Genomic DNA, 55,104 nt, shown 5'->3' on the forward strand with positions numbered 1-55,104 from the left:
CTATCAGGTGGTGCGTCGCGCCGAGCGCTTCATGCGCGCGAACCTGCGCCGCGACATCTACTCGCTGGAACTCTGCCAGGCCGCGGGCGCGAGCGAACGGGGCCTGCGCTACGCGTTCGACGACCTGCTCGGCATTCCGCCCAACCGGTACCTGGCGATGTTGCGCCTGTGCACCGCCCATCGCAGCCTGGTCACGGCCGAGGCGGGACGTCGTTCGGTCAAGTCGGTGGCGCTGAGTTGCGGCATGTGGGACCTCTCGCGCTTCGCGGAAAAGTACCGCAGCGTGTTCGGCGAGCAGCCCCGCGAAACGCTGACGCGTAACGCGACGGCCGACGATCTCAGCACGGCAGAGGAATACGACGGCTGGTGAGCTTCCGGGAACAGGTCGGCAGCCTGGGCGGCGTTCGCGCGGCGGGGTCCATCGCAGGTCCCGTGCGCGGCGTCGGCCAACTTCCGGTTGCCTTTACGCATGGGGAGGGCCATCCTTTGCCCCACATGCCTAAACGTCTGGATATACGGCTCATCGCGCCATCCGGCTACGCGGAAGACCGCGCGGCAGGCGAGCGCGGCATCGAGCGCCTGATGGCCGCCGGCCACACCGTGCGCGGTACCGAAGTGCTGGACCGGATCCACCTCCGGTTCGCGGGTACGGAGGCGGAGCGCGCCTCGGATCTCAACCAGCTGGCCCGTGCCGATGTCGCAGTGCCGGATCTGGTCATGGCGACGTGCGGTAGCTACGGCCACCTTCCCTTGCTGGACAGGATCGACTTCGACGGGCTTGCCTCCCGTTTCCTCGACGAGCCATTCGTCATCGTGGGCCACGGCGACTTCACCATCCTTCAGTGCGCGCTCTACGCGCGCAGCGCTATCGGCTCGCTGCACGGGCCGATGCTGGTGCCGGATTTCGGTGCCGCTTATCTGCGCGAAAACACCTGGCGACATTTCTGGCATACGGTGCTCTCGCCGCGCACCGACATGAGCTGGACCTGCCCGGACGACCAGGACGACCTGCTGGTCGAAGGCACGCTCTGGGGCGGCAATCTCTCGTCGCTGTGCGCGTTGGCCGGCACGCCGTTCCTGCCGCGCATCGACGGCGGCATCCTCTTCGTGGAAGAGGTGGGCGAGCAGGCCTGGCGCATCGAGCGCATGCTCTACGAGCTCAAGCTCGCCGGCGTGCTCGAGCACCAGCGCGCCATCCTCGTCGGTGGTCTGGGTGGCCAGCGAGTGAGCGAATACGACAACGGTTACGACATCGACCACGCGCTGCAGCGATTCGGCCGTGCGTGCAACCTGCCGATCCTTCGTGGCCTCACGTTCGGCCATGGCGCGGACAAGTGGACGTTGCCTTTCGGCGCGCACGCGGTGCTCGAGTGCGTCGATGGCACGGCCACGCTCACCGCGTTCAACTACACGCACGTCGGTGCCGCGAACGGCGGACCCGTCGCCTCGGTCTGATCCGCTCGTACGACGATGCGACTGGACCCCAGCCGCATCGTTTCCCCGCTCAGGTGAGGGCGGTCATCTGCGTGGCGCCGATGACGCCGATGAACACGATCGAGAGCATCCAGAAGCGGGCCGGGTCGCGCCACACGCATACACCCAGGCAGACGATGCCGAGCACGCAGGACACGATGCCGGCGGCCGTGAGGCCGACCGCGATGAGCGAGGGATCGTTGCCGCCCGAGGCGAGCAGCATGGGCCGGAAGATGGCATACCAGGCCAAAACGAGGCAGGCACCGCCGACGATGCCAAGCAGCCAGTTGGACGGATGGTGTTTCGGCAGCATCTGGATGCCGAGATAGATCGCGAGTACGACAACAGCGAAAACGACGAGCAATAAAGCCATGCGTTAACCCCTTTTGTTTTTGTCGTGGCTCGTGGTCCCCACCAGCAAGCCGTTTCCCGAGCATGGACCATGCAGGCCGCGAGGTCATGCTGCGCCGCGCAAGCCCGCTTTCGTCGGCGTATGCGGCGTTTCGTCGGAATCGCCGTGATGTGCCGCCGACCGCGTCGTATGCTCCCCGCCAATCCAGGGTGGAGTGCATGTGATGGCGAGTCTCAAATTCCTCTTTCGCATCGTCGTGGCATGGCTTGCCGCGCTATGCGTGCTCCTCGTGGTCTGGAGCATGCTGGACTGGAATCGCGGGGATTTTCCGCTGATCTTCACCATGCTGTGGTTCGCCGGCCTGCTGATGTCGCTGGCGCGCGGCCTGACGCATCTCTATCGGGTACGCGTGATCGCGGGACGGATCGACGGCGAGACGGTCTCCAACCGACAACGGCGCCGTGTCGAGGTGCCGTATCCCGCCGACGAGGCGTTCGCCGTGGTGGAGGGCATCATCCGCGAGTTGCCCCACGTGCACGACGTGCATGCGGTACGCGGCAGCCTGCAGGTGCGGGCGGCGATCCGCGCTCCCCACGACGAGGCCACGCGTCTCCGGCGTGTGGCGAAGTACCATGCCGCGCTCGATCGCAGCACGAAGGTCTTCGCCACGATCACGCCGGTCGACGGCTCGTGCAGCGTGATGTACGTCTGCGAGCCGGACAGCGGCGCATGGACGGACTGGTTCAAGCCCGACGGCGGGGCATCGCTGGAATACGTGGAGACACTGGTGCGCGCCACCACGCAACGCCTGAGCGAGCTGCGCAACCGCGAGCGCGCCGACGTGCGGCAGACGGCGATGGAAAAGGAACTGACCGCCGCGCAGCTGGGTCTGCTGCAGGCGCAGGTCGAGCCGCACTTCCTCTACAACACGCTGGCCAGCGCGCAGGAACTCGTGCGCACGGATCCCGCACGCGCCGATCGCATGCTCGGCCACCTGATCGACTACCTGCGTCGCTCGCTGCCGCGCACGGACGGTTCCCTGTCGACGCTGGGCGAGGAGCTGGAGCGATCGACCGCCTGGCTCGAAATCATGCGCTTGCGCATGGGCGAACGCCTCACCGTGCATACCGACGTGCCCACGGAGGCCATGAAGGTGCCGATGCCGTCGATGATGCTGCAAACGCTCGTCGAGAACGCCATCAAGCACGGGCTCGAGCCGAAGCCTGGCGGTGGCGGCATCTGGATTCGCGCCGGCGTCGACGGCTCGGGCCTGTCGCTCACCGTGGCGGACGACGGCATGGGTTTTCGCAGCGACGGTGCGGGCACCGGCATCGGGCTGAAGAACCTGCGCGAGCGGCTGCGCCTCATGTATGGCACCGCCGCGACGTTCGCCATCGGCAACAACTTTCCCCATGGTGTCGCGGCGACGATCACGTTGCCGGTGACCGGAGCGGATCATGCCTGAGTGCATCATCGCCGAAGACGAAAAGCTGCTGTCCGCCGCGCTGCAACGCGAGCTGGCGCTGGCCTGGCCGGAACTGGACGTCGTCGCGATCGCCGAAGACGGTGGCGAGGCGCTGGAAGCGATCGCGACCCATCGTCCCGAGGTGGCGTTTCTCGACATCCGCATGCCCGGCCTCACGGGCATGGAAGTGGCCGCGGCCGCCGCCGACGTCAGTCCGTCGACGCTCGTGGTGTTCATCACGGCGTACGACCAGTACGCGGTGGATGCCTTCGAGCGGGGCGCCATCGACTACCTGCTGAAGCCGGTCACCGCGGAACGGCTCGCACAGACGGTGGTGCGCCTGCGCAGTCGTCTCTCGGACGCGGCGCGGCACGCGGGCCGCACGGCGCAGCTGGCGAAGGATCTGTCCCCACGATTCGACGCCACGCCGGACGAGCCCCTCACGTGGGTCACCGCGAGCACGGGCCGGGCCACGCGCCTGATCCTCGTGGAGGACGTGATCTATTTCCGCGCGGACAACAAGTACACGCTGGTGGCGACGACGGACGGCGACGCGTTGCTGACCCGCCCGATCCGCGACCTGCTCCGTCAGCTCGACCCGAGGATCTTCCGCCAGATCCATCGGTCCACGATCGTCAACCTGCGCCAGGTCGCGTCGGTCGAGCGCGACGACACCGGCAAGGGCTGCCTGCACCTGCGCGGCCGCCCCGAAACCCTCAGCGTCAGCCAGCCGTTCATGGCCATCTTTCGTGCCATGTAGGCAAGGAGACTCCGATGCGCTTCTTTCTCGCGATCATCTACTGTTTCATGAACCTCGCCGGCTGCACGGATACCCAGAACCGCACGCTGACGGCGTCGGCACGGGAAAACGGCACCGTCACCCTGGAGAGCCGCACGGAAGTGCGCATGGGCCGCGCCCGCTTCGCCTGCGAGGCGAGCCGTAGCGGGCACTGCTGGTACACGGTGTTCGACGAGGGCAGGGAAGTGCGCGCCTTCTCGCTGGCGGCGAGGGAAGAGCGCCTCGTCGACGATCTGCCCGCGGGGTTCACGCTTTGCGTGACGACCGACGCGGGGAAAGTAAACAGGGACTGCAAGCCTGTCTGATGCACTTGCGGCGAGTTCTTGCTCATGTGGGAGCGGCCTGGGCCGCTCCCACACAAGAGGACAGAGACAGCCGTATTAGGGATTCGTCCGCGGCACCACCGTATAGGTGATCTTCGAAGGATGCGCCGCGTCGTGATACACGGTGTTGTGGGCGATTACGCCGCGGGCTTCGTCGAAGTTGTTGCCACCGGTGTTGAGGTTGCGGTCGAAGCGCGGGAAGTTGCTGCTCGATATCGCGACGCGCAGCTTGTGCCCGGCCTTGAAGTAGTTGCTTGTGTCGATCGGCTGGAAGGTCACCTTGTAGACCTCGCCGTCCTTCATCCACACCGGCGGCTTGTCGTAGCCCTCGCGATAACGCATCCGCTGGATGTTCTCGGTGAGATTGAACGCCTTGCCATCGGGGTAGACGTCCATCACCTTGAACGTGAAGTCGGTGTCCTTCGCATCCGACGACACGTAAAGCGTCACGGTGATCGGACCGCTGACTTCGGTGCCTTCCCTGAAGGTTTCCGAGTCGTAGACCAGGATGTCGTTGCGTGTCAGCTGCGGGTTCTGGTCGAACGAGCCGAACTTCACCGCGGTGCCCTGGCAGCACCCGCCGCCACCGAGCGTGGTCACGGGGTTGGCCGGATCGTAGAGGAAGGTGTCCGGGGTGCCGTTGCCGGCGGCCTTGTCGACGAGCCTGCCGTCGCCGTAGAGCGTGTTCGCCTTGCCGCCGCTGGTGAAGTACAGGTCGCGCGTCGTGGCACCGGCCGGCGGCCACGTGGGCGAATCCCGCCACTTGTTCTCGCCCATCACGTAGTACATCACCTTGGGCTGCTTATCGACGACCGGGCTGTCGACGCCCTTGAGGAACTTGTCGAACCAGCCGAACACGAGCGCCTCGTAATCGAAGCGCGCGTCGCCCATGTCGAGGTCGCCGATCATGGTGTGTTCGGTGGCGCGCGAGAAGGCGCAATGCAGAACCGGGGCGATCACGGCGTACTGCTGGTCGGCGATCGCCTTCGATGCCGTCGAACGCACGTGGTTGTAGGCAGCGAGGTTCGGCGAGACCGACACGTCGAACCAGCTCATGAACCACAGGCCCGGCTTGTTCACTTTCATGGTCTCGTGCCAGAGACCGCCCTTGTACCAGGCGGGACTGTTCGGCGTGCGCGCGATCATGTTGCCGCCCGTGGGCACGTCCATCGCGTCGGCGAAGATGCCCTTCGGGCCATCGATCGCTTTCATGATGTCCTTTTCGGGCAGCGTCCAGAACGCCTTGTCCCAGTCGACGGGCGGCAGTTGCTGGGCCAGGTCGAACGATTTCGAGGCACGGATCAGGTCGGCCTGCGACGTGCCCGCGGGGAACATCGGACGCACCTGGTTCTGCTCGCCGTAAAGCCACGAGATGAAGAGCATCTGCACGGCGCCGCCGCGATACCAGTTGCCCTGCTCGTAGTACGGACCGACCTTGCCGACGCCGGCGCCGAAGCCCTGCACGTTGAACGTGGCGAGACCCGGCTCGTTCTCGGCCACCACGGCCATCTGCCATTCCGCGGTCGACGAACAACCCGTGGTGCCGACCTTGCCGTTCGACCACGGCTGCGACGTCATCCAGCGCACGGCGTCGACGCCGTCGCTGAGCGGCGCGCCGAGGATTTCGTAGTTGCCTTCCGAGAAGAAGTGGCCGCGCTCGTTCATGTCCACATAGGCGTAGCCACGCTTCACGGCGGCGAGCTGGCGGCTCATGTCGCGTGGCGCGCCGAGCTTCACGTCCCAGAAATTGAAGTTGTACGGCGTGCGCACGAAGATCGTGGGCACCTTGCCGCTGGCGTTCTTCGGGCGGTAGACGTCCGCCGCCATGCGCTTGCCGTCGCGCATCTTCACCATGACCTTGCGGTCGATCACCGCGACGTCCTCGAGCTGCTGCTCGATGTCGTTGCGCTTGTCGACCAGGGCTTTCTGCTCGGGCGTCAGCGCCGTCTGCTGGGCGGCCACGGGGCCCGCGAGCAGCGCGAGGCAGACGGACGTGACGCCGACCGACAAGGCGGTCCTGACGTGGTGGAGGGCAGGGCGCTTCTGTCGCATCGGCAGGCTCGCATTTTCAGGGACGGTTCATCGAGTCTGGCAAAACGACAACATCAGGACAATGCATGACTTCCGGCAGGGGCATGCCGTCCCCGGACGGCGGGACGGACCGACGAGAAGACCGAGGACGTGCGGGAATGCTGCAATCCCCAGCGCGCGGAGCGCGGATAAGATGTTCGGGTTAACGAGGGGGAGGACGCATGGCGTCGACCGAGACATTCAAATTCATCCTGATCCTCCTGGTCGCGATCCTCGCCCTCGAGCTGATCGCCCGACGGTTCCGCCTGCCGACGTCGGCCGCCTTGCTGGCGGGTGGCATCGCCATCGCTTTCCTTCCCGGCATCCCGGAAGTCAGCTTCGATCCGGAGCTGGTGCTGACGGTGTTCCTGCCACCGCTGTTGATGGATGGGGCCTTCTATACCGTCTGGTCCGAATTCCGTAAGTACCTCGGCGGCATCCTCTGGCTCGCGGTGGGCGCCGTCGTGTTCACCACGTTCGTGGTCGGCGTCACCGTGCACTGGGTGCTGCCGTCGCTGCCCTGGGCCGCGTGTTTCGCGCTGGGCGCGGTCGTATCGCCGCCCGACGCCGTCGCGGCCAAGGCGGTGCTCGGCAAGGTGCGGCTTCCGCGCCGCCTGCTCGTGTTGCTGGAGGGCGAAAGCCTGCTCAACGACGCGACGGGCCTCGTGCTGTTCCGCTTCGCCGTCGCCGCGGCGCTCACCGGCGCCTTCAGCACGCAGGCCGCGGTGCTCAGTTTCGCCGGCCTGGCCTTCGGTGGCATCGTGGTCGGCGCGATCGTCGGCGCCGCCGTGGTGTTCTCGCTGCGTCACATCCGGCACGAGTTCCTCGCCACCACCGCCGGCTGCCTGTCGCCATGGGCGGCGTACATCGGCGGCGAATCGCTGCACGTGTCGGGCGTGATGTCGGTGGTCTCGTGCGGCATCATCTTCGGCTGGTACCAGCACGAGGTGCTCGCCGCTAACGTGCGCATGCGCAGCTTCGCGTTCTGGGAAGTGATGATCTTCCTGCTCGAAGCGCTGGTGTTCATCCTGATCGGCTTCTCGCTGCGTGGCGTGGTGGATCGGCTTGGCGGTCTCGGCGAGGCATGGGCGTCGCTCGGTACGCCGATCCTCGCGGTGCTCGCCGCCGTGATCCTCTCGCGTTTCGTCTGGATCTACGTCACCGATTACATCCGCGTGCCCTTGGCCCGCCTGTTCGGACGCAAGCCGCTGCCCGCGTCGCCGAAAGCGTCGTTCCTGCTCAGCTGGGCCGGCATGCGCGGGGTGGTGACGTTGGCGATCGCGCTGTCGCTTCCGGAATCCGTGCCGGGACGCGATCTGACGCTCGCCGCCGCGTTCGCGGTGATCCTGGTCACCGTGGTGGTGCAGGGCGGCACGATCGCACCGGTGATCCGCTGGCTCGGGCTGGATCGTCCGGACCTCGCGCAGTCCGTGCACTTGTCCGAGGCACAGGCGCTCGAACTGATCGACCTCGCGCAGCTGGACGCGGTGAGGGCGAGGGCATACGACGAGCAGGGCACGCTGATTCATCCGCGCCTGCTGGAGCAATACGCCTACCGCGCGACGATCTCGGAGCGCTACGCCCGGGCGCCGGCGTCGCTCGGCAACAAGCGCATCGAGCATTACGACGTGGTGCTCGCGGCCATCGCGGCCGGACGCACGGAGCTTCTGCGCCTGCATCGCGCGGGTCGCATCCACGACGCGCTGCTGCATTATCTGGAGCGCGACCTCGACCTGCAGCAGGTGCAGGCGGAAAACGACAGGCAGGCGCCGCCGTAACGGCGATCAGGCCGGGACGCGCGGTCGCACGGGCATCGTGCCGGACTTCACGACGACGGACTCCGCCGCGGCGCGGCGTTCGTCGTCGCGCGCCGCGTTGACCAGCCCCGCGACGAAGCGCACGGCCTTGTTCATGACGGTGCTGATGAAGGGCAGGCGGCTGACGGGGATCGAGATCACGGCGACCTCTTCGCGAACGAGGTGGATGTTCGCCTCGGCGTGACCCCACGCCAGTTCCGTCTCGTTCGGCGCGCTGGTTCGCGTCGGCACGTCGTCGTTGGTGATGCGCTGCACCTCGCGGAAGAAGTGCAGGTGAAGGAAGCCGTCGTCGGTGGGGCCCGTGACCGCCATCCCCGTGGCCACCGCGGAGGTGAAGTGGGTGGGACGGACGTGCAGGATGCTCTTCTTCGTCTGGTTCAATGCCGATGCCTCGATCCGGGACACGATCGGGCAACCCGCGATCGACGCGACCGGCCGCTGACGCGACGGTACCGCCGATCGTTGCACTGGACTTGCCCCCTGGACGCAGAGCATACGGGAAGCGCGACAGCGATGGGCGGCGGTTGTGTGACACAGGTCGATGTTCCGGCGCGATGTCCCTGCGGAAAGCTACCCATCCTTTCGACCCATGACCGGATGGCACGCGCCGGGTAGGGTGGACGTCTTTCCGTCCCACAGATGATCGTCGATCCCCCATGCAAAAGTCCTTCCTGCTTGGCGTGAGCCTCGCGCTCGGTACCGCCGCCTGTACGCCCTCGGCACCGCCCGCCCCGCCGCCGCTGACCGATTACACGAAGAATTCGGGCGCGACGCGCGCACCCGAGCAGCTGGCGGTGGTGTTCGAGCACGCCGATCTGTCGATCCGGGTCGATCCGGTGCGCCACTGGATCGAAGGCGATGCGAAGCTCACGTTCCAGCTGACGTCGCCGCTGCGCCGCGTGGTGCTCGACCTGGACCGCAACCTGCCCATCGACCGCATCGAGGTCGACGGGACGTCGCTGCCCAGCAGGGCTTGGCGGAATCCGGATGGTCGCCTCCAGATCGACCTGCCGCATGAGCTCGCGAAGGGCGCGCGCACCACCGTGCGCGTCGTCTACCACGGCAGCCCGCACACCGCGGTCCGCGCGCCATGGGATGGCGGCTTCGTCTGGTCGAAGGCGCCGGACGGGCAGCCGTGGGTCGCCACGGCGGTCGAAGGCGAAGGCTGCGACCTGTTCTGGCCCTGCATCGACCACCCGATGGGTCGCCCGGGCCTCGTGGACGAGCACATCACGGTGCCGTCGCCACTGGTCGCGGTCGGCAATGGCGTCGCGAAGGGCATGGACGAGAAGGACGGCCAGCGCACGTACCACTGGCAGGCCCGCGACGTGAGCACCTACGGCGTCGCGCTCAACATCGGTCCGTATCGCGAGGTGTCGGGAACGTATGCGAGCCGCTTCGGCAACGTGGTGCCCACGCACTACTGGTACGTGGACGACGAGACGCAGGCACGGGCGCTGTTCGCCGAGTTCCCGCGCATGCTCGACTTGCTCGAGGAGGCCGTCGGCCCGTATCCCTTCGGTGCCGAGAAAATGGGCGTCGCGGAAACGCCGTTCAAAGGCATGGAACACCAGACCATCAATGCCTACGGCAACCTGTACGCGAAGACGCCTTACGGCTACGACGACCTCCTGCAGCACGAGCTGGCGCACGAGTGGTTCGGTAACCAGGTCACCAACGCCAACTGGGACGACATGTGGCTGCACGAGTCGTTCGCGACGTACATGCAGCCGCTGTACGCCGAATCGATCGGTGGACGGCAGGCGTACTTCGCGAGCCTCATGCAGCTGCGCAGCCGCATCGCCAACCGCCACCCGATCGTGTCGGGTAAGCCGCAGCGCGAGGAGGACGTCTACGACGAAGATCGCGGCCCGGGTCAGGACATCTACGACAAGGGCGCCCTGATGCTGCACACGCTGCGCGGCCTCATCGGCGACGATGCGCTGCGCCGTTCGATGCGTCTGCTGGTGTACGGCACCGAGCATCCGGTTCCCGGCAACTTCTCCCCGCGTTACGGCACCACCGCCGAGTACATCGACATCGTGAATACCGTGTCGGGCAGGGACATGAACTGGTTCTTCGACGTGTACCTCAAGCAGGCCGCGTTGCCCGACCTCACCGTGACCCGCGACGGGCAGCAGCTGCACCTGGCGTGGGTGGTGCCGGGCAAGGGCCCGTTCCCGATGCCGGTCGACGTGCGCGCCGGCGACCGCGTGGTGACGCTGCCGATGACGACCGGCACCGGCGACGTGACGCTGCCCGAAGGGGCGAGTTTCACCATCGATCCCGATTCGAAGATCCTGCGCCGCGATACGGGCATCGAGGCGTTCCGTGCGTACATGGAGAAGCGCAAGCCGCGGAAGACGTGAGCTGGCGGTCGCGGACGGATCGTTATTCAAGGATAAGCACTTATCCTTGAATAGCGCCCGGCCTTATTCAAGGTTAACCGGTCCCTGCCGCGCGGCGTGGCAGGTCGTCGGCGATCCACTCCACGAAGGCACGGACGCGCGGATTGTTGCGGCGGTTCGGCGGATAGACCACGTACACCGGGAGCGGAGGCGGCTGGAGGTCGGGCAGGAGCTCGACCAGCGCGCCGCTCGCGAGGCCCTCGCCGACCTGGAAGCGGAGCGTCTGCACGATGCCCAGCCCGGACCACGCGGACATCGCGTGCGCGTTGCTTTCGTTCACTTCGACCGGACACGTGCAGGGATGATCGCGAACGGTAGCGTCCGCGCCGCGCAGCCGTAGCGGCGCGGCGCGACCGGTGCCGGCGGAGAAGTAGCCGACGATGTCGTGCGTCGCGAGGTCCGCCGCGCTCGTCGGCCGGCCTCGCCGCGCGACGTACGCCGCGCTGGCACACAGGGTCCACGGGAGTTCGGCGATCTGCCGCGCGATCAGCGTGGGGTCGTCCGCGCTGCTGCGGATCGCGCAGTCGACACCCTCGGCGGTGAGGTCGACGTTCCGGTCCGTCACGCCGATCTGCAGGCGGATGTCCGGATATCGCTCGCGGAACGCGGGCATCGCGGGGATCAGCAGTTGCGCCGCCACGGACCCCCCGGTGTCGACGCGGAGGGTGCCGGCCGGGCTCTGCGTGCCGCGGGCCAGCTGGGCCTCGACATCGTCCAGATCGTCGAGCATCCGGCGCACGTGGTCGTAGTACGCCGCGCCGGCGGGCGTCACCGTGACGCGGCGCGTGGTGCGCTCGAGAAGCTGCACCCCGAGCTCGGCTTCCAGGCTCTGCAGCAGCTTGGTGGCGCTGGAGGCCGGCACGCGCAGGCCCGCGGCGGCCTTGGTCAACGTTCCCGTTTCGACCACGCGGGCGAACAGGCGCATGGCCAGCAGGCGTTCCATGGATTGTTCCTTTCCAGAAAGAGAGAAAACACGACCAGCCGATTCTGACCGCGCCAGGCCATACCCATACTTGGTTCCGTAGCGATATCCCACTCACCGGAGCCGAACATCATGCATACCCTCGAAACCAGCAACATCCATACTACCCGCCACGCCGGCAAGGTCGTCCTCGTCACCGGCGGCAGCTCGGGCATCGGCGAAGCCGCCGCGGCGCGTTTCCTCCGCGAAGGCGCCAAGGTGTACATCACGGGACGTCGTCAGGCCGAGCTGGACACCGTCGCGGCGCGCCTCGGCGCCATCCCCCTGCAGGGCGATATCGCCCGCGCGGAGGATCTGGAACGCATCTTCGCCACGATCAAGGACCAGAGCGGCCATCTGGACATCCTGTTCGCCAACGCGGGTGGTGGCGAGTTCACCCCGCTCGACCAGGTGACGGAGCCGCAGTTCGACAAGTACTTCGGCATCAACGTGAAGGGCACGCTCTTCACCGTGCAGCACGCCCTGAAGCTGATGGGTCCGGGCTCGGCGATCGTGCTCAACGGCTCGATGGTGTCCGTGCAGGGCCCGGCCGCCTTCGGTGTGTATGCCGCGACCAAGGCCGCGGTACGTTCGCTGGCGCGTACCCTCGCCACCGACCTCAAGGGCCGCGATATCCGTGTGAACGTCGTCGCCCCTGGCGTGATCGTGACGCCGGGCTACAAGTCGGAGCTGGGTTTCACCGACGAGCAGATCGCCGGCTATGTCGCGCAGGTCAGCGCCATGTCGCCGCTGGGCCGCACCGGCACGCCGGACGAGATCGCCAAGGTCGTTTCGTTCCTCGCTTCCGACGATGCGAGCTTCATCACGGGCGTTGAACTGTTCGTCGACGGTGGTCAGGCGCAGGTCTGATCGTCCACCCGCCGTGGCGCCCCCTCGCGTTTTTTCGCCGCAACGCGTGCGATAGCGCGTAGTCTTCACTCAGCGACGGCACGTCGCCGAAGCACTTACCGAGGGGGCGCCATATGAGCAAGGGAATGGATTCGAAGAAGAGCGACAAGAAAAAGCCCGCCAAGACGATGAAAGAAAAGAAGGCGGCCAAGGACGAAAAGAAGAAAAACGCGCGCTGATTCCGGCCGTGGCACGTGGCACGTGACACGGCCGTCACGCGGGTCGGATAGACTTTTCCCGTGTGCGGCCGCTATGCCACCTTCGGACCTGCCAGCCTCAGTCGCGAGGCGCGGGCGGTGCTGGAAGAACTGGAAGTCGACATCATCGGCGAGATCAACCAGCGCGAGCCGAACTACAACATCGCGCCCACGGCCCGCGGCCTGATCGTCGGCCACGGCGACGCCGGTTACGGCGTGAAGTGGTATCGCTGGGGCCTCGTTCCTTCATGGGCGAAAGACAGCAAGGGCGGCGCGAAACTGTTCAACGCCCGGTCGGAGACGGTGGCGACCATGCCGTCGTTCCGCGCGGCCTTCCGCAAGCGCCGGTGCCTCGTGCCGGCTTCCGGCTATTTCGAATGGCGCACCGAAGAGGGTGCCAGGCAGCCGTATTTCATCCACGACCCCGAAGGCCACCTCATGATGTTCGCCGGCCTGTGGGAAGGCTGGCGCGCGTCGCCCGACGACGACTGGCTGCATACGTACACCATCGTCACGGGCGAGCCGGGCCGCGTCACCGCCGACATCCACCAGCGGCAACCCGTGATCCTGCCACCGGACCTCTGGCGCGTCTGGATGTCCGGCGATACGGACGAGGCGGCCGCGGTGTTCGCGGCGGTCCCGGAGGCACCGCTGGCGTACCACCCGGTGACGAAAGCGGTCAATTCCTCGCGGAACCAGGGCTCCGCGCTGATCGAGCCCCTGGGACCGGACCGATCGGCCTGACCGTCGCCTCGTAATCGACGTCGTCCTGGCGGAACAGCGTTTCCCAGTCGTCGTCGCGGGGTACCGCATAGGGATCGGGCGGCATCATGCGGCGGATGTGCGCGGCATGGTGTTTCGCATAGGCCTCGACGCAGCGCTCCAGGGCCACGGCGACGTTCGCGTGGCACGGCCGCCAGCGTGCGGGCCCATAGATCCAGATCAACTCCCATCGCGACGGCGAGCCCTCGGGCAGCCGCCGCAATCGCGCGAAAGCGCGGCCACGACGACTCAGGCGGGCTTCGTAGCCGTAGCCGTAATTGGACCAGACGACACGGTGCGCGGTGGTTCCGCGTGATGGTTTCATGGCATGCCCCTTCGACATGGGGCGGAGCATGGACGGGGTCTGTCTCAGGAACCGGGATCGGTCAGGTGTCGTGGCGATGGGTGGTGACGTGGCGGCGGTCTTCGCGACCGGCGTAGAGCTCGCGGTCGGCGCGTGCGATGACCGTGTCCACGGGCTCGCCGGGTTCGCTCCGCGTGCCGCCGATGCTCAGGGCGATCGCCGCGACGGCAGCTTCTTCCTCGACGGTGGCGCGCACGTCGTCGAGCCGCGCGGGATCGTCGATCACCACGAGGAACTCGTCGCCGCCAAGGCGTACCACCGCGTCGCGATCGGTGACGCACCGATGGAGCAGGGCGACGGTGGCGACCAGGATCTCGTCGCCGCGCTGGTGTCCGAAGGTGTCGTTGATCGTCTTGAAGTGGTTGAGGTCGATGACGAGGCATGCCCACGCACGGCCCTGCGCCACCTGTTGTTCGAGCTTTTGCAGGTAGCGGCGATTGAACGCCTTGGTGAGGGCGTCCTTCGTCGACCATTCCACCAGCAGCTGCTCGTAGCGGTACTGCTCGGTGACGTCCTGCGCGTGGCCGAGCACGTACGGCTCGTCGAGGTCCTCTTCCACGGCGTTCTGGTAGCGCCAGTAACGCAGCGAGCCGTCGGAGGCGATGAGCTCGAGCAGGCCGCGGTCGATGCCGTGCTCGCGGATGCGCGAGAGGTAACCTTCGAAGGCCGGGCGCCGCGCCGGCATCATGAAATCGCAGAGATTCCGGCCCAGCATGGCGCTGATGTCGAAACCGAGCGAGGCGGCGGCCGCGGGATTGACCGACAGGATCACGCCGGAGAAATCGTGGGTGCAGATCAGGCCGAGCGAAAGTTCGAAGATCTGCCGGAAACGCCGTTCGCTGGACTGCAGCGACTCCATGGCGCGGCGTCGGTCGTTCACGTCCTGGATGGCGCCGGCGAGCCGCACCGGCCGGCCGTCCTCCCGCTCGAGCGCGCCCACCGTGCGCACCCAGATGCGCCGGCCCTTCGCGGTGACCAGCGGGAGTTCGAGATCCCACGGCGTGCCCCGCTCGATCGCGGCGTCGACCGCCTGCTGCAGGATCACGCGGGCATCGGGCGGGTAGAAATCGAGCGCGCTGTCGAGGCGCGGCACCTGTCCGGAGGGCAGGTCGTGGATGGCGAAGGTCTGTTCCGTCCAGCGCAGCGTCCAGCTACCGAGGTCGAGCTCCCAGCCGCCGATGCCCGCGACCCGTCCGGTGCGCTGCAGGAACTGCTGGCTCTCGCGCAGATCCGCTTCCAGCGCCTGCGACACGGCGGTGAGACGGCGGGCTTCGCTGGCCTCGGACTCCGCCGCCTCGCGCTGCTCCAGCAGTTCCAGGCGCCGCTCCAGCGCCACCGATGCCGCTTCGGCAAGGTGTGCGAGCGCGTCGAGCTGGTTCGGCGCGAGCTGTCGCGCCTCGCGGTCGATGACGCAGAGCGCACCCAGGGTCAGGCCATCCGGCGTCTGCACGGGAAAGCCGGCGTAGGCACGCACGCCGGGCATGCCGGTGACGAGCGGATTGGTGGCGAAACGATCGTCGGTGCGGGCGTCCAGCACCTCGAGCGGCTGCGACGACGCCACCACGTGCTGGCAGAAAGCGTATTCGCGCGGCGTCTCCGTGACGCCCGGCAGGCCGACGTTGGCCTTGAACCATTGCCGGTTCTCGTCGATCAGCGTGAGCATCGACATCGGCATGCCCGCGATCGCGGCGGCAGCCTGGACCAGCGCGTCGAACATCCCTTCGGGCGCGGTGTCGAGAACCCGCAGATGGCGCAGGCGGGCTAGCCGGGTCTGCTCGTCGATCGCGTTCATGACGGGATAGCGGTACCTCACTCGGTGCTCGCACGCTGGCACGCACCGTACCCGCGGTCAAGACGCAGGTCTTCACGATTTGCACAGGGTCACGAATGCGATAAGTTAGCCGTAACGCATGACCTTGCGCCGGCCGATTTCCTGAGGGGGGAATTTGGGCAGATCCGCACCAGCAAGCATCCACGCCTTGCTCGAAGGCGCCTGGACCGCCTCGCGCCTCCATGCGCTGGCCGGCCTGACGGATGGTGTCGTGCTGGCCGATCGGGACGGCCACATCGTGTTCGCCAACCCCGTGGCCGATGCCTTGCTGGGTCGCGTGCGACGCGGCGCCGGCATCGACGACTACAGCTGCATGCATGGCGTCTTCACGATGGAGGGTCGCCCGTACCCGTCGGAAGATCTGCCGCTTTCGCGTGCGATCCTCGGTTGCGAGACGACGCGGGACGTGCCGCTCAACGTCCGTCGGCCCGACGGTGTCTGCATCCCGCTGCTCGTCTCCGGACAACCCCTGTTCGACGGCAACGGCGTGCTGGTGGGCGGCGTGGTGTTGTTCCGTGCCGCGGTCGTGGGCGTGGAGGCCGCGCCGGTCCGACGCGGCGTGCTGAAGCGCGAGGCACGGGAACCGGACGCCCGCGACGGGATGTAGACTGGCCGCTGCGGCTACTCCGGATCACCCCCGTGCACATCGACGAACTCGCCCGACTCGCGGGCTGCGATCCCGACACCGTTCGCTATTACGAGGGCCTCGGCCTCATTGCCGGTGCGGGCGCGGACGATGACCGCATCTACGGCGACGCCGATGTCGAACGGATGCGTGTCATCGTGCGGGGCCGGTCGCTGGGGCTCGACGTCGAGGGCATACGCGGACTCCTCGCGACGTCGACCCGCCCGCGCCGCGAGGTGCCGAGCGGTCCGCTGATCAGGAAGGGTCGGTTGCGCTCGGGTCAATGAACGAGGAGCCTCGCCGCTCGCGCCGCAGCACCTGGGGCGTGATGCCGTAGCCGCGCACGAACGCCTCGCGCAGATGTTTCCGATCGCGGAAGCCGGTTTCGCGCGCGACGATCTCCAGCGAATGACGGCCCCGCTCGATCATGTTGCGGGCCTCTTCCAGGCGCAGCTGCTCCACCGCTTTCCTCGGCGAATGACCCGTTTCCGCCTGGAAGACGCGGCTGAACTGCCGGGGGCTCAGGTGGACGGCGCGCGCGAGATCGTCGACGGTCAGGGACTGGGCGAGGTTGCGGCGCGCGTAGTCGAGCGCGGCGTGCATGCGGTCGGACTTCGGCCCCAGCCGCAACCATTCCGAATGCTGCGACTGCCCGCCCGCGCGCCGGTAATGCATGACGAGCGCATGGGCGACGGAGCGGGCGACCTCGTGGCCAAGATCGTTTTCCACCATCGCCAGGGCGAGGTCCATCGCCGCGGTGAGACCGGCGGACGTCCATATCGAGCCGTCGACGGTGAAGATGCGATCTTCCTCGACCCGCGCCTCCGGGTACCGGGTGCGAAGCGCGTTGGCGAAGGCCCAGTGCGTGGTCGCACGTCGCCCCCTCAGCAAGCCGGCGTCGCCGAGGGCGAACGCGCCGGTGCACAGGCCCGCCACGCGCCGGGCATGGCGCGCCGCCTCGTTGATGAAGTCGATCCCGGCCTGCGGCACCGCCCAATCCAGCGGACTGACCACGCCGCAGATCATCCAGGTATCGGCGGCCATCGCATCGTTCGCCGCCTCCGTGTAGACCCCGGTACCGAGCGACGACCGCACCTTGCCGCCCGCGATCGAGTAATCCGTCACCTGGTAGACGGGCTCCCGGGTGACGAGGTTGGCCACCTCGAAGACCGACTGCGTTCCCATCGCCATGACCTGGAAGCCTTCGGGCAGGAAGTATCCGACTCTGTGCATCACGTTTACCTGCGAGGTGTCCGAAAAAAGGTGGTCTGTGTCATTGGCGGTACGGTGACGGTACGTGCAGCATGCTGTCTGGGCAAACCAAGTCAAAGAGCGACGAACCATGAAAGCCATCGTGTACGACAAGGCCGGCATTCCCGCGACCGACCCCGCTTCGCTGCGTGAGATCGATGTTCCCACGCCGGAACCCGGCGACACCGACCTGCTCGTGCGGATCGCGGCGATCGCCGTCAATCCGGTCGATACCAAGCTCCGCGCCGGCGTGCAGCCGGCCGGCCCCCGCATCCTCGGCTGGGACGGCGTCGCCACGGTCGAGCAGGCGGGCGTGGGCGTGACGCGTTTCCGCAAGGGCGACGTGGTGTGGTTCTCGGGCGACATTACCCGTCCCGGCACCTATGCGGAATACACGCTGGTCGACGAGCGCATCGCGTCGCTGGCGCCGACGTCGATCACCGCGGCCGAGGCCGCGGCATTGCCGCTGACCGCCATCACGGCGTGGGAGCTCCTCTTCGACCGCCTGCGCGTCGGCGAGAGCGGGGGCCGCGGCGAGAGCCTTCTCGTGATCGGCGCGGGTGGCGGCGTCGGGTCGATCCTCGTCCAGCTGGCGGCACGGCTCACCGGTCTCACCGTCATCGGCACGGCGTCCCGGCCGGAAACGGAAGCATGGGTGCGTGACCTCGGTGCGCACCACGTCGTGGACCACACCCGGCCCCTTCAGCCGCAGCTCGCCGGCCTGGGCTTTCCGGCGGTCGACCACGTCATCAGCCTCACGCATACCGAGCAGTATTACGCGCAGATCGTGGAGGTGCTGAAGCCGCAGGGACAGTTCGCCCTGATCGACGACCCCGCGACGCTCGACGCGTTGCCGCTGAAGCGGAAGTCGATTTCCCTGCACTGGGAGTTCATGTTCACCCGTTCCATGTATCGCACCGAGGACATGAGCAAGCAGCACGATCTGCTCGCCCGCGTCGCGACGCTGATCGATACCGGCGTGCTGAAGACCACGCTCGGCGAGCACCTCGGCACCATCGACGCCGCCAACCTGCGCAAGGCCCATGCGTTGCTCGAAAGCCACCGCGCCAGGGGCAAGCTCGTGCTGGAAGGGTTCTAGCCGTCGGCAAGCAACAGCCTCCGGCGCCACGCGCCGGGGGATTGCCCCATCAGCCGCGTGAAGCTCCGGGTGAAGTGCGTCTGTTCGCCGAAGCCACAGGCAAGCGCGATATCGCAGAGGCTGAGGCCGGCGACGGCCAGAAGCGACTGCGCACGCTGTACGCGCCGGCGGATGATCCACTGCCGGGGCGGAAGGCCATGCGTTTCACGGAAGGCGCGCGTGAACTGGCTCGACGAGAGATTGCACAGCGCCGCCACGTCGGCGGTGGTGATCGGGTGCTCGAGCTGGTCATCGATGTAGCTGCGCACGCGCTCGTCCTGCCAGGCCGCGAGTCCGCCACCCGATCGGCGGAGCGGGCCCGGATGGGGCATGTCACCGTATGCCGCGCGCAACGCCAGCGCGGCTTCGACGAGCACGACCTCCGAGGCGCCGCGCTCGAGCGCGAGGCGCGCGATGACGCCACAAAGGTGCGTGGTGACCGAGTCGTCGACGATGCGCCCGCTGGTCGGCGCGAGGAAAATGCCTAGTTCGGGCTCGTCGCCCGTCGCGTAGGCAATGAGCAGCGGCACCAGTCCGGGTGCCTCGACATACGGCAAGGTGACCAGAGTGCGCCTCGCGCGCAGCGACGCAAGCACACGGCGCACGGAATCGCCCCGGGCGAAGGTCGCGCGGCGGCGTGCCTTGTCGATCTGGATGCCCAGCCCGGTCGTGCTGTCAGACGGTAAGCCTGTGGTTGCGTACATGGTGGTGCCCGGAATGTTTCGTCATGTGAAGAGGCTATCCACGCGTCGCCCGTTCCGGCGGACGAAAAAGACCGTAAAAACGGACAAGCCACGACAGCCTTGGACAAAACACGCGCCGCTTGGCTCGGCCGGTGCTTGGCGGGTCGGTGGTAGGCTGGCGCCTTCCACTTTCGAGGGCATCGGCAATGCGGCGCGTCGGCATGATCATCTATCCCGATTTTCAGGTGCTGTGCTTTGCCGCGTTATCCGTGTTCGAAGTCGCCAACAAGGAAGCGGGTTCCCGGCTCTACGACCTCGAGGTGCTGGGGAAGGGCGGTGGCTCGGTACGGGGATCGTTCGGCCAGGCCGTGTCGTGCGCGCCGCTGGTGGACGACGGCTTCGATACGCTGCTGATCGGGGTCGGCATGGAGGTGCCGCCGCACGAGCCGGCGGTGTCGTCGTTCCTCGTCGATACGGCCTCGCGCACGCGTCGCGTCGCGTCGATCTGCCTGGGCAGTTTCGTGCTCGGCGACGCTGGCCTGCTCGATGGTCGCAAGGCGACCACGCACTGGAATTTCGGCGACCGCCTGCGGCAGCGCTATCCGCGCTGCGACGTCGACATGAACAAGATCTTCGTGCGGAGCGGACGCATCTGGTCCTCGGCCGGCATGTCGGCGGGCATCGATCTGGCGCTCGGCCTCGTCGAAGAGGACCACGGCCGGGAGCTTGCCGCCATGATCGCCAAAGGCATGGTACTCAACCACCGGCGCGCCGGTGGCCAGTCGCAGCATTCCGCGATGCTCGAACTCGACGCGCGCAGCGATCGTATCCAGGCCGCGCTCGCCCACGCGCGGCGTAACCTGCGCAATCCACTGAGCATCGATGAACTGGCCGCGGTGGCATGCGTCAGTCCCCGGCAGTTCTCGCGCGCGTTTCGCGCCGAAACGGGACGTACACCGGCGCAGGCCGTGGCGCAGCTTCGTCTCGAACAGGCACGCATGCTGGTGGAGCAGGGCAGCATCGCGTTCGACGTCATCGCACGCGACACGGGCTTCGGCGACGCCGAACGCATGCGGCGCGCGTTCGTGAAGGCGACGGGCCTCGCGCCCTCCGATCTCCGGCGCGAAGCACGCGCCACGCCGCGTACCGACCTGGGGCACTGAGCGGGTCGGTTCATCGCCCCGCGTGTCCGGAATTGCGGTTTTTTCGTCCTTTGAACAGGCGTGGCCCGTCCGCACAACGGGACCCAGCGACGCCATCGTGGCGCGTCTCTTCTGAAGGACACATCATGCAACTCACCGGAAACACGATCTTCATCACGGGTGCCACGTCGGGCATCGGTCGCGGTCTTGCCGAAGCGCTGCATGCGCGCGGTAACAAGGTCATCGTCAGCGGCCGGCGCAAGGCGCTGCTGGACGAGGTGACCGCCGCCAATCCGGGCATGGAAGCGATCGAGCTCGACATGACGGATCCGTCCAGCATCGCGCACGCCGCCGCATGGCTGACGCGCCATCATCCGTCGCTCAACGTGCTGATCAACAACGCCGGCATCATGCCGTTCGACGATCCGGCGGGTGTCATCGACGACGCCACGATGCAGCAGACGGTCGCGACGAATCTCTTCGGACCCATCCGCATGACGTCCGCGCTGATGGACCTGCTGAAGAGCCAGCCGTCGTCCTACGTGATCCACAACACGTCGGTCGTGGCGTTCATGCCGCTCGCGGCGAACGCCGTCTACTCGGCGACGAAGGCCGCACTGCACTCGTATACCCAGACACAGCGATTCGCCCTGCGCGACACGTCGGTCAAGGTGCTCGAGATCGCACCGCCGTGGGTGAACACCGACCTCATCTACAAGAGCGACGATCCGCGCGCGATGCCGCTTGAGGCGTACGTCGCCGACACCATGGCGCAGCTGGCGACGGACAAGCAGGAGATCTACGTCGACGCGATCCAGCCGTTGCGCGACAACCCCGGCTCCAACGAGTACGCCCTGATCGCCACGTTCAACCAGGCGCTCGTGGACAACCCGATTCCCGTCGGTTGACGCAGGCGGTCACTCCCCCGCGCTCACCGTCGGCTTGCCTTCCACGAGCTCGAAGCGGAACGCGTAGTCCTGACTGAACGCCTTCGGCGTTCGGACCTGGCTGATGTTGCCCTTGCCGTCGTCGAATTCCTCGACGACCACCATCGGCGAATAGGTCCAGCGCGCGACGGCATCGCGGCACGCGGCGACGAACGCCGCGTGCCGCGGATCGGTCGTCGCGTCGAGGCTGCGCACGTCCGTCACCGTACCGTTCTCGCCGATGATCGCCTTGACCCGCACGACGACCGGCGGCAGGCCGGCGGCGATCAGGGCCGCCGGGTACGCCGGTGGCGGCCGTTCGATCGGCTGCGCGCCGAACGCGTGCTCGCTGGTCTTCAGTTTGTATTGCCCGCTGGCGCTCGTGGGAATCAGGTCGACACTGACCGCGCCGTCCTTCGCCGGAGGCGGCGTATCGGCTCGCGGAGGCGGCGATGCGGCGCACGCGGCGAGAAAGCCGGCGCCAAGGAGCGCGACGGAGCGAGCGAACGGTGATGCGACTGCCATGAAGACCTCATAGGGGCGAGGGCGTCTCGCGCCATCGGAAGCGCGGCCACCGCCGGCAACGATAGCAGTCGTCCGCCTCGCCGGCACCCGATCGGGCGACGCCCCCGTGCGGGACGTGGGGCAGGGACCGGCAACGATCCCCACCCTTGAGGCACTTAGCGGATGTCGAGCGCCGGGAAGCTCTTGACCAGATCGTCGATGGCTTTCATCTGGCGCAGGAACGGTTCGAGCTGGTGCAGCGGGAGGGCGCTCGGACCATCGCAGCGGGCGTGGTCCGGGTCTTCGTGCGATTCGAGGAACAGGCCCGCGATGCCCACGGCCAGACCGGCACGCGCCAGTTCGGCGACCTGACGGCGGCGGCCGCCGCTGGCGTCGCTGGTGGACTCGCGACGCTGCAGGCTGTGCGTGGCGTCGAAAATCACCGGGCAGCCGCCGCTGCCTTCGATCATCTCGCGGAAGCCGAGCATGTCGACCACGAGGTTGTCGTAGCCGAACTGCGCGCCGCGCTCGCAGAGGATGATCTTCTCGTTGCCGCTCTCGCGGATCTTGCCCGTGACCAGACGCGTCTGCCCCGGGCTCATGAACTGCGGCTTCTTCACGTTGACCACGCGGCCCGTCTTCGCGACGGCGACCACCAGATCGGTCTGGCGGGCGAGGAACGCCGGAATCTGCAGCACGTCCACGACCTCGGCCACGGGAGCGGCCTGGGCGATCTCGTGGACGTCGGTGATCAGCGCCACCCCGAACTCGCGCTTCACCGCCTCGAAGATACGCAGGCCTTCCTCCAGACCCACGCCGCGGAAGGAATGGATGGACGAGCGATTGGCCTTGTCGAAGCTGGCCTTGAAGACGAGCGGGATACCCAGCTTGCCGGTGACCGCGACGTAATGCGCCGCGGCGCGGAGCGTCGAGTCGAGGTCTTCCAGCACGTTGATGCCGCCGAAGAGCACGAAGGGCAGGGTATTGCCGACTTCGACGGTGGGGTTGATCGTGATGTTCATGGGGTTCCTTGCGGATGCGCCGGGGATCAGGGCACCGATTATCCCCATTCCGCAAGGATGTCGCTTGGATCGGTCAGGGCCGTCCCGAGGCGAGGCGATTCGCCAGATAGGCGAAGGCACTCCGATAGCCGGCGTTCGGCGACGTGCCCAGCGGCCCGAGGTAGCGCGAGAGCTCGAGCGCGGCGCGCCAGATGCCCATGCAGCCACCGTCCGCCGCCAGCACCCGGATGCAGTGCACCCGGAACCGGGCTTCGTCGTAATCCTGGGCCAGCGCGGCCCGGCTCAGCGCCTGCGCCTCACCCCGCATGCGCGCGAATCGTGGCTGCAGGGCGGGGTCAAGCCGGGCCACCGGAACACCTGCCGCGAGCGGCGATGACACCGGAGACGTCAGGGCGCCGCATCAATGCACCGCCAGCGAATTGCACAGGCGCAGCAGGGCCCGCCCGATGCCCCGACACGGCAGCCGCGCAGTCGGCGGCAGCAGCACGATGACCAGCAAGGCGGCATGGGCGACATCGTCGAGCCCCAGCTCCAGCGCCTGACTCCGCATCAGGTGCGCGCGGAATCGCGCCTCGTCCATGTCCCCCTCGAGAATGGCCGTACCCACGTCGCTCGCATCGAGCGCGAGCCGGGCGCGGTTGAGAACGGTTTCGGTGTCGACGGTAGCCATGGATCGAGACTAGGCCGGCGCCTGTTGAGACGGAATCCGCCGGTGGAACTATGCCGGGTGGCCGGGCAGCGGGGCCTGCCCGGGGCATAGGGGCGCCATGTAGGCGAACGCCTACAGAAATCCCGGCGAGGCACCCGTACGATCGGCCGATCCCCCCGACAAAGAAGGAATCGCCATGCGCAGCCTCCTGATCCTCGGCCTGGCCCTCGCGCCGTTCGCCGCCGGTGCGACGAATGAGAAGCCGGTTACACCCACGTCTCCGACAACGACGTTCTATACGAAGAAGTCGATGGATGAGTATTCGCTCTGTCTGCTCAAGGCGCTGAATCAGGATTACCCCAAGAGCTCCGTCGAGGCGATCAAGCGAGGCAAGCAGATTTCGGTGGTCGACGGCACGAGGACATCAGCCGTTGCCGTCGTGAGCGACTTCGACGACAAGAGCGGGGCGATGATCGTGATGCATGTCGAGTCGGATGCGCAGATCGAGCGGTATCCTGCGGTGAAGCTGGCGAAGAATTGTCGCTGATTTACCCAGCGACAATCACTCTCGAGCCTGACACGCAAACGGAATTGGGCATAGTAGGGTCTGAGGTCATTGTCGCGGCCCCTCATCATTCCGCCCACCTCAGTGTCCCAAGTAGCGACTAACACGTTATCTGAAGGAGACCTCATGACCGAGTGTCGGCGCATCGTCACTGTCCAGGCCCGCTCGCTACATTCTCTCGGCAATCTTATGTCCAATCCTCCTGATGACGTCGAGGCAGCACATAAGGAATACGTTGCGGACTTGCCCGACGATGAAGACGCAGCAGACCACCTTCTCTTTGACCAAGGCCGTGTCGATGGTTTTCATGCAATGGCATCGAGCCTCGGCGGAGCGTCGGGTCGCTTCATCGGTGGTACCGCCCACTTCGATTTCTGGGTGCTGCCGAAGACCTACAAAAGTCAGGCACCTGCGGTGCGCGACATGGCGAGCGATGAGGACATGCAGATTTATGAGGCGACAGGCACGTTTTACAGTGCGTGCGAAGTGCTCGGTTAGTTCTCGCTCTCCGCAGTAATAATTTGGTGCCAGCGACGGTACCTCCATGATTTTTCACTTGCAGAGTGAGTTGATGCAGGAGTTTGTCAGTCTTACCGATTTTATGTGTCCGGCTTGCGGCGCCGCAACGAGCGGCTTTGTTCCTGTGCCGGAGCCGGATTGGGGCGCCATGGAGTCGCTCTCGGACATGGCCTTCGAGGGCGATAGCGACGTTGCCTGCAGCGCCTGCGCTGCGGTGTTTGACTGCCATGTCGATGTCTCCGGCAACGAAGTGACCGTCACGCTCGACAAGCACCCGGATGTTGTGGTTGATGCAGGTGACCCGATGTTTTGGCCACCAGACGACGACTGGCTCAACGATAATGTGCCCGAAAGCCCATGGGGGGTCTTCGATGCCTCTATCGGGCGTGTGCGTCAGATGTGTGCGGTTGCGGCGCGCGAGAGCGATGCCGACACGCGAGCCATGCTGCTCCAGATGCTCTTTTCGCAGCTCTTCAGTGTGCTTGAGGCATTCCTCTGCGACACGCTGATCAAGCACGTTTCGGAGCATGCAGATTCGCTCCGACGCTTGGTGCAGACCGACCAAGAGCTTAGGTCGGTAACAGTCTCACTCGATGACGTGTTAGGCAGCGTCACGTTGGTCCTAGACCACGTCCGCGGCTTTCTTCAGAAAGTCATCTACCACAACCTTGCTCGAGTGAACCGGCTGTACACCTGCGCCTTGGGGCAGTCTATCTGGCCAGACACGGCAACAAAGGATGCGCTTCATCGCGCCGTGCAAGCCCGAAACCACATGGTCCACCGCAACGGGCGGGACATGGAAGGGCGCCCCCTCGTCGTCGGCGTTGAAGAAGTTGAGGTGCTGATGAACCACATCGTTGCGCTCGCCGACACGGTTGAAAGACTCGTCTCGGACTTTTGACGCTGCCACGACCAAAGGTGCTCGCAAGGCTGCGAGAAACCGAGCACTGCGGCACGCCCAGCGATAGAGCACGAGGTAAGTATAAGAATTGATGAAAATGGTTCCAATAAAATCCCGACATACAGCATTATGCGCATTGCCTCGTTCGTTTTGCTGATCGCTGCGTCGCTGGTGTTCGCGATCCACGCCTATCACCTTCCGGCCGCGAGTAGCCAAACGCTTGCATCGTGGGTGCAGGCTGTCGGTTCCTGCCTTGCTATCTACACCGCTTATTTAGTCGGGGCACGGCAGAGCGAAGCGGGTCTTATCTCCGTGCGGGAGGCCCAGCGCGCGGCCACGGATGCACTGCGGGCTGGTCATCTTGCCGTGGTGCAGGCTGCGCTGACGCACGCGCAGGAAATCAAGGGCGCGATGACCGGAGACACGCCCGCGTCCGAGCTCTACCGGACCTACGACAAGCGCATTACTCAGCGCATATCGAAAGACCCGGAAAAGATTCCTCACGAAGTAAACAATGAAGCGGGCGTGCGCTCTATCTTGAGCATGCCCGGTCAGTTTCTCCTCCTTGAGCAGGCACTCGGAACGTCCTTGTCGGGACCGTGGAAGATTCCAGGGTTAAAGGAGGTGTTGGGAAGCTACCCCTGGCCGGATGAGCGAGCAAAGCGTACCGCGTTCTACGACTATTCGTTGGGAATTCTCGCGAAAAACGTCCTAAATCACATTGAGCGCATTGAGAAAGGTCACGAGGCCGTTGTCGTTGCGTCTCGTGATCTGGGGTCAACAAGGAGCAGAGCACGGCACGAGACAACGGTCTTGAAGTCATTGATCGAGTCCGCGTCAATCAAGCGAACAAGTTACGACAGGACAAGCCCGCGCGTCCGTTCGTTCCAAAGGTATGGGCGACGCTGCAGTGGAGATTCAGGGACAGATTCGTTCTAGCGTGCGCGCCCCGTGTGTCTCGGAGGCGGCTGCTAAGTTTTCAGGGAAATGTCGCTATCGACCAGACAATAACACCGATCATCGCCGTCGCCAGATACAGGCATATGCGTGCAACAGAGCGGTAAGCGGCCGCGGCTTTCTTTGCAGGATACTCGACAAGGTCGTCGTAGCTCTCCTGCGAAATGAACCCATAGGTGCGTGATTTCCATTGGTCACGGATGTTGTCTTGCAAATCGAGGGCGCGAAAGCCTGCCCACACGATGGAGAAGACATACACGGTGGCAATGACGGCAACCACGCCTACTATCCGGCCGTCGGCATTTGCGCCTATTTTGGCAGCGACAAGTCCTACGCCCACAGACAGGGTAGTCGCGACTGACGCGACAAGCTGACGCGAACTGTCCGACACCTTTGTCGCCTCGTCGAGCACGCTCTTGCGGAGATCGGTAAGCATCTTGAGGGTGTCGCTGCTGAGCTTCGAAAGGCCAAGATCATAGGCAAGCCTCGCGCCGTCGAGTGCGGGCCGGAAGATGGCCGGATCGGCTTGAAGCTTGCCATCGACCGACGAGAAGCGGGCGATCTCGGCCGATAGCAATGGGTGCCGCATCTCCGTCTCAGTCGGGGCTTCATAGACCCACTGGGCGCTCGCCTGCACGGCCGTAAAAAGTGTCTCGTCAACATTCGCGTTGACGTCAGGGGCCAGCATCACCCCCCGGGGTGGACCTTTGAAAACTATGGAAAGCGGGCTGTCCTGCAGCTCATTGCCAATAGCAAGCAAGCACTGCCGTGTCGCCAATGTTGCCCAGCGTCGGAAGACCGGGTCACGTTCCAGCCACATCGGTTGGCGAAGCAGCCACAGGCCGATGGTGGCTGGCGCTAGGCGCACATCGCTGTACTCGCGGACTAGGTTTCGCGGACTCTTTGGGGAGGGGAGGGGTGGAGCCGCTTGGGCGTCCGCATCCCAAGGAACGAAGACAGTCGCGAGGGTTTCGAACGGGGCGGCCAGCGCCGCAACATGGATGATGGCGCGCTCGCCGATGTCGGCGAGAAGGTCGTCGAAGCCCTTCAAGGTCAACAATTGTGGGATTCCGTCCGGCGCCGGTTTTGTGAGGCTCAGACGATATGGTCCGCCGATGTCGTCGACATCGGCGAGGTCTACGTCGTGGTTCGCCTCATCGAGAATGACCGGGGAAAGACCGGCCGCATCGGCAAGTCCCGCCATTTGCGTTGCCAGAGCTGCGGACAAACTCGAGATCAAAACAGTCTGCCAGCCTTCACGCACCAGACACCCGCCCTGCAGATGGATGTCGTTGACAAGCAAGGCGAGTGCATCGGCAGTCATGGCTCATTCGACCTTGGTGACGGTCTCCTGGACCGTTCCGTCTGTTTCGATAATGATCGTCTCCCCGCCGCCGGCTTTCTTCACTCGCGTCACCAGATTCTCTCCCGCGCGCTGGCTGTAGCGCACAACCACGCCCTCGGGAGTCTCGAGCTTCACGGACTTGGCCGTCTTGAAGGCCAACGGGTCGGGCTTGAAGCCGAGGCCATGGAGCTTTCCAGACTCGAACTTTCGCTCGACCGATCGCTCGACCGCCGAATGTAGCTTTTCGTCCTCCGGGTTGCCGAGTACGCCAAGGATGACCTCCCTGACTACATCGACATCGACATTCGGGCGCAAGCGCAGCGCGTTTCCAAACTCGTTCAACGCGACTGCCACGGAACGGTCGCCTAGGTGGGCCTTTTGCTCCTGGAGGACTAATCGCGCCACGTTGAGCACGGCCTTGGTAAGCTCCGCATCATCGCGTTCGCGCTTGACACCGAGGAACTTGTAAAAATAGTCACTGAGCTCCGGCGCGGTTCTCATCCGGTCGCGTGCGGCGACCTCGTCACTGGCAACACCATCGGTGATTTTGACCAGGCAGATTTTCTGGACCGCTTTCTTGTCGGTGACAAATGCCTGGACGAGTTTCCTCAGCTGGCTCTTGCCCTTGATGTTGCGACGTACGACGGCTTCGCTATAGTCATACTTGATGAGGCAGAAAAACCGCGCACCATCGTCGCCGTGCAGCTCGATGACAAAAAACGCACCGTCCCTGCTCGTTGCAACGTGGCCCGAGTTGAAATTCCGCGCAAGGTCCTGCGCCCCTTTCTTAAACGGAAGTGCGTTGGATGCGATCCGCTCGATAAGCGATCGCGTCGTACTACCCTCGACGAACGAAAAGATGGCGTCTGCGTCGTTCTCGACGATTCGCTTGAGAAAGAACGCCTCTTCGGATATGTCGTCAAACGCATCCTCCGGGACAAACTCGTCGATGGGTACGCCGACCACATGGAGGCTCATGGCTCTGATGTGTAGTGCGCCTTCATCCTGTCCGAGAAATCCCATTTGATCGTGCTCCATTCTATTGGCTCGCCTGCTGGCAGGCACTCGTCATTGAAATTGTCCCGCGTCTCACGGACTGCGAACTCGGTGAGCCGGGCGACAGTGCGCAGAACATATCATGAGGAATGACTAGTTTCGCTGTGCCGGCTCATTGCATCTGCGAGCGGCATCCACGACGGCAGATGGACAGATTGATGCCCCGTCCGATGGCCGAACTCACCGCTCCGCATCAGCGCGGCCTCGAGCTGGGGGGCGTGGTGGTGTCGCGTCCACTCGAAGGAGTCGTGAGAGAACAAACCCGAGTCATGCGGCCATGAATCGTGCGGCGTCCCCGCGTTCACTGCGCAGGCTCAGCAATAGGTTGCGGCATCCGGGGGACGGCTGAAACGGAGTGGGGCGCGATGGCGGGCGAACCACCCGGCTGGCCGTCTGACGACGTATGGCTAGGCATTCGATACCCAGATTGGCGCCCACGGGAATGACGCGGGCAAGAAAAAACCCCTTGCATGACAAGGGGTTTTTTCTGGACTTGGTGGAGGTGGCGGGAACCCTCTCGGGCTCTCCATCAACTCTTTGATCTCAACTGAGATCTTCTCGACGCATGGGTCAGATTTCGATACCCAAAACGATACCCGGGCAGAGTAGCATCAGCACGGCAATCCAGACATCATTGGTTGCCTCCAGACGAGTTACTCAGCATGGACAGCTTGTTGATCGCCCTATTGATTGGCTACCTTATTTACCGCGAAGTCTCATTTTGTGCTCTTCGAACAGAGCTCAAGGATTTGAATCGACGCCTAGGAATAGTGGCATCTGACCGGTTGAAGTGGACATCAGCGGATGGCGAGAGTCATGAAGGCAAGTTTATTTCGATAGCGATCCTAGGCTCTCTTTTCCTGGTTGTCCTGAGCACGTATTTAACGGTGGTGTTAGTCGGTCACGGAAGTTTGCCGAGTTTTTTTGAGTTTGCTTCGTATGTCTTGCCAGGATTGGCTGCATCCACAGCGGGACTTGGCCTCTACTGGCGCCGCGATGAGTCGTTTTATTTTCTTTCGGCGTCGTTCATGGTCCTGTTGGGTTTCGTCTGCTTCTTGATCTTCAAGATGGACGACCTCAAGACGATGATTCCGGGAACTTCCGTGGGCTGGGCGATTTTCGTTTTTTCGATCAGCTTGATCTCCCTTTTGCTATCAATCCTAGTTATCGTAAAAAACAGAGCGTTCTTCCGGTTCGGCGCGCAGCTCTCTCGTCAGCAACGTCGGGAGAAACGCTTATACATCATCCTTCTTGTCATCTCTGTTTTCCTGCTTCCGGTATTTTTCTTGTATCGAAAAACCGCGCTGTGGTTATGACGTTAATGAGTGAACCAAGATCGCGGTAATCGTTGAGGTCATAACGAGGCAGATAGCGACTTTGAATGATAGGGCAACCCAACGGAAGTCGTCGTCGGCTTGAAATGAAGTTTTCATTTCCGGTGATCCCGTAAATTTTTGTGGGCTTTGCAAGGCTCTAGCGAGTTGCCTATTCCTACTCGACGTCGGGCAGCTGCACCTTAGGCCGAACCGCTAAGGTGTCAACTGCCCTACCGGAAACATTTAAAAGCAAGAGCGCGTCTATGTGTTGTCCCAACACGCCGCTCAAAGCCAAAGTCACAAGCAACTGCTGAAAGTCCAGAGCAGGCCCAGGCCGCGCCCCGTGCGCGGCCTTCTCTCATCGGCTGGTCAGCCATTCCGCAGTTAGGCTCCCTCCTTTGTGTCAAGGACACTTGACACGCTCCCTCCGTCTGCTTTGATGTCTTCCCATGGGGGCGGCGTGGTCGGCCACGGCTGCGCCAGCCATAGACGGTCATAAGGCCGCGACCAACACGCCGCATCAGACGGCGGACAAGGGGACTGTTACATGGTGCTGCGCCACGCTCGCCCTCACTTAGAGATCCATAGCCGGTCGAAAGGCCATAGCGCCGTTGCCGGCATCGCCTACAGGCTGGGCCTGCGGCTCTGGGACGAACGCCTGCAGGTCTGGCACGACTACCGGAAGCGGGCGCTAGGTGAGGAAGTCGTTATGGCCCTCACCGTCGCTCCGGTCGGCGCCCCGGACTGGGCTACGGACCCTGGCGAGTTGTGGAATAGGGTCGAGGCGTCCGAAAAGCGGAAGGACAGCCAGGTCGCGAGGGATTACCGCATCCCTGTGCCCCTGGGCCTTGATGATAAGAGGGCCGGCGAACTCGCCGAACGGTTAGCCCGTTTCATCATGGGCGAACTGGGCACCCCCGTATCTGTGGGGCTACACCGCGATGCCGACACCGACGCGCTGGGCGATGTGAAGCCACCCGACCGCCAGGGCTACCACGCACATTTGTATTTCCCCTCGCGACCCCTGGTCATTCAGGCGACCGGGGACGGTGAAGATACGAGCGAGACCGTCGTTGCTTTCGGTGCTCGCCACCCCATGCTGGCAAGCAAAGCCCTCGGGAGAGGAATGGTAGAGACCTTCAACCGGGTCTGGGCTGAACTGGCGACCGAGGCGGCCGCGGATGCTGGCCTAAATGCGCGCTATGACCATCGCAGTTACGAGCGCATGGGATTGGACCTATTCCCGCAGCCGACGATCGGCGCCGGCGCCGTAGCGTTGGAGAGGAAGGGTTTCTTCACGCGGAAGGGCGACGCCGTTCGTGACATCGTGGTCGCCAGCCGGGCTTACGAGATCGCCCATGCCGAGGCCATCGAGGTCCAGCACAGTGCGGCCAGGGCGGACGTGGCCCGAGAGCGGTCGGCGTGGAATGGAGCAGAGCCGGAGCGCGATCCGAAGCAGGACGAAAAAGAGCCTTCCAGCGCCGTGTTCGAGGCGGAGACGGTCCCAGAGCAGGACCCGGCCGAGGTGCTGGCCGGCTTGGCCCCAGGTGCTCCTTTGCTCGAACGGTTTCAAGCGCTGGCGCCACGGCCAGCAACGCCGGATGAGGCGGAGCGCATGGGCAGACTGCGTCGCCTGGTGCGGACGCTCCAGCGGGCGCTGGCATTGCTCCGGGGGCTAGCGGAGCGCCTGACCGAGGCAGAGGGGCGTGTCCGGCGCGCACGGTCTGCCAAGGCGGAAGCCGAATTTGAGTTGGACGAGGCACGCCGCCACCGTGCCGCCGCGATCACCCGGGCGGACGACTGGGTCAAGGCCCACCCGGTCCGCGTGCGCGCCGCCAAGCTAGCCGGGCGCAAGCCCAAAGCCTGGGCCGATCTGGACCACGACATCACCTTTCACCGCCGGGCGGTGGATCAGATCAAAACGATCATTGAAGCCCAGCGGTCGACGGTCAGCGGCTTGCGTGCCGGCGAGAAGAATCTTGAGCAGCGGGCCAATCGCACGCGCCGCCGCATCCGGGCGGCATCCGATGCATTCACCGTGCTGGGCGCGGACCTGATGGCGCCTCTTTTGGCCGCGATGACGCCGGAGGAACGGGTAGAGGTTACGCCCGACATCAGTGTGCGAGAACGACGAAATGTCGTGGTGGGTCCGGTCATAGAAGAGCGGCTAACCTACCGGCCGCCAACTATGCGGCCACGGCCCTGAAGCGATAACGGAGGAGCATTCCTCTCTCATCCAACCGCTTTCTTCCAGTCAAAATGGTAACCGGCCTCATCCAGTTCTCGTGCCAGGATTTGCTTCCAAGCGTGGTTGGCATCGTAGAGACCCCATACCACCCCGGCAAAATCGCTGGGCGTTTCGACCCCTTCTTTTACCAGTGCAAACACACGCGAGCGCCCCAAATGCCCCATGAAGAATCCGAGCTCCAACAAAACATTTTGGCGAGCACGCGGCTCAAGCTTTCCACTGCCTTTGACACCGCCCTCGTCGTCGGGTGTCATCAACACCACTGCGAAGCCGACATCCTTGTGTGCTTCAATCTTTTCGATGACCGTTTTTCCGCCACTGGCCTGCTCAAATAAGATCAGCGGTTCGAGCCCCGCGTTGGTCAGAAATCTCGCCACCGCCTCACGCGGGCCTTCGTCGTGGCCATGCACGATGAAAACGCGTTTAGAGTGATTGGGCACCACAGGTTTTAGCTCCTGTCCGAGCGATAAAGCAAAGGCCTCGTAATCGCGCACGAAGGGAATGACCATCTGGCGAACCATCGAATGAAGCCCAGAAATGATCTTGTTTCCAGCGTGGAAATATTCGTAGCCGAAGTTCAGGGCAAACTCCGGATTTTCAGCAAACCGGCGTAGGAGTTCCCGCACGCAACCAAGATATTCGCGCTGATCGTCGGGCCAGTCCAGCTTGCTACTGCCGATCATCCCGCCACCCGTCTCGGCTCCCTTTTTTAGAAGAGCGTCCACATCTATGCCTTGCGAAATCACCGCATTGACTTCCGCTAGGGCGGGGCTGTCGAGCGCTTTTGCGAGGCGGCGAAGAGGTCGTTCGTAGGACTGAAAATCAGAGGACTGGAGGTCAAGAACGGCGTTGTTGATCTCTTTAAAAACACTGACCGTGCCGCTCATGCGTCACCATTGTTGGCGGCACGCAGTTGCGCTGCTTTCTCAACGATCTGCTGCCTAAGGTTGTCCTTAATCTGATCGCCCATGTTCGCAATCATGGCGTTGCCAGGGTAATCGGCGAGCTTGCTGTTGATCAACGACTCGACCTCCATGATCGCGCGCTCAATGCTTCCAGGATCTTCGGGGTCGAGTTTCACGGTAGCCAGCTCGCCGTCCAAAGAAGCCATCGCTGCCTCAAACTGGCGGAGTTCACGGGTCAACTTGTCAAATCCATCGAGCTTAATCACGGCATTAATCCCCAAATGACCCAACCCCTGAGCCATGTCAGGTCACAGTCTGCCTTGGATGAGTCTCGTGGTGTGAGATACGAGGATTAGGGCAGGGAGCTGCTATACCGTGGCCCCATCCTTCGTTTGAACTCTCCGCCCTCGGCCTTTGCCCGTTCCTCCCGGTCCCGTTCGGCCGCCGCCCTCGCCAGGTATCGGTCGAACCGTCCTGACGCATAGGGCTCCAGTGGCAGGGTAGGGAACGGCAGTGCCTCTAGCACCTGCTGGCACTCCAACACCGTGGCATCCGCCACGTAGGTTTTCTTGTCCACGCCCTCCCCTGGCGAGTGGCCATTGACCGCGCAGATGATGCTGTCCGGCACCTTCCGGCGCTCCATCAGGGTGGTCAAGTTATGGCGCAGGCAGTGGAGGGTCTTGCGTGGGTTTTTGATGCCGCACACTTCCCGCAGATGAACCCCATTGAACCATTGGCTCACGGTCCGGCCGGGACCACCTTCCTCCCATGGAATCCCGGGGAAGAGGAGGTTTGAGCCGCTGGCACGGACGTCTTCGATGTAGCGCTCAAAGCCCAGATCCAGAAGGACCTGGGGCACTGGGATGGCGCGGATGCCGTAAGAGGTTTTGACGCTTTGGCCTTCCCCGTCGGGCGTGATGTTGAACACGAGCACCTGGTGCTCGATGCCGTCCTCGTCCAGGTAAGGCTTGCGCACCACATCGTCCAGATACAGTTGCGCGATCTCGTTGACCCTCATCCCGGTGAAATGACCGATGAGCGGCGCCCAATATTTGTGTGGAGCGTTGTGGCTCCGCATGTGAGCGGGGTCGAAGATGGCCGCCAGGTCTGCCTTCGAAAACACGTCCTTTTTCTTGCGCATCCGGCCGTTTTCGTCCTTGCGATAGCGGGACGTGTCGATGTAATGAAATGGGTTGGTCGGGATCTCGCCTAGTTTCACCGCCCAGTTCATCAGGGCGTTCACATGCATCAAGTGCTTATGTTGGGTGCCCAGGCCGATGACGGGCAGTTTGGCGCCCTTGGCCCGGGCGGCCACCTCCGGCGCGGTCAGGTCGGCGAGGTGGGGATAGTTCTGGCGCCGCTTCGGCCATGCGGCAATCAGGTCCGCGAACACAATGGCATCGGCGGGCGTCAGGTCGGCAATCGGCCGGTCCCCAACGGTTTCCACCAGCAGTTTGAGCGCGGCTTGCCGGTCTCGCGTGGCCGGCGTCGCCCGCTTCGGCCCATGTCGTAGGTTGGCCAGGTGGAGGTCAATCAGTTCGCCCAGGGTTTTCCCCACCACGACCGCGGAGGGCTCCGCAGCCGGGGATACCTGGCCGGGCTCTGCCACAGTCCGAGTTGCCGGAGGCGGCGCCGGCATTGGGACGTGAGGGGCCCGGGGCAGGGATACCGCCACCGAAGGTCCGGCCACGTCTCTGGTCGACGCGTCCCGGATCCGGTCCATCTCCCACATGCGCTCCAGCATCTGCATGCCGAGGGCGTGCCCCTCGGCGCAGGTCGGCGAGAAATCGATCGCGCCGTCTGGCCCCGTATGGAGGTGGTAGAGCGGCGGACGAGCGGGTGATAGAGGAAGGCCGGCGGAGGGCATGGGCGAACAATGTGAAGAAGGGGGCCGTTTTGTAGGCCGACCATCGAAAACGTCAACCGCATCCGCTGGCGTTTTCTGCCGAAAACGCGTGATGCGCGTCACGTTTCGAGCCTCCGCAAGCACTTACGCAGTTTCCTACGCTGACTTGACTCCCTCGACGGCTGTGGGAGGGTGACGTAGATGAGCCGATGCCGAGCCACCCCTATCACGCTTCGAAATGGTCATTTTTTGACCAGCAAACGAGACCGGGAGAGTATGTAGGGTCTATAGGTGTTAATACAGAAAAGCCAGTAACCCCCTGTCACCCTTCTCATATTTTTACCGGTTACTCGCCGCCGTGTTCCGGATACTCTCGACCGCCAGCCACTCTCGTGGCTTACCGGCGCCCCTTCCACGGATGACGTGGCACGTCACCTTGTCATGATCCGCCGTCCCGCCGAAGTCGGATTGTCGGCCTTCAGATCGGGCACAAGAGCGCCTTGGCGCGCGTCCTGCGGCATTCTGTCCATTACTCGTTGAGGAAGATGGTCAGTCGGTTCTGCCACTCGGACGCTTGTTCGAAGTTCCGGTTGCCGTTGAAGGCGTCGGAGTAGCGCCGAAACGCCACTTGGATCACAGGGGTTTCCAACCGGCGGGTTCGGATGGCGATTTCGTTGCGGATCCTGGATCGCTTCCCGAAGCCATTGGCCACATCGGTCCAGGTGTGCTCCCACGCCGCAATCTCGCCCCGATCAAGGATGTAGGTGCGGCCACGCAGGTCTTTCAGCCAAAGCCGCTGGGTCGTGATGTCCAAGGCAATGTGGTCGGCGGCATAGGTTGCCGTCAGTGGCGGTTCGTTCTTCGCAGCGAACTGGCGTTCTTTCAAAGGCTGGGGACCCCAACGCAGGCGGGTAAACCCGCCCGTCATGAGGGCGGGCACAAACGCCAGGATGGCCGAGACTGTAAAAGGCGCGCCCAGGACAAGAAGCAGCCCGGTCACCATCACCCAGGCCACCACCAAAACGGCGATAAAAGGCATCTTTTCCTCCTTGATAGGTCAGGGGGCTTAGTGCGGGTCGGCTTGGCGGATACCGGCGCGGCGGGCTTTGCCCAGATACAGCGTGGGCTGGCGGCAGATGTTCCACTGAGTGACGGTCAGCGGGCCGCGATCGGGGTAGGTCACCCGGAGATCGAACACGCACTGGCCGTCCGGGAAGGCGACCATAACTTGGCCTGCCCGGCCGCCCTGGAGCGATCCGGCCGTGTCCAATGGGCGGTAGTCGTTGGTTCCCGTGGGCGCGGCCTCAACGGAGGTGGCCGGGACGGCGTCGTCATTAATAACGGTCAGGTAATGCGTCGCGGCGTGGGCAGAAGGCCCCAACGCCCCGACGATGGCCAAAACCAAGGTGCAAGCCAGCGGGCGGCTTCTGCCACCGATCGTCCAATCCAACATGGTCCCTGTTCCTAAGAGCGCCATCAGCGGCGCGTCACGAAGCTTACACCCGTTTTTCGGGTGCATGCCTGAAACTAGGGTAAACACACGCTGGGACTAGCGTGCGGGGTCCGCCGAGGTCCGCATGCCAAAGAAGCCTGTTCCGAAACTCACCAGCGTCCACAAGACCGAGCAAACCGTCCTCTGCGGCTTGCTTAGGGAACTGCGCCTAGCGACCGGAATGCGCCAGGACGAAGTAGCCGAAAAACTCGGCACGAGCCAGACCACGATTTCGGAGATCGAGCTGGGGCAGAGGGGAGTGGACCTGTTGGTCTGTCGCCGTCTGGTTGCTGTCTATGGGGCGGACTGGGAGGAGTTCATTAGAGAGCTGGAACGGAGATTGCTCGCTGCACCTCGACCAGCGGCTGCCCTGCTTAGGCCGGACCGGTAAGCGCACGCGCTAAAGTCGCGGATGTATCGGCTAACATCCGGCTACGGCTTGGAGGTATGAGTGAGCGCTAAGATCGTTTCCCTGATCAATATGAAAGGCGGCGTTGGAAAGACCACGCTCGCTATCGGGATGGCTTGGGAGTTGGCAAAGACCAAGAAGGTCCTGCTGGTGGATATTGATCCACAGTTCAACGCCACCCAATGGGTGGTGAAGGCCGACATTTACCTTGACTGGGTGAAGAACAAGCACACTGTTCTTAGCATTTTTCAGCCGAATGGGCCTGCTGGATTCCATCACGGAAATCAAGCCGCAGCTTTCCAGAAGCCGACACCAGTAACTTCGATCATCCACGTTCAGCATTCCGGCTCTGAGCTGCATGTTCTCCCCTCTACGTTGGAGTTGATGAAGCTCGATGCGGCTCCGCGAGGAACGGAAAATAGGCTCCGGGTTTTCTTAGAGCGCGTGCGCTCCGCGTATGACTATATCCTGATTGATTGCCCACCCACGGCGTCGTTGTTTAGTTACAGCGCTTTCTTGGCGTCCGATGCCTATCTTGTGCCTGTGAAGCCGGATCCGCTCTCTGTTCTGGGTCTGCCTCTCCTTGACAAGGCTATGCTCGACTACGAGGAGAGATCCGGCCAAGAACTCCCGAGGTTAGGCCTAGTGTTCACGCAGGTCCGTCAGACCGAGGCGATGAGAACGACGATGGATCAGGTTCGTCGGGAATACCCGGGCGAGGTGTTTGATGGACAAATCATCCAGACGACCGGAGTGGCGGAGGCGGTGGAGGACAATAGCCCCTTACAAAGTTTCCACAAGACGAGCGCCCTGCTAAGGGCGCCGCTTGCTAAGATTTGCGCAGAGTTTACAGACAGGGCTGAATACGTATGACCACTGGGACGCCGAGACAACGGTATCTTTATCTCCTGGCTAGACTCTACGACTTGGCCTCCGAGTTTACAGACGAAGAACTGGCACGCATGAAGAAGTCATTGCGACCAGACGACGCCAAAATCGGTGGACGGGCGATTGAACTTCTAACAGGCCTCCATGGCGCGGCGCCGGGTCGGACCACGGCCGACTCGGCAGAGCTCGGTCCGCTCGAAGTTGAGTTGCCAGATTTACTGCCCGAGCCTGCTCCCGGTCGAACGGGCGCGTGGAATGATCGGGCCCTGTTTTCATTACTTCAGGACAAGTCTCTCTTCCCGAGTGTTAAGGAAATATCCGCGTTCCTTCCGGCTTCGGTTGCGGCCAAGCACAAAGAATCGCGAGAGCGGTATGTTCAGCGGGTGATGAAGCATGTCATGACGCTGTCCGATTCGGAAAAGAGGGAGTTCCGGGAAAGGCTCGGTAAATTCGTATCACGCAAGCCTGCCGGCTTTGTATCGCAATGGAAATCTCTCATTAAGGCGCTCTAATGGCAGCCGATCCCGCTATTCCTGTCGGGATAGAAGCTTCGGCCGCACCAGCCGGCCGTGCTTCGACGGCCGTGTCTGCGAGAGAGCAGATAAAGCGGGATTTCAAGGATTATTGGGAGGCGGCGGACAAGTCGCGGCTTGAGGCACCTGAAGAGCAAAAGGCTCTCTTCGTTTCCGCTCACAAATATGCGGCCTGCCTCACTCAACTTTCCCGGGCTGCCGCCGCGACCCTTGAAGAGCATCAGAGGATATTTCTCCAAGAGATTTCATCGGACGCTATCCATATCGTCCATGTGCTGATTGGCGGCGACGCTCGGGGCGCTCGGTTCTATCTGCGGAGCATTCTGGAAAACTTCTGGCGCCATCATTATTTCCGGGATCATCCCGTCGAATATAGGTGGCTCCACAGCCGTTCGAAGTATTACTTAGAGCTCAAGACGCTCCGAGATCACTGTGCGTGGTTGGAATGCTTCCACGGTAAGGCGAAACCGATGATGAGCGATCTAAACCGCCTCTACGGGGACCTGTCCTCTGCCGTCCATAGCACATCGTCTAAAACGCTGGTCCTGAGAGCCGCACTCGCTGACATTCGGCTTTCCGCGGAACAGGCCGTCACGGTCAGCAAGGACCTTCACGATGTGTTGAAGGCCTGCCTTGGCCTTACCCTCGTCTCTGAGCAGGAACTGTTCTCCGGGCTCCACGTGAACACCCAGGAACTGCTTTTGAGTGTGCTCTCGGTAAAGCACCGCCGCTGGGTCGAGGCCGACCATGCTGCTGCCCGCGGCCTTTAATGCTCGCACACAGGTCGATCTGGCATTGGGCTGGCCTTACTTGCTGGCGGCATGGAATCAACAATGGCATTCCATGCGTATTGGGAAGGGGCGGGCTATCCCGCTTCAGCGCTAAGTGACTTCCATTTGTGACCTTGCTCGGCGATCTAATACGGCCTTTTCTCGGCGCTTTCTTCGTTTGATACGGTCGAAGAAGTCAACAAAGGCTTCCGGATTGTAAAGCTGGAGGATCACCGCGCTGTGGGTGATCTGTGCCACTGCCGCAGCGCGCTCGGACAAGGTCGGCACATCGATGTAGTGGCCACGCAGCACCGAGTTGCCCTGGCTGTGTCCCGTGATGCGGGCCAGTCGTCCTTCCGGAATGTTCAAGCGGTCGGCTGCCGTGGAAAAGGTATGCCGAAAGCAGTGAAACACCTGGCCCTCGCCCTGGATGCGGCAGCGCTGGCGCAGGTAGGTGCGATTGAACCAGTCGCTGATCGCGTCCCCTGGTTTGGCACCCAGACCCGGGAAAAGGGGGCCGCTCCCCAGTTCATTCCGCACCTGAGCCACGTAATCCAAAAAACCGGCTCCCAGCAGTGCGGGATGGATCGGCACGAACCGTTTGGACTGCCGGTTCTTGATCCGCTGGCCAGGAAACCGCGCGGCGATGTGGAGCCCCCAAATGCCTGCCACTTCCTCCACGTCCTCGGTGTGGAACTGTCCGAGTTCCTGGACTCGGGCGCCGGTATACAGCGCGAGGGCAGGGACCCACCACTGGGCCGGCGTCCGGCAATACAGTTCACGGAACGCCGGATTAAAAATGGTGCCGAGTTCGGCAGGCGTAAACGCCCGACGGCTCTGTGTGTCTTCCTGTTCCCGCGTCATGACGTGGATGGACGCGCACGGATTGCGGTCAATGTCCCGGCGTTCCAGCGACCAGTTGAAGAAGACCCGGAGCCGGTCAAGATGTTTCTCCCGGGTGCGTAGGCTGATCGGCGCCTCATCATTCCGCTTAGCCACGATGATCACCTCCCGAGGAGACAGATCTTTGTAAGGCGACCGCTTCGATGCGTTCGGTGGCCAATGGGCCAGCGCATCCAGTAGGCGGTCCATATCCTCGGCGCCGACGTTCGCCAGCGGCTTGTCGCCCACGATCCCGACAAAAAGGCGCATGGTGAACGCGGTATCCAACTTGTTGGCTTCGGCGCGCTGCTTTTGGTTGAACTGTTCCAGAAACAGTTCGACCCGTTGCTCCAGCATCGGGCCATCGGCGGGCGGAGGCGGTAGGCGGGTGCGAACGAACTGCGGGTCGGGCGGGATGCTGCGCAAGAGGCGCACCATGTCCATGGCGTTCTCATGGTCTTCGGGGCCGTCGGCGATGATCACCCAACTGCCATCCAGGCGTTCTTCGACCTGGTAGCGCGCGTGATCCGTCCACTGATCCGGGTCGTCGGTGATCCGGCGCCGGATGCGTCGGCCATCAATATGGACGTAAGCCATGGCGGCGCCGGCGTCGGCTGACTTCCCGTTCTTCCCCATGACTTTCAGTCCACTGAAAAACTCGGCCAGAGCATAGCCCAGCCGTGCTGCGGCCAATCGGGCTTCATCGCCACGACGGCCACCCAGGGACTTCAGGATGAAGCGTGCGCCCCAAGTGGACCGGGCGTGGACGGGAACCAGGAAGCGGACATACAGACCCGACGGCCGCGGAATGAAATAGGGCTTCGGCACAAAACGATACCCAAAACGATACCTCGTGGATGGGCGTTTCAGGTCGAAATCAAACCCCAAAAACGCAATCGGGCCAAGAGGTTAGGTCTTGGCCCGAGCGTCGATTGGTGGAGGTGGCGGGAGTCGAACCCGCGTCCGGAGGCGTTTAATCCCCAGATCTACATGCTTAGCTCACCGTTAGATCTCGTTCGTCAGCAGCACGGCGTGCTAAGCGCACCGACGAACATATCTGATTGGTCTAGCGTCAGACCCACAGACGGAGGGTCTTTCGGCGGTCTCATGATAGTGACCCTACACCGGCGAGCATGAGCACAAGACCGGTTCGGGGGTTTGGCCGGTTTTAAGGGCCGGACAGCTTAGGCGGCGAGAGCCACCGAGTTGTCACCGTAGTAGTTGTCATTGGCAACTATATGTTTTGCAGCTGGATTAACGAGGAAAGCCACCCCCTCGGCATGCACCAGTAGATCGCACTACCCCCGTCGAAACCAGAACACCCCCGGGGAAAAACGTGGTGTGACTACGCTTATCAGTATATGGCCGGCGCATGACACCCACAATGGGCGTCGGCCGGCTGTTCAGGTCAGGCCTTGCGGTTGTGGGCGCGCATGACGCGCTGCTTGTCGACGGCCCACTCGCGCTCTTTCTCCGCGGTGCGCTTGTCGTGGTCCTGCTTGCCCTTGGCCAGGCCGATCTCGCACTTCACCTTGTTGTTCTTCCAGTACATCGCGGTGGGAACGAGGGTGTAGCCCTTGCGCTCGACGGCGCCGACCAGCCGGTCGATCTCCTCGCGATGCAGCAGCAGCTTGCGTGTGCGCCGGTCGTTGGCGACGACGTGGGTGGATGCGCTGATCAGCGGCGGGATCTGCGCGCCGACGAGGAACACCTCGCCGTGCTGGATGATCGCGTAGCAGCCTTCGCCGAAGTTGATGCGGCCGGCGCGCAGCGACTTGAGCTCCCAGCCCTGCAACGCCATGCCGGCTTCGAACCGCTGGTCGATGTGGTATTCGTGACGCGCGCGCTTGTTCAGCGCGATCGTGCCGCGGCCTTCCTTTTCCGTGTCCTTTGCTTTCGCTTTTGCCATGTCCGCTAAAATCGGTCTATCGGGTCCCTGATACAAGGCCGGCGGATCCATGCGCCGGCGAAACAGACGAGGTCTTCATGATTGAAATCCGCCGCAGTGCGATCGTGCCGTTCACGCCCGCGCAGATGTTCGACCTGGTCAACGATGTGGAAGCATACCCAAAGCGCTTCGGCTGGTGTGACGCCGCCACGGTGGTGGAGCGGGCCGACGATGTGCTGGTGGCGCGCCTCGATCTCAAGTTCGCGGGCCTCAAGCAGAACTTCACCACCCGCAACACCATGCAGCGTCCGGAAAGGCTCACGATGAAGTTCGTGGAAGGTCCGTTCCGCTCGCTCGATGGCACCTTCACCTTCCAGGCCCTTGGCGACGTCGGCTGCAAGATCGCCCTGGAGCTGGATTTCGATTACGCCGGCCTCGGCGGCAGCGTGCTGAAGATGGGTTTCCAGCAACTGGCCAACCGCATGGTCGACGACTTCTGCGACGAGGCGCGTCGGCAGTATGGCTGAGATCGCTATCGAGGTCGCCTACGCCGGGCCCGAGGGGCAGGTGGTACTGCCGCTGACGGTACCCCTGGGCACCACGGCATGGCAGGCGGCGGAGCGGGCCATGGCGGGGCTGCCGGCGGGTGTACTGCCGGATCCGGGCAGGCTCGGTATCTTTGCGAAGAAGGTCGCTGCCGACCGTGTGCTGGAGGAGGGCGATCGCCTCGAGCTGTATCGCCCGCTGATCCTCGATCCGATGGAGGCGAGGCGGCGCCGCGCAAAGCGCGGCGCCTGATCCGGGTCGCTTATTTCTTGCCGTCGTCCGACGAGCCGCCGCCGAAGATGCCGCCGTCGCCGTCGTCCTTTTTGGGGCTGGTGTTCTTGTCGCCCTCGGCACCGCCCGTCGGGTTGGCCTTGTACTTCTCGGAATCCTTCAGCAGCTCCTTGGCGTCCTGAGCGAAGAAATCGCCCTCGGTACGGACCAGGGTGTCGTTGTTGAAGGTGAGGGTGAGCGTGCGGGTCGTCATCTTCCGGCCGCGATGCGAGAAGGTCGAGACGTAATCCCAGCGATCCTGATCGAACGGCGAGATCACCGACGGGGTACCCAGCAGCACGAGCACCTGGCGCTTGGTCATGCCGGGCTGCAGCTGGTCGACGTTCTTCTTGTCGAGCAGGTTGCCCTGCTGCACGTCGGGGGTATAGACGAGGCCACAGCCCGCGATGGCGGTCGCCATCATGGCCAAACCCAGCGTGCGGATGAGCTTATGCATGCGTAGTAACGTCCGGATCGTGAAGTCTGTGATGATACACTAAGCGCCTTATGGCACCGCGAGGGGTCTTACCATGGACCAGGAAACCAAAGAGCTCCGCAAGGCGGGCCTGAAAGTCACGCATCCCCGGATGCGCATCCTCCAGATTTTCGAGGAAGCCGATCAGCCCCACCTCACCGCTGAAGACATCTACAAGCGCCTGCTCTCCCATCAGGAGGATATCGGCCTTGCCACGGTGTACCGCGTGCTGACCCAGTTCGAAGCCGCCGGCATCGTGATGAAGCACAACTTCGAGGGCGGCCAGGCCGTTTACGAGCTCGACCGCGGCAAGCATCACGATCACATGATCGACGTGGACAGCGGAAAGGTCATCGAGTTCATCAGCGAGGAGATCGAACGCCTCCAGCACGAGATCGCCGACCGCCATGGCTACGTCATCGAGGACCACAGCCTGGTGCTCTACGTGCGGCCCAAGAAGAAGCGCTAAGGCGCCGACCGGCTCGTCGCGAAAAGGCCCTGCGGGGCCTTTTTTGTTGCGCGGTGGGGCGACAGTTGCTGGTAATGGCCTTGCCGGCGAACCCATCGCCAGCAGGCTGGCTCCCACCGGATATGCTCGGGGGAGGGTGAGATTCTCCAAACGCGCACATAAAAACGCCGCCGGTGGACTCCTGTCCACCGGCGGCTTGATCCGGCATCTTCATGGCTCGTGAAACGCGAGTTGCTCGCAGAATCGCGGACTGCCATGTCGTACCGGCGAGGCTGACATCCTGTCGCCTCATCAGGCCGATCGTCCCCACGACCGACCTGGGCTCACCGTCTCTCGACGGCGGCTCCCCCACATCGATAATGGGATGCTAACGAAGCGTTCACCCACCCGGTATCGGAAAATTTCCTATGTCGGATCCGATACTTGTGCTGCGCAGCAGCACCCGTAGGTGAAGGCCTACCGGTTCTGGCCGGATGCGGAAGAGTCCGCCGAGGGCGGTAATGCGGTCGCTCATACCCTGCAGCCCACGGCCTCCCCCATCGGTTCGCACGGGGCGGGGCGTGGACGGCAGGCCAGCGCCGTTGTCGCGAATATCGAGGATCGCGACCGGTCCGGTATCACGGAGGCCGATACGCAACCGCAGCATCATCCGACTTGCACCGGAATGACGCACGACGTTCGTGGCGCTCTCCTGGACGACGCGATAGATCGCCGTCAGGGTGTCGTCGTCGAGCAGGCGGGGTTCGCCGCGCAGGTCGGTGGCGTACTGGATGCCCGCGGCGGTGAGCATGTCGCGGATCGGGCCCTCGTCCAGCGCCCGGAACAGGCCGAACTCGTCGAGGACCGAGGGGCGCAGGCTGTCCAGCATCTTGTGCAGCGCGCGGCGCATGTGACCGAGGATGCCGTTGATCGACACCCCGATGTCGTCCAGGCCGGCGTTGCCGAGACGGTTCTGGGCGAGCTTCAGGTGCGTCTGGATGGCCGTGAGGTTCTGGCCGAGCTCGTCGTGGAGCTCCGCGGCCATGTGCTTGCGCAGGTTCTCCTCCGCCTGCAGGTTGCCTCGGGCGGCGTCGCGAAGCTGGCGCGCCAGCTGGTCCAGCCGCTGGTTAGCCGCCGCCAGATGGGTGTTCTGCTGGGCCACCCTCTCGCTGCTGCGGCGGAGGGCATCCGTCGCGGCGCCGAGCATCAGCGTGCCGGTGCCGGCCACGGCGAGGAAGAGGTGGGCGGCGGCCGTGGGAACCCCGCGGCCGATCATGTCCTCGGTGACGTTCAGGCCCACGCTGGTGATCAGCATGGCCAGGCCGGCGCCGCGCCAGCCGTGGCGGAAGGCGAAGAACAGCACCGGGGCGAGCGAGAGCACGCGGGCGAACTGCGGCTGCGGCGAGTACTCGGCCAGTGTGATCAGGATCGCGAGCGAGGGCAGCATCACCAGCAGGCCGTCGAGCAGCAGCTCGGCCAGGGACGCCTGCGTGGGGCGCTCGCGGAACACGAGCACCATGACGGGCACGACCAGCAGGACGCCGAGGTAGTTGCCGAGCAGGTCGCTGCCGAACGTGGTGCCGAGCATTTCCACCGGGGCGGCGGGGTGCATCGAGGCCATCATCGCGGCGTTGCCCGCGGTGGCGACCGTGGCGGTGACCATCGCGGAAAGCAGCAGGCGCGCGACGTCTTCCGGGGTATTGAGGCTGGCGTGCAGGTGCGCGCGACGCAGCAGCCAGACGCAGGCGGCCACCATCAGGGGCTCGGGTGCGTCGCCCAGCATGAAGCCGGCGCCGCCGATGGGCAGGCCGCTACGCCATTCGCAGAACGCGCTGGCCACGATCTCGGCGCCAAGGATCCAGAACCAGTCGCGGGTGCGCAGCAGCAGAAGGGCACCGAACCGCAAGCCGAAGGGCAGTACCCAATAGGGCTGCTCCGTCGGCCATAGCATCACCCACGCGACGGCGTAGGCGATGGCAAAGATAGGCCCGGCGAAGCGGGAAGAACCGAGTAGTCGCATGCCGGAATGTTACATGGCGGATGGGCGGAGTCGTTGTCTGGTCTTGCCCGTACGCACGCGTCGGGAGAGCCTGCTACATTCTGTCCATGCCAAGAATCGTCCTAGTAGATGACCACGCCATCGTCCGTGAAGGTTTCAAGCGGCTCATCGAGCTGGAGCCCGATCTGGACGTCGTCGCCGAAGCGCGCAACGCCGACGAGGCCGTGGATGCGGTCACCCAGCACCGGCCCGACCTGGTGGCGGTCGACCTGTCCTTGCCGGACGGCAGCGGCCTGCCCCTGATCGAGCACCTCGGCAGCATCGCTCCCGGGATGAAGATCGTGGTGCTGAGCATGCACGACGGCGAGCCCTACGTTTCCGAGGCGTTGCGTCGGGGCGCGAAGGGTTACGTCACCAAGGGCGTGGCGCCGGAGGAACTGGTGGCCGCGGTGCGGTCCGTCCTCGGGGGCGATCAGTACCTCAGCTCCGATCTGCGCGAGCGACGCTCGGGGCGTACCACCGCGGACCTCGATCCGTTCAACCGTCTGACGGCGCGCGAGCGTGAGGTCTTCCTGCTGCTCGCGGCCGGTCGGGCGCCGAAGCAGGTCGCGGCGGAACTGGGCATCGGGCAGAAGACGATCTACATCCACCGTGCCGCGGTGATGAACAAGCTCAACGCGGGGTCGGAACTGGATCTCTACCGGATGGCGCAGGAGCGGGGGCTGATCCGCGCCTGACGTCCGCTCCTGCACGGGCGTGCCGATACGTCGGCCGTGCGTGCGATCGGGCGGGTGTCAGCCCTGCGCGCGGTCCAGCATCTTCTTCGCGTGCGCGCGGGTTTCCTTGGTGATCTCCACGCCGCCGAGCATGCGGCTGAGTTCGTCGCGGCGGCCGGCGGCGTCGAGTGCGTGTATGCGGGTGCGGGTGGCTTCGCCGTCGCTTTCCTTTGCCACCTTCAGATGCGAATGACCTTGCGCCGCCACCTGCGGCAGGTGCGTGACGCACATCACCTGCACGCGCTCGCCGAGGGCGCGCAGCTTCTGGCCGACCACTTCGGCCACCGCGCCGCCGATGCCGGTGTCGACCTCGTCGAAGATCATGCAGCCGATGTTGTCGTTGCCGAGCGTGGCCACTTCGATCGCGAGGCTGATGCGGGCGAGTTCGCCGCCCGAGGCCACCTTGCGCAGCGGACGGGGCGGCTGGCCGGGGTTCGCGCTCACCAGCAGTTCGCAGCGTTCGCGACCCAGCGGATCCGGATCCGGATCCGTGCCGTCGGCCGGTTCCAGCGCGACTTCGAGCCGCCCGCCGGCCATGCCCAGTTCGCCCATCAGGCCCGCCACGGCCGTGCCCAGACGCGATGCCGCGTCGGCACGCGCCGCGGACAGCGCCGTCGCCGCCGTGTCGTAGGTGACGCGGAGGCGATCCCGCTCGATGCCGAGGCGCTCCAGCGCGTCGCCCGCACCTTCGAGTTCGGCCAGGCGTTCGCGGAGTTCTTCCGCCTTCGCCGTCAGTTCCTCGATCGGCAGGCGATACCGGCGCGACAGGTCGTGCAGGTGGGTGAGATGCGTGTCGACTTCGGCGAGGCGTTCCGGATCGAGTTCGACATCCTGCGCGTAGCGACTGAGGCCGTCGACGGCTTCGCCCACCTGGATCTGCGCGCTGTCGAGCAGGTCGAGCGTCGGCGCGAGCGTGGCGTCGAGTTCCGCGAGCCGAGAGAGCTCGGCATGCGCACGAAGCAGGGCACGGCCGATCGCGAATTCGCTTTCGCCGTCCAGCATCTCGACGACGCCGTTGGCGCCTTCGGCCAGGCGGCCCGCGTTGGCGAGGCGGCGGTGTTGTGCTTCGAGGTCTTCCAGCGCGGCGGGTGCGAGCGCCCAGCGGTCGAGTTCGGCCACCTCGTGGCTGAGCAGGTCGATCTGGTGCTCGCGATCGTCGCCGCCGGACAGCGTGCGGATGCGTGCCACGGCGTCGCGCCATGCGCGGGCGGTGTCGCGGACGGCGGCCTGCAGGGACTCGTTGCCGGCGTAGGCGTCGAGCAGCGCCATCTGATGCTGCCGCGAAAGCAGGGCCTGGTGTTCGTGTTGACCATGGATCTCGACGATCAGCGCGGCCAGCGCCGACATCTGCGCCAGGCTGGCCGGACGGCCGTTGATCCAGCCGCGCGAGCTACCTTCGGTGCGGATCACGCGACGCAGCTGGCACGTCTCGCCGTCGTCCAGTTCCTGCTGGCGCAGCCACTCGGTGGCTTCGGGCAGGCCGGCGAGGTCGAACTCGGCGGCCAGCTCGGCGCGATCGGAACCGGCGCGCACCATGCCGCTGTCGGCGCGGGCGCCGGCCAGCAGCATCAGGGCGTCCACGAGCAGCGACTTGCCGGCGCCGGTCTCGCCGCTGACCACGGTAAGGCCCGGGCCGAAGGCCACTTCGGCTTCTTCGACGACGGCGAACTGGCGGACGTAGAGCGAGGTGAGCATGGGCACCGAGGCGGCGAAAGGGAATCGCGCCGATTGTAGCGGCAGCGGCGTCGCAGAAGCCGAGACTTGCAAGCGGAGGGCCGAGACCTTATTGATAGCCGGGACGATCCACCCCTCATCCTAACCAGTCAGGCGCATGAATCCGTTCTCCGGTCACGACATCGATGCTCGCGCGCGCCGGCTCCTGCGGACCCTGATCTCCCAATACCTTTCGGACGGCGAGCCCGTGGGATCGCGCACGCTCGCGCGGTCGTCCGGCCTCGAGGTCAGCCCGGCCACCATCCGCAACATCATGGCCGACCTCGAAGACGCCGGTCTCGTGGCGTCGCCGCACACCTCGGCGGGGCGCATTCCCACGCCGCGCGGCCTGCGCCTCTTCGTCGACAGCCTGCTCGAACTGAAACCGCTGCCGCGCGACGAGATGGCGCGCCTGCAGGGCGGGTTGCCCCCGCACCAGACGACCACGCGCGACCTCCTGGGCAACGTGTCCAACCTGCTTTCGGCGATGACCCACTTCGCCGGCGTGGTCACCGTGCCGCGGCAGGGCGACTTTCCGCTGCGCCATATCGATTTCGTGTCGCTGCCCGACGCCCGCGTCCTGGTGATCCTGGTGTTCTCGGACAACCAGGTGCAGAACCGCGTGGTGCAGCTGGCGCGTCCGCTGGCATCGGGCGAGCTGGAACAGGCCGCCAATTACCTCAATGCCCAGTTCGCCGGCTTCCGCCTGGCGGACATCCGCGCGCACCTGGCGTCGGAGCTGCGCGAGGCCGGCGGCGAGCTCAATCGCATGCTCGCGGCGGCCGTGGAGCTCGCCACGGCCTCGTTCGCCAGCGACGACGCCGACGACGTCCTCGTCAGCGGCCAGACCAACCTGATGGGCTACTCCGAGCTGGCCGACATCGACCGGCTTCGCGACCTCTTCGACGCCTTCCAGCAGAAGCGCGACCTGCTCCAGCTGATGGAAATGTGCGTCAAGGCGCCCGGCGTGCGCCTCTTCATCGGCGAGGAGTCCGGTTTCTCCGCCCTCGACGGCTGCAGCATCGTCACCGCCACCTACGGCACGAACGGCCGCATGCTGGGCGCGATCGGAGTTATTGGACCGACGCGTATGGCATATGAGCGGGTGATCCCCGTGGTACAAGCCACCGCGGGATTGCTCAGCGACGCCTTGAATCGCGCCGCGGCGACCTCATAAACCGCCCCGGGAGGCGGGTTTAGTATTTCCCGCGAATGTTCGGCCGCTCACAGGAGCGGCCGGTAAGCTGACATTTGGAGTAAGCATGCAGAACAACGATCCCCACGTGCCGGACACGGCGCAGGACGGCAGTGCGGCCGAGGGCATGAATGCCGATCTCGACGCGCTCACCGCGAAGCTCGGCGCCCTCGAAATCGAGCTCGCCGGCGCACGCGAAACCGTGCTGCGCGAGCGGGCGGAGATCGAAAACCAGCGTCGCCGCCTGCAGCGCGACCTGGATCAGGCCCGCCGTTTCGCCAACGAAAAGCTGCTCGCCGAGCTGCTTCCCGTCTACGACGGTCTCGCGCTCGGTCTCGCCAACGAGCAGGCCGATGCGAAGGCGCTGCGCGAGGGCCTGGAGCTGACGCTCAGGCAGATGGAAAAGGTCACGCAGGCCAACGGCCTCACGGTGATCGATCCGCTGCATCAGCCGTTCAATCCGGAACACCACCAGGCCATCAGCTCGGTGGATTCCAGCGAGCACGCGCCCAACACCGTCGTCGCCGTGGTGCAGAAGGGCTTCGTGCTGAACGACCGTCTGCTGCGTCCGGCGCTCGTCGCCGTGGTGCGCGACAACTGAACAAAGCCCCGTGCCACGCCGTATCCGCGTGGTCGGGGAGTCTCACCAGGTATTGAATCGATGGGGCAGGGCCCCACTTTCACAAACAGTCGCGGCCGCGGGGGCCGCTTAGAAATACGGAGCAACTTCAATGGCCAAGATCATCGGCATCGACCTCGGTACGACCAACTCCTGCGTCGCAGTGATGGAAGGTACGACCGCACGCGTCATCGAAAACTCGGAAGGCGATCGCACCACGCCGTCCATCGTCGCGTTCACCAAGGACAACGAAGTCCTGGTCGGTGCGCCGGCCAAGCGCCAGAGCGTCACCAACCCCAAGAACACGTTCTACGCGGTGAAGCGCCTCATCGGCCGCAAGTTCACCGACGCCGAAGTGCAGAAGGACATCAAGCTGGTGCCGTACGGCATCGTCGCGCATGAGAACGGCGACGCCTGGGTGCAGACCGCCGACGGCAAGAAGATGGCCCCGCAGGAAGTCTCCGCGAAGGTCCTCATGAAGATGAAGAAGACCGCCGAAGACTTCCTTGGCGAAGCGGTCACCGAAGCGGTCATCACCGTGCCGGCGTACTTCAACGACAGCCAGCGCCAGGCCACGAAGGACGCCGGCAAGATCGCGGGCCTCGAGGTCAAGCGCATCATCAACGAGCCGACCGCGGCCGCGCTGGCCTATGGCCTCGACAAGACCGCCACGGGCGACCGCAAGATCGCGGTGTACGACCTCGGCGGCGGCACGTTCGACGTGTCGATCATCGAGATCGCCAACGTCGACGGCGAGAAGCAGTTCGAAGTGCTGGCGACGAACGGCAACACGTTCCTCGGTGGCGAAGACTTCGACAACCGCGTCATCGATTACCTCGTCGAAGAGTTCAAGAAGGAGCAGGGCTTCGACCTGCGCCAGGATCAGCTCGCGCTGCAGCGTCTGAAGGACGCCGCCGAGCGCGCGAAGATCGAGCTCTCGTCGTCGCACCAGACCGAGATCAACCTGCCGTACGTCACGGCCGACGCGTCCGGTCCGAAGCACCTCAACATCAAGCTCACCCGCGCCAAGCTCGAAGCGCTGGTCGAAGACCTCGTCAAGGGCACCATCGAACCGTGCCGCACGGCGCTGAACGATGCCGGCCTGCGCGTCTCCGACATCCACGAGGTCATCCTCGTCGGCGGTCAGACCCGCATGCCGAAGGTGCAGGAAGCCGTGAAGGACTTCTTCGGCAAGGAAGCGCGCAAGGACGTCAACCCGGATGAAGCCGTCGCCGTCGGCGCCGCGATCCAGGGCGGCGTGCTGGGCGGTTCGGTCAAGGACGTCCTGCTCCTCGACGTCACCCCGCTGTCGCTCGGCATCGAGACGATGGGCGGCGTGATGACGAAGCTGATCGAGAAGAACACCACCGTGCCGACCAAGGCGTCGCAGGTGTTCTCCACGGCCGACGACAACCAGACCGCGGTCACCGTGCACGTGCTGCAGGGCGAGCGCGAGCAGGCCCGCTTCAACAAGTCGCTCGGCAAGTTCGACCTTCAGGGCATCGACCCGGCGCCGCGCGGCATGCCGCAGATCGAGGTCACCTTCGACATCGACGCCAACGGCATCCTGCACGTGTCGGCGAAGGACAAGAAGACCGGCAAGGAACAGAAGATCGAGATCAAGGCCGGTTCGGGTCTGTCGGAAGACGAGATCCAGCGCATGGTCGCCGACGCCGAAGCCAACCGCGAGGAAGACAAGAAGTTCCACGAGCTGGTGCAGGTCCGCAACAAGGCCGATCAGCTGGTCCACTCGACCCGCAGCCAGCTGAAGGAGCACGGCGGCAAGATTCCGGCCGAGCAGCTCGCCACCATCGACGGCGCGGTGTCGGAACTGGAAAAGGTCAAGGACGGCGACGACAAGGCCGCGATCGAAGCCAAGGTCGCCAACCTGGAGCAGGTGGCGCAGTCGCTGTACGCGGCGGCGCAGTCCGGCGGCGCGCAGGACACCTCGCAGCAGTCGGCCCCGGGTGGCGGTTCGGCCCAGCCCGACGACGTCGTGGACGCCGAGTTCACCGAGGTCAAGGGCGACCAGAAGTAAGTCGTCCGGTGAGCGAAACGGCGCGTCGCGGGTGGATTCCCGCGACGCGACTCCAGTGATCGATCGGAACGCTCGCGCCGAGGGGAAACCCGCCGGCGCGTTCGTCCATCCAGGGAAAGCAAGCGTGACATGAGCAAGCGCGACTACTACGAAGTCCTCGGTGTCGAACGCACCGTGACCGAGGGCGACCTCAAGAAGACCTTTCGTCGCGTCGCGATGAAGTACCACCCCGACCGCAATCCGGACGACCCGGAGGCGATCGACAAATTCAAGGAAGCCAAGGAAGCCTACGACGTGCTTTCCGACGCGCAGAAGCGCGCGGCGTACGATCAGTACGGCCATGCCGCCTTCGAGGGCGGCGGCTTCGGTGGTCGCGGCAATGGCGCCGGTTTCGGCGACGTGGGCGACATTTTCGGCGATATCTTCGGCGACATCTTCGGTGGCGGCGGTGGCCGCCAGCGCGCGCGCCGTGGCGCCGACCTGCGTTACATGATGGATCTCGATCTCGAAGAGGCCGTGTTCGGCGTCGAGAAGAAGATCGAGGTGCCGACGCAGGTCAACTGTCATCACTGCAACGGCACGGGCTCGGAAGACGGCAAGGTGTCCACGTGCAGCACGTGCGCGGGTCACGGTCGCGTGCGCATGCAGAACGGCATCTTCTCGATCCAGCAGGCCTGCCCGACCTGCCACGGCTCGGGACAGAAGATCGACAAGCCGTGCAAGAAGTGCCACGGCGAAGGACGTCTCGAAGAAGAGCGCACCTTGTCCGTGCGCATTCCCGCCGGCGTCGACAATGGCGATCGTATCCGTCTGACGGGGCAAGGCGAGGCCGGCCCCGCCGGTTCGCCGGCGGGCGATCTCTACGTGGAAGTGCGCGTGCGCGAGCACGCGATCTTCCAGCGTGACGGTTCCGACCTCTACTGCGAGATGCCCATCCGCTTCGCGCAGGCCGCGCTCGGTACCGATCTGCAGGTGCCGACGCTGGAAGGCGAAGTGTCGGTCAACGTGCCGCCCGAAACACAGACGGGCCATCAGTTCCGCCTGCGCGGACGTGGCGTGAAGTCGGTTCGCGGGGGCCGCACGGGCGACCTCATCTGCACGGTGGTCGTCGAAACGCCGGTGCGCCTCACGAAGGAGCAGCGCGAGCTGCTGACGCAGCTGGAAGCGACGTTCGTGGGCGAGGAAGCCGCGAAGCACACGCCGCGTTCGAACACGTTCATCGACGGCGTGAAGGACTTCTGGTCGCGCGTGACGTCATAGGCGCATAGTTCGGTGGGAGCCAGCCTGCTGGCGATGGGTGCTCGTCGCCAGCGTCCATCGCCAGCAGGCTGGCTCCCACCGGTTCCGCTGTTAGGATGGCCGTCCGAATCCAACGAGGCCATCGCATGACCCGTCCCATCCGTCTCGTCATCAGCGGCGCTTCCGGCCGCATGGGCATCGCCTTGCTCGACCTGGTGCGCGACGACGAACGCTTCGACCTCGTGCAGGCCGTCGTCTCGCCGGGCTCGGCGCGACTCGGCAAGGCGGCCTATGGCGACGTCTCCGCGCTGCGTTTCTCCGACTGGAGCGAAGCGACCGCCGCGGACGTGGTCATCGATTTCAGTGGCCCCGAAGGCCTCGACAGCGCGCTCGCGTACTGCGAGGCGAACGGTGCCGCGCTCGTCACCGGCACCACCGGTCTGTCCCCGGAACTCGAAGATCGCCTCGGCAAGGCGGCCGAACGCAGCCCGGTGCTGCGCGCCGCCAACTTCAGCCTCGGCGTGGCGGTGCTGACGCGCCTGCTTCGCGAAGCCGCCGCGGCGCTGCCAGGGTGGGACCTCGACATCGTCGAAGCGCACCACGGTCGCAAGGAAGACGCGCCGTCGGGCACCGCGCTGGCCCTCGGGCACGCCGCCGCCGCCGGCCGTGGCGCGTCCCTCGACGAGCTCGCGGTGTACGCGCGCGAAGGGCGTCCTGGCGCGCGCAAGAGCGGCACGATCGGCTTCGCCGTCGTTCGCGGCGGCGACATCGTCGGAGAGCACCAGGCGCTGCTCATGGGGCAGGGCGAGCGCATCGAACTCGGCCACCGGGCGACGGATCGTTCGATCTTCGCGCGCGGCGCGCTGGAAGCGGCGGCGTGGATCGCCGGTCGCGCCCCGGGCGCGTGGACCATCGAGGACGTGATCGCCGCGAAGGTCTGACACTTTTCGGTGGGGGCGAGCCTGCTGGCGATGCGTGCCTGCCGCAAGCATCCTTCGCCAGCAGGCTGGCTCCCACCACGATCTCGAACCCATGTTAAGATGCGCCCCGAAGTCATTGGGGAGTAGCCATCCTCGTTCCCCCTGAGGAGTTCGCGTCAACAGACTTGGCGGTCTCACGACCCCATGGCGCGAACGGCAGCGACGCACGGATCGTGCGTCGCCCGCCCGGCGAGACCTTTGGCCATCGACATGCTCACCCGGGCCGGGCGAGCCGTGTCGTTGTGCCATCGGTTCTGCGCGCTCGCCCGGCCTGAAAGCTCCAGACATGCTGCTGACGTGTTTCCTGTTCCTGGTGTCCGCGGGAGCCATTTATTTCGCCTGCGAATACTTCGTCAACGGGGTGGAATGGTTCGGGCGAAAGCTCAGCCTCGGTGCCACCACCACCGGCACCGTGCTCGCCGCGTTCGGCACCGCGTTGCCCGAGAGTGCCGTCACCTTCGTCGCCGTCATCTTCGGCAAGACGCCCGAGGCGCGCGACATCGGCGTCGGTGCGGCGCTGGGCGGGCCGCTCGTGCTCGCCACCATCGCCTATGCGGTGGTCGGAATCGCCTTGTATCTCGGTCGCAAACGCCTGAAACGGCAGGACACGCGCGT

At 64.6% G+C, this 55,104-nt stretch carries 58 protein-coding genes, 1 other RNA gene and 1 riboswitch (2 of these 60 cut by a window edge); of the genes, 34 read left to right on the forward strand and 25 right to left on the reverse strand.

The features are described from left to right. Both BMX32_RS12810 and BMX32_RS12815 read left to right on the forward strand, forming a co-directional pair. On the forward strand, positions 1-370 hold the final stretch of the coding sequence (locus BMX32_RS12810; RefSeq protein ID WP_049808610.1) for a helix-turn-helix domain-containing protein. Its footprint begins 611 nt before the window's first position; only the last 370 of its 981 coding nucleotides appear in the window; its start codon lies beyond the left edge, outside the window; the stop codon is at positions 368-370. Positions 371-495: 125 nt separating this feature from the next. Further along, positions 496-1,455 (forward strand): LD-carboxypeptidase, encoded by a 960-nt coding sequence (locus BMX32_RS12815; RefSeq protein ID WP_089979364.1) that lies wholly within the window; start codon positions 496-498, stop codon positions 1,453-1,455. A gap of 49 nt (positions 1,456-1,504) precedes the next feature. Here BMX32_RS12815 and BMX32_RS12820 read toward each other — a convergent pair whose 3' ends face one another. Continuing rightward, positions 1,505-1,846 carry a hypothetical protein gene (locus tag BMX32_RS12820; protein ID WP_139206724.1) on the reverse strand — a complete coding sequence of 114 codons (342 nt, stop codon included), beginning with the start codon at positions 1,844-1,846 and terminating at the stop codon, positions 1,505-1,507. Positions 1,847-2,048: 202 nt separating this feature from the next. Here BMX32_RS12820 and BMX32_RS12825 point away from each other — a divergent pair, with 202 nt between their 5' ends. From BMX32_RS12825 to BMX32_RS12835, 3 genes are read left to right on the forward strand one after another with little or no spacing between them, the layout of a single operon-like run. Next, positions 2,049-3,290, forward strand: coding sequence for a sensor histidine kinase (locus BMX32_RS12825; protein ID WP_244511519.1), 1,242 nt, complete (start codon positions 2,049-2,051; stop codon positions 3,288-3,290). Next, positions 3,283-4,050: a LytR/AlgR family response regulator transcription factor gene (locus BMX32_RS12830; RefSeq protein WP_089979369.1), complete on the forward strand. Its 768-nt coding sequence runs from the start codon at positions 3,283-3,285 to the stop codon at positions 4,048-4,050. Before BMX32_RS12825 ends, BMX32_RS12830 begins: the two co-directional genes overlap by 8 nt. 14 nt (positions 4,051-4,064) lie before the next feature. Continuing rightward, positions 4,065-4,394, forward strand: coding sequence for a polysaccharide deacetylase family protein (locus BMX32_RS12835; RefSeq protein ID WP_089979371.1), 330 nt, complete (start codon positions 4,065-4,067; stop codon positions 4,392-4,394). A gap of 75 nt (positions 4,395-4,469) precedes the next feature. Here the strand turns inward: BMX32_RS12835 and BMX32_RS12840 are convergent, their stop codons facing one another. Beyond that, the gene (locus tag BMX32_RS12840) at positions 4,470-6,422 is read right to left on the reverse strand and encodes a CocE/NonD family hydrolase (RefSeq protein WP_211664213.1); all 1,953 of its coding nucleotides are present in this window, start codon (positions 6,420-6,422) and stop codon (positions 4,470-4,472) included. 242 nt (positions 6,423-6,664) lie between these two features. On the opposite strand from BMX32_RS12840, the gene BMX32_RS12845 reads away from it, so the two are divergent. Beyond that, the gene (locus tag BMX32_RS12845; protein WP_089979375.1) at positions 6,665-8,260 is read left to right on the forward strand and encodes a Na+/H+ antiporter; all 1,596 of its coding nucleotides are present in this window, start codon (positions 6,665-6,667) and stop codon (positions 8,258-8,260) included. A 6-nt stretch (positions 8,261-8,266) separates the two neighbouring features. On the opposite strand, the gene BMX32_RS12850 is transcribed toward BMX32_RS12845, so the two are convergent. After that, on the reverse strand, positions 8,267-8,704 hold the full coding sequence (locus tag BMX32_RS12850) for a hypothetical protein (RefSeq protein ID WP_139206725.1): 438 nt from the start codon (positions 8,702-8,704) through the stop codon (positions 8,267-8,269). A gap of 251 nt (positions 8,705-8,955) precedes the next feature. On the opposite strand from BMX32_RS12850, the gene BMX32_RS12855 reads away from it, so the two are divergent. Then, complete coding sequence (locus BMX32_RS12855; RefSeq protein WP_089979376.1) at positions 8,956-10,668, forward strand: M1 family metallopeptidase; 1,713 nt, start codon at positions 8,956-8,958, stop codon at positions 10,666-10,668. Positions 10,669-10,741: 73 nt separating this feature from the next. Here BMX32_RS12855 and BMX32_RS12860 read toward each other — a convergent pair whose 3' ends face one another. Continuing rightward, a complete protein-coding gene (locus tag BMX32_RS12860; protein WP_029213386.1) occupies positions 10,742-11,650 on the reverse strand; it encodes a LysR family transcriptional regulator in 909 nt (302 codons plus the stop codon). A gap of 111 nt (positions 11,651-11,761) precedes the next feature. Here BMX32_RS12860 and BMX32_RS12865 point away from each other — a divergent pair, with 111 nt between their 5' ends. Both BMX32_RS12865 and BMX32_RS12875 read left to right on the forward strand, forming a co-directional pair. Next, the gene (locus BMX32_RS12865; RefSeq protein WP_089979378.1) at positions 11,762-12,538 is read left to right on the forward strand and encodes an SDR family NAD(P)-dependent oxidoreductase; all 777 of its coding nucleotides are present in this window, start codon (positions 11,762-11,764) and stop codon (positions 12,536-12,538) included. A gap of 278 nt (positions 12,539-12,816) precedes the next feature. Beyond that, positions 12,817-13,518 carry an SOS response-associated peptidase gene (locus BMX32_RS12875; RefSeq protein WP_089979381.1) on the forward strand — a complete coding sequence of 234 codons (702 nt, stop codon included), beginning with the start codon at positions 12,817-12,819 and terminating at the stop codon, positions 13,516-13,518. Here BMX32_RS12875 and BMX32_RS18470 read toward each other — a convergent pair. Together BMX32_RS18470 and BMX32_RS12880 are read right to left on the reverse strand one after the other, a co-directional pair. Further along, on the reverse strand, positions 13,454-13,861 hold the full coding sequence (locus BMX32_RS18470) for a hypothetical protein (protein ID WP_139206726.1): 408 nt from the start codon (positions 13,859-13,861) through the stop codon (positions 13,454-13,456). The two genes, BMX32_RS12875 and BMX32_RS18470, sit on opposite strands and share 65 nt — an antisense overlap. A 61-nt stretch (positions 13,862-13,922) precedes the next feature. Next, entirely contained in the window at positions 13,923-15,692 is a 1,770-nt protein-coding gene (locus tag BMX32_RS12880; RefSeq protein WP_089979383.1) for a diguanylate cyclase domain-containing protein, read from the reverse strand. Positions 15,693-15,879: 187 nt separating this feature from the next. Between BMX32_RS12880 and BMX32_RS12885 the strand changes: the two genes are divergently transcribed. Continuing rightward, a complete protein-coding gene (locus BMX32_RS12885; protein WP_029213390.1) occupies positions 15,880-16,338 on the forward strand; it encodes a PAS domain-containing protein in 459 nt (152 codons plus the stop codon). A 32-nt stretch (positions 16,339-16,370) separates the two neighbouring features. Continuing rightward, on the forward strand, positions 16,371-16,643 hold the full coding sequence (locus BMX32_RS18665; protein WP_170843648.1) for a MerR family transcriptional regulator: 273 nt from the start codon (positions 16,371-16,373) through the stop codon (positions 16,641-16,643). Here the strand turns inward: BMX32_RS18665 and BMX32_RS12895 are convergent. Continuing rightward, a complete protein-coding gene (locus BMX32_RS12895) occupies positions 16,612-17,589 on the reverse strand; it encodes a GlxA family transcriptional regulator (RefSeq protein ID WP_089979386.1) in 978 nt (325 codons plus the stop codon). The two genes, BMX32_RS18665 and BMX32_RS12895, sit on opposite strands and share 32 nt — an antisense overlap. A 109-nt stretch (positions 17,590-17,698) precedes the next feature. Here BMX32_RS12895 and BMX32_RS12900 point away from each other — a divergent pair, with 109 nt between their 5' ends. Next, positions 17,699-18,706: a zinc-binding alcohol dehydrogenase family protein gene (locus BMX32_RS12900; protein ID WP_089979387.1), complete on the forward strand. Its 1,008-nt coding sequence runs from the start codon at positions 17,699-17,701 to the stop codon at positions 18,704-18,706. Here the strand turns inward: BMX32_RS12900 and BMX32_RS12905 are convergent. Continuing rightward, positions 18,703-19,449, reverse strand: a complete 747-nt coding sequence (locus BMX32_RS12905; protein WP_089979389.1) for a helix-turn-helix domain-containing protein — start codon at positions 19,447-19,449, stop codon at positions 18,703-18,705. The two genes, BMX32_RS12900 and BMX32_RS12905, sit on opposite strands and share 4 nt — an antisense overlap. Before the next feature lie 200 nt (positions 19,450-19,649). Here BMX32_RS12905 and BMX32_RS12910 point away from each other — a divergent pair, with 200 nt between their 5' ends. Continuing rightward, positions 19,650-20,591: a GlxA family transcriptional regulator gene (locus tag BMX32_RS12910; protein ID WP_244511520.1), complete on the forward strand. Its 942-nt coding sequence runs from the start codon at positions 19,650-19,652 to the stop codon at positions 20,589-20,591. A gap of 125 nt (positions 20,592-20,716) precedes the next feature. Continuing rightward, positions 20,717-21,478, forward strand: a complete 762-nt coding sequence (locus BMX32_RS12915) for an SDR family oxidoreductase (protein ID WP_089979391.1) — start codon at positions 20,717-20,719, stop codon at positions 21,476-21,478. A 9-nt stretch (positions 21,479-21,487) separates the two neighbouring features. Here BMX32_RS12915 and BMX32_RS12920 read toward each other — a convergent pair whose 3' ends face one another. From BMX32_RS12920 to BMX32_RS12935, 4 genes are all read right to left on the reverse strand, one after another. Beyond that, a complete protein-coding gene (locus BMX32_RS12920; protein WP_089979392.1) occupies positions 21,488-22,021 on the reverse strand; it encodes an energy transducer TonB in 534 nt (177 codons plus the stop codon). A 155-nt stretch (positions 22,022-22,176) separates the two neighbouring features. Beyond that, positions 22,177-23,022, reverse strand: a complete 846-nt coding sequence (gene kdsA / locus BMX32_RS12925) for a 3-deoxy-8-phosphooctulonate synthase (RefSeq protein WP_089979394.1) — start codon at positions 23,020-23,022, stop codon at positions 22,177-22,179. A gap of 73 nt (positions 23,023-23,095) precedes the next feature. Next, complete coding sequence (locus BMX32_RS12930; RefSeq protein WP_089979395.1) at positions 23,096-23,329, reverse strand: hypothetical protein; 234 nt, start codon at positions 23,327-23,329, stop codon at positions 23,096-23,098. A 93-nt stretch (positions 23,330-23,422) separates the two neighbouring features. Beyond that, positions 23,423-23,692: a hypothetical protein gene (locus BMX32_RS12935; protein WP_029213398.1), complete on the reverse strand. Its 270-nt coding sequence runs from the start codon at positions 23,690-23,692 to the stop codon at positions 23,423-23,425. Positions 23,693-23,867: 175 nt separating this feature from the next. On the opposite strand from BMX32_RS12935, the gene BMX32_RS12940 reads away from it, so the two are divergent. The 4 genes from BMX32_RS12940 (at position 23,868) to BMX32_RS12955 (ending at position 26,595) form a co-directional block, all read left to right on the forward strand. Further along, on the forward strand, positions 23,868-24,218 hold the full coding sequence (locus BMX32_RS12940) for a hypothetical protein (protein WP_089979397.1): 351 nt from the start codon (positions 23,868-23,870) through the stop codon (positions 24,216-24,218). A gap of 144 nt (positions 24,219-24,362) precedes the next feature. Continuing rightward, positions 24,363-24,734 (forward strand): hypothetical protein, encoded by a 372-nt coding sequence (locus BMX32_RS18475; RefSeq protein ID WP_139206728.1) that lies wholly within the window; start codon positions 24,363-24,365, stop codon positions 24,732-24,734. 46 nt (positions 24,735-24,780) lie between these two features. Beyond that, positions 24,781-25,656 (forward strand): hypothetical protein, encoded by an 876-nt coding sequence (locus BMX32_RS12950; protein WP_089979400.1) that lies wholly within the window; start codon positions 24,781-24,783, stop codon positions 25,654-25,656. 129 nt (positions 25,657-25,785) lie between these two features. Then, complete coding sequence (locus BMX32_RS12955) at positions 25,786-26,595, forward strand: hypothetical protein (RefSeq protein ID WP_089979402.1); 810 nt, start codon at positions 25,786-25,788, stop codon at positions 26,593-26,595. A gap of 40 nt (positions 26,596-26,635) precedes the next feature. On the opposite strand, the gene BMX32_RS12960 is transcribed toward BMX32_RS12955, so the two are convergent. Together BMX32_RS12960 and BMX32_RS12965 are read right to left on the reverse strand one after the other, a co-directional pair. Further along, complete coding sequence (locus tag BMX32_RS12960) at positions 26,636-27,937, reverse strand: hypothetical protein (RefSeq protein ID WP_089979404.1); 1,302 nt, start codon at positions 27,935-27,937, stop codon at positions 26,636-26,638. 3 nt (positions 27,938-27,940) lie between these two features. Next, positions 27,941-28,981: a nucleoid-associated protein gene (locus BMX32_RS12965; RefSeq protein WP_089979405.1), complete on the reverse strand. Its 1,041-nt coding sequence runs from the start codon at positions 28,979-28,981 to the stop codon at positions 27,941-27,943. Between the two features lie 695 nt (positions 28,982-29,676). Here BMX32_RS12965 and BMX32_RS12970 point away from each other — a divergent pair. Continuing rightward, complete coding sequence (locus tag BMX32_RS12970; protein ID WP_089979407.1) at positions 29,677-30,330, forward strand: hypothetical protein; 654 nt, start codon at positions 29,677-29,679, stop codon at positions 30,328-30,330. Positions 30,331-30,877: 547 nt separating this feature from the next. Beyond that, positions 30,878-32,536: a MobA/MobL family protein gene (locus tag BMX32_RS12975; protein ID WP_089979409.1), complete on the forward strand. Its 1,659-nt coding sequence runs from the start codon at positions 30,878-30,880 to the stop codon at positions 32,534-32,536. A 26-nt stretch (positions 32,537-32,562) separates the two neighbouring features. Here the strand turns inward: BMX32_RS12975 and BMX32_RS12980 are convergent, their stop codons facing one another. The 5 genes from BMX32_RS12980 to BMX32_RS13000 form a co-directional block, all read right to left on the reverse strand. Then, positions 32,563-33,465: a TIR domain-containing protein gene (locus BMX32_RS12980; protein ID WP_089979410.1), complete on the reverse strand. Its 903-nt coding sequence runs from the start codon at positions 33,463-33,465 to the stop codon at positions 32,563-32,565. After that, on the reverse strand, positions 33,462-33,749 hold the full coding sequence (locus BMX32_RS12985) for a hypothetical protein (RefSeq protein WP_089980319.1): 288 nt from the start codon (positions 33,747-33,749) through the stop codon (positions 33,462-33,464). The genes BMX32_RS12980 and BMX32_RS12985 overlap by 4 nt, the downstream gene beginning before the upstream one ends. Before the next feature lie 86 nt (positions 33,750-33,835). Further along, positions 33,836-35,044: a site-specific integrase gene (locus BMX32_RS12990; RefSeq protein WP_170843649.1), complete on the reverse strand. Its 1,209-nt coding sequence runs from the start codon at positions 35,042-35,044 to the stop codon at positions 33,836-33,838. An 814-nt stretch (positions 35,045-35,858) separates the two neighbouring features. Further along, positions 35,859-36,368 (reverse strand): hypothetical protein, encoded by a 510-nt coding sequence (locus tag BMX32_RS12995; protein ID WP_089979414.1) that lies wholly within the window; start codon positions 36,366-36,368, stop codon positions 35,859-35,861. A 27-nt stretch (positions 36,369-36,395) separates the two neighbouring features. Further along, on the reverse strand, positions 36,396-36,782 hold the full coding sequence (locus BMX32_RS13000; RefSeq protein WP_089979415.1) for a hypothetical protein: 387 nt from the start codon (positions 36,780-36,782) through the stop codon (positions 36,396-36,398). A gap of 124 nt (positions 36,783-36,906) precedes the next feature. Between BMX32_RS13000 and BMX32_RS13005 the strand changes: the two genes are divergently transcribed. The 4 genes from BMX32_RS13005 (at position 36,907) to BMX32_RS13015 (ending at position 39,421) form a co-directional block, all read left to right on the forward strand. Further along, positions 36,907-37,212: a helix-turn-helix domain-containing protein gene (locus tag BMX32_RS13005; RefSeq protein WP_089979416.1), complete on the forward strand. Its 306-nt coding sequence runs from the start codon at positions 36,907-36,909 to the stop codon at positions 37,210-37,212. Positions 37,213-37,272: 60 nt separating this feature from the next. Continuing rightward, a complete protein-coding gene (locus BMX32_RS13010; RefSeq protein ID WP_089979418.1) occupies positions 37,273-38,103 on the forward strand; it encodes a ParA family protein in 831 nt (276 codons plus the stop codon). 89 nt (positions 38,104-38,192) lie between these two features. Continuing rightward, entirely contained in the window at positions 38,193-38,630 is a 438-nt protein-coding gene (locus tag BMX32_RS18480) for a hypothetical protein (RefSeq protein WP_139206731.1), read from the forward strand. Then, positions 38,630-39,421 carry a hypothetical protein gene (locus BMX32_RS13015; protein WP_089979420.1) on the forward strand — a complete coding sequence of 264 codons (792 nt, stop codon included), beginning with the start codon at positions 38,630-38,632 and terminating at the stop codon, positions 39,419-39,421. The genes BMX32_RS18480 and BMX32_RS13015 overlap by 1 nt, the downstream gene beginning before the upstream one ends. Positions 39,422-39,532: 111 nt before the next feature. On the opposite strand, the gene BMX32_RS13020 is transcribed toward BMX32_RS13015, so the two are convergent. The 3 genes from BMX32_RS13020 to smpB form a co-directional block, all read right to left on the reverse strand. Beyond that, entirely contained in the window at positions 39,533-41,131 is a 1,599-nt protein-coding gene (locus tag BMX32_RS13020; protein WP_139206732.1) for a site-specific integrase, read from the reverse strand. Positions 41,132-41,236: 105 nt separating this feature from the next. Next, positions 41,237-41,629, reverse strand: a transfer-messenger RNA (tmRNA) gene (gene ssrA, locus BMX32_RS13025). Positions 41,630-41,711: 82 nt separating this feature from the next. After that, positions 41,712-42,212 (reverse strand): SsrA-binding protein SmpB, encoded by a 501-nt coding sequence (gene smpB / locus BMX32_RS13030; protein WP_029213979.1) that lies wholly within the window; start codon positions 42,210-42,212, stop codon positions 41,712-41,714. Positions 42,213-42,289: 77 nt separating this feature from the next. Here smpB and BMX32_RS13035 point away from each other — a divergent pair, with 77 nt between their 5' ends. Both BMX32_RS13035 and BMX32_RS13040 read left to right on the forward strand, forming a co-directional pair. Continuing rightward, on the forward strand, positions 42,290-42,718 hold the full coding sequence (locus BMX32_RS13035) for a type II toxin-antitoxin system RatA family toxin (protein WP_029213980.1): 429 nt from the start codon (positions 42,290-42,292) through the stop codon (positions 42,716-42,718). After that, the gene (locus BMX32_RS13040) at positions 42,711-42,989 is read left to right on the forward strand and encodes an RnfH family protein (RefSeq protein ID WP_089979422.1); all 279 of its coding nucleotides are present in this window, start codon (positions 42,711-42,713) and stop codon (positions 42,987-42,989) included. Before BMX32_RS13035 ends, BMX32_RS13040 begins: the two co-directional genes overlap by 8 nt. Positions 42,990-42,999: 10 nt before the next feature. On the opposite strand, the gene bamE is transcribed toward BMX32_RS13040, so the two are convergent. Then, positions 43,000-43,464: an outer membrane protein assembly factor BamE gene (bamE, locus tag BMX32_RS13045; RefSeq protein ID WP_029213982.1), complete on the reverse strand. Its 465-nt coding sequence runs from the start codon at positions 43,462-43,464 to the stop codon at positions 43,000-43,002. A 73-nt stretch (positions 43,465-43,537) separates the two neighbouring features. On the opposite strand from bamE, the gene fur reads away from it, so the two are divergent. After that, positions 43,538-43,951, forward strand: coding sequence for a ferric iron uptake transcriptional regulator (gene fur, locus BMX32_RS13050; protein ID WP_029213983.1), 414 nt, complete (start codon positions 43,538-43,540; stop codon positions 43,949-43,951). A 379-nt stretch (positions 43,952-44,330) separates the two neighbouring features. Here the strand turns inward: fur and BMX32_RS13055 are convergent, their stop codons facing one another. Continuing rightward, a complete protein-coding gene (locus BMX32_RS13055) occupies positions 44,331-45,950 on the reverse strand; it encodes an MASE1 domain-containing sensor histidine kinase (RefSeq protein WP_089979424.1) in 1,620 nt (539 codons plus the stop codon). 86 nt (positions 45,951-46,036) lie between these two features. On the opposite strand from BMX32_RS13055, the gene BMX32_RS13060 reads away from it, so the two are divergent. Further along, positions 46,037-46,666 carry a response regulator transcription factor gene (locus BMX32_RS13060; protein WP_029214050.1) on the forward strand — a complete coding sequence of 210 codons (630 nt, stop codon included), beginning with the start codon at positions 46,037-46,039 and terminating at the stop codon, positions 46,664-46,666. Positions 46,667-46,723: 57 nt separating this feature from the next. Here BMX32_RS13060 and recN read toward each other — a convergent pair whose 3' ends face one another. Further along, a complete protein-coding gene (gene recN, locus BMX32_RS13065) occupies positions 46,724-48,400 on the reverse strand; it encodes a DNA repair protein RecN (protein ID WP_089979425.1) in 1,677 nt (558 codons plus the stop codon). A 136-nt stretch (positions 48,401-48,536) separates the two neighbouring features. Between recN and hrcA the strand changes: the two genes are divergently transcribed. From hrcA to BMX32_RS13095, 6 genes are all read left to right on the forward strand, one after another. Continuing rightward, positions 48,537-49,595 (forward strand): heat-inducible transcriptional repressor HrcA, encoded by a 1,059-nt coding sequence (hrcA, locus tag BMX32_RS13070; RefSeq protein ID WP_089979427.1) that lies wholly within the window; start codon positions 48,537-48,539, stop codon positions 49,593-49,595. An 85-nt stretch (positions 49,596-49,680) separates the two neighbouring features. Further along, positions 49,681-50,214, forward strand: coding sequence for a nucleotide exchange factor GrpE (grpE, locus tag BMX32_RS13075; protein ID WP_089979428.1), 534 nt, complete (start codon positions 49,681-49,683; stop codon positions 50,212-50,214). A gap of 130 nt (positions 50,215-50,344) precedes the next feature. Continuing rightward, on the forward strand, positions 50,345-52,270 hold the full coding sequence (gene dnaK / locus BMX32_RS13080) for a molecular chaperone DnaK (protein WP_089979429.1): 1,926 nt from the start codon (positions 50,345-50,347) through the stop codon (positions 52,268-52,270). A 129-nt stretch (positions 52,271-52,399) separates the two neighbouring features. Then, positions 52,400-53,530, forward strand: coding sequence for a molecular chaperone DnaJ (gene dnaJ, locus BMX32_RS13085; RefSeq protein ID WP_089979431.1), 1,131 nt, complete (start codon positions 52,400-52,402; stop codon positions 53,528-53,530). Between the two features lie 125 nt (positions 53,531-53,655). Further along, complete coding sequence (dapB, locus tag BMX32_RS13090) at positions 53,656-54,450, forward strand: 4-hydroxy-tetrahydrodipicolinate reductase (RefSeq protein WP_089979432.1); 795 nt, start codon at positions 53,656-53,658, stop codon at positions 54,448-54,450. Positions 54,451-54,555: 105 nt separating this feature from the next. Continuing rightward, positions 54,556-54,752: riboswitch (yybP-ykoY riboswitch) on the forward strand. Positions 54,753-54,775: 23 nt separating this feature from the next. Then, positions 54,776-55,104 carry the beginning of a sodium:calcium antiporter gene (locus BMX32_RS13095; protein WP_089979434.1) on the forward strand. It continues 679 nt past the right edge of the window, so only the first 329 of its 1,008 coding nucleotides appear in the window; the start codon lies at positions 54,776-54,778; the stop codon falls past the right edge of the window.

This window comes from Luteibacter sp. UNCMF331Sha3.1 (assembly GCF_900109915.1).
Classification (GTDB): domain Bacteria; phylum Pseudomonadota; class Gammaproteobacteria; order Xanthomonadales; family Rhodanobacteraceae; genus Luteibacter.

Bases quoted from the DNA above. Each gene is read 5' to 3' on its own strand.
- BMX32_RS12815 (WP_089979364.1), top strand. From the start codon at position 496: ATGCCTAAACGTCTGGATATACGGCTCATCGCGCCATCCGGCTACGCG.
- BMX32_RS12820 (WP_139206724.1), bottom strand. From the start codon at position 1,846: ATGGCTTTATTGCTCGTCGTTTTCGCTGTTGTCGTACTCGCGATCTAT.
- BMX32_RS12825 (WP_244511519.1), top strand. From the start codon at position 2,049: ATGGCGAGTCTCAAATTCCTCTTTCGCATCGTCGTGGCATGGCTTGCC.
- BMX32_RS12830 (WP_089979369.1), top strand. From the start codon at position 3,283: ATGCCTGAGTGCATCATCGCCGAAGACGAAAAGCTGCTGTCCGCCGCG.
- BMX32_RS12835 (WP_089979371.1), top strand. From the start codon at position 4,065: ATGCGCTTCTTTCTCGCGATCATCTACTGTTTCATGAACCTCGCCGGC.
- BMX32_RS12845 (WP_089979375.1), top strand. From the start codon at position 6,665: ATGGCGTCGACCGAGACATTCAAATTCATCCTGATCCTCCTGGTCGCG.
- BMX32_RS12855 (WP_089979376.1), top strand. From the start codon at position 8,956: ATGCAAAAGTCCTTCCTGCTTGGCGTGAGCCTCGCGCTCGGTACCGCC.
- BMX32_RS12860 (WP_029213386.1), bottom strand. From the start codon at position 11,650: ATGGAACGCCTGCTGGCCATGCGCCTGTTCGCCCGCGTGGTCGAAACG.
- BMX32_RS12865 (WP_089979378.1), top strand. From the start codon at position 11,762: ATGCATACCCTCGAAACCAGCAACATCCATACTACCCGCCACGCCGGC.
- BMX32_RS18470 (WP_139206726.1), bottom strand. From the start codon at position 13,861: ATGAAACCATCACGCGGAACCACCGCGCACCGTGTCGTCTGGTCCAAT.
- BMX32_RS12880 (WP_089979383.1), bottom strand. From the start codon at position 15,692: ATGAACGCGATCGACGAGCAGACCCGGCTAGCCCGCCTGCGCCATCTG.
- BMX32_RS12895 (WP_089979386.1), bottom strand. From the start codon at position 17,589: ATGCACAGAGTCGGATACTTCCTGCCCGAAGGCTTCCAGGTCATGGCG.
- BMX32_RS12900 (WP_089979387.1), top strand. From the start codon at position 17,699: ATGAAAGCCATCGTGTACGACAAGGCCGGCATTCCCGCGACCGACCCC.
- BMX32_RS12905 (WP_089979389.1), bottom strand. From the start codon at position 19,449: ATGTACGCAACCACAGGCTTACCGTCTGACAGCACGACCGGGCTGGGC.
- BMX32_RS12910 (WP_244511520.1), top strand. From the start codon at position 19,650: ATGATCATCTATCCCGATTTTCAGGTGCTGTGCTTTGCCGCGTTATCC.
- BMX32_RS12915 (WP_089979391.1), top strand. From the start codon at position 20,717: ATGCAACTCACCGGAAACACGATCTTCATCACGGGTGCCACGTCGGGC.
- BMX32_RS12920 (WP_089979392.1), bottom strand. From the start codon at position 22,021: ATGGCAGTCGCATCACCGTTCGCTCGCTCCGTCGCGCTCCTTGGCGCC.
- kdsA (WP_089979394.1), bottom strand. From the start codon at position 23,022: ATGAACATCACGATCAACCCCACCGTCGAAGTCGGCAATACCCTGCCC.
- BMX32_RS12930 (WP_089979395.1), bottom strand. From the start codon at position 23,329: ATGCGGGGTGAGGCGCAGGCGCTGAGCCGGGCCGCGCTGGCCCAGGAT.
- BMX32_RS12935 (WP_029213398.1), bottom strand. From the start codon at position 23,692: ATGGCTACCGTCGACACCGAAACCGTTCTCAACCGCGCCCGGCTCGCG.
- BMX32_RS12940 (WP_089979397.1), top strand. From the start codon at position 23,868: ATGCGCAGCCTCCTGATCCTCGGCCTGGCCCTCGCGCCGTTCGCCGCC.
- BMX32_RS18475 (WP_139206728.1), top strand. From the start codon at position 24,363: ATGACCGAGTGTCGGCGCATCGTCACTGTCCAGGCCCGCTCGCTACAT.
- BMX32_RS12950 (WP_089979400.1), top strand. From the start codon at position 24,781: ATGATTTTTCACTTGCAGAGTGAGTTGATGCAGGAGTTTGTCAGTCTT.
- BMX32_RS12955 (WP_089979402.1), top strand. From the start codon at position 25,786: ATGCGCATTGCCTCGTTCGTTTTGCTGATCGCTGCGTCGCTGGTGTTC.
- BMX32_RS12960 (WP_089979404.1), bottom strand. From the start codon at position 27,937: ATGACTGCCGATGCACTCGCCTTGCTTGTCAACGACATCCATCTGCAG.
- BMX32_RS12965 (WP_089979405.1), bottom strand. From the start codon at position 28,981: ATGGGATTTCTCGGACAGGATGAAGGCGCACTACACATCAGAGCCATG.
- BMX32_RS12970 (WP_089979407.1), top strand. From the start codon at position 29,677: ATGGACAGCTTGTTGATCGCCCTATTGATTGGCTACCTTATTTACCGC.
- BMX32_RS12975 (WP_089979409.1), top strand. From the start codon at position 30,878: ATGGTGCTGCGCCACGCTCGCCCTCACTTAGAGATCCATAGCCGGTCG.
- BMX32_RS12980 (WP_089979410.1), bottom strand. From the start codon at position 33,465: ATGAGCGGCACGGTCAGTGTTTTTAAAGAGATCAACAACGCCGTTCTT.
- BMX32_RS12995 (WP_089979414.1), bottom strand. From the start codon at position 36,368: ATGCCTTTTATCGCCGTTTTGGTGGTGGCCTGGGTGATGGTGACCGGG.
- BMX32_RS13000 (WP_089979415.1), bottom strand. From the start codon at position 36,782: ATGTTGGATTGGACGATCGGTGGCAGAAGCCGCCCGCTGGCTTGCACC.
- BMX32_RS13005 (WP_089979416.1), top strand. From the start codon at position 36,907: ATGCCAAAGAAGCCTGTTCCGAAACTCACCAGCGTCCACAAGACCGAG.
- BMX32_RS18480 (WP_139206731.1), top strand. From the start codon at position 38,193: ATGAAGAAGTCATTGCGACCAGACGACGCCAAAATCGGTGGACGGGCG.
- BMX32_RS13015 (WP_089979420.1), top strand. From the start codon at position 38,630: ATGGCAGCCGATCCCGCTATTCCTGTCGGGATAGAAGCTTCGGCCGCA.
- smpB (WP_029213979.1), bottom strand. From the start codon at position 42,212: ATGGCAAAAGCGAAAGCAAAGGACACGGAAAAGGAAGGCCGCGGCACG.
- BMX32_RS13035 (WP_029213980.1), top strand. From the start codon at position 42,290: ATGATTGAAATCCGCCGCAGTGCGATCGTGCCGTTCACGCCCGCGCAG.
- BMX32_RS13040 (WP_089979422.1), top strand. From the start codon at position 42,711: ATGGCTGAGATCGCTATCGAGGTCGCCTACGCCGGGCCCGAGGGGCAG.
- bamE (WP_029213982.1), bottom strand. From the start codon at position 43,464: ATGCATAAGCTCATCCGCACGCTGGGTTTGGCCATGATGGCGACCGCC.
- fur (WP_029213983.1), top strand. From the start codon at position 43,538: ATGGACCAGGAAACCAAAGAGCTCCGCAAGGCGGGCCTGAAAGTCACG.
- BMX32_RS13055 (WP_089979424.1), bottom strand. From the start codon at position 45,950: ATGCGACTACTCGGTTCTTCCCGCTTCGCCGGGCCTATCTTTGCCATC.
- BMX32_RS13060 (WP_029214050.1), top strand. From the start codon at position 46,037: ATGCCAAGAATCGTCCTAGTAGATGACCACGCCATCGTCCGTGAAGGT.
- recN (WP_089979425.1), bottom strand. From the start codon at position 48,400: ATGCTCACCTCGCTCTACGTCCGCCAGTTCGCCGTCGTCGAAGAAGCC.
- hrcA (WP_089979427.1), top strand. From the start codon at position 48,537: ATGAATCCGTTCTCCGGTCACGACATCGATGCTCGCGCGCGCCGGCTC.
- grpE (WP_089979428.1), top strand. From the start codon at position 49,681: ATGCAGAACAACGATCCCCACGTGCCGGACACGGCGCAGGACGGCAGT.
- dnaK (WP_089979429.1), top strand. From the start codon at position 50,345: ATGGCCAAGATCATCGGCATCGACCTCGGTACGACCAACTCCTGCGTC.
- dnaJ (WP_089979431.1), top strand. From the start codon at position 52,400: ATGAGCAAGCGCGACTACTACGAAGTCCTCGGTGTCGAACGCACCGTG.
- dapB (WP_089979432.1), top strand. From the start codon at position 53,656: ATGACCCGTCCCATCCGTCTCGTCATCAGCGGCGCTTCCGGCCGCATG.